General features: G+C 64.9%; 62 protein-coding genes, 1 tRNA gene and 1 pseudogene (1 of these 64 only partly in view). 34 read left to right on the top strand and 30 right to left on the bottom strand.

The features are described from left to right. Positions 1-146, bottom strand: partial view of a S9 family peptidase gene (locus BST47_RS20330; protein ID WP_083127436.1) — the 5' end (the start) only. It extends 1,990 nt beyond the left edge of the window; the window shows 146 of its 2,136 coding nt (coding positions 1-146); it begins with the start codon at positions 144-146; its stop codon lies off the left edge, out of view. Then, positions 143-1,036, bottom strand: coding sequence for a phosphoribosylaminoimidazolesuccinocarboxamide synthase (locus tag BST47_RS20325; protein ID WP_083127435.1), 894 nt, complete (start codon positions 1,034-1,036; stop codon positions 143-145). Before BST47_RS20325 ends, BST47_RS20330 begins: the two co-directional genes overlap by 4 nt. A 30-nt stretch (positions 1,037-1,066) precedes the next feature. On the opposite strand from BST47_RS20325, the gene BST47_RS20320 reads away from it, so the two are divergent. Together BST47_RS20320 and BST47_RS20315 are read left to right on the top strand one after the other, a co-directional pair. Then, entirely contained in the window at positions 1,067-1,687 is a 621-nt protein-coding gene (locus BST47_RS20320; RefSeq protein ID WP_083127434.1) for a hypothetical protein, read from the top strand. Between the two features lie 95 nt (positions 1,688-1,782). Beyond that, the gene (locus BST47_RS20315; protein ID WP_083127433.1) at positions 1,783-2,646 is read left to right on the top strand and encodes a DUF559 domain-containing protein; all 864 of its coding nucleotides are present in this window, start codon (positions 1,783-1,785) and stop codon (positions 2,644-2,646) included. Here the strand turns inward: BST47_RS20315 and BST47_RS20310 are convergent. From BST47_RS20310 to purB, 3 genes are read right to left on the bottom strand one after another with little or no spacing between them, the layout of a single operon-like run. Further along, the gene (locus BST47_RS20310) at positions 2,570-3,496 is read right to left on the bottom strand and encodes a tellurite resistance/C4-dicarboxylate transporter family protein (RefSeq protein WP_107529029.1); all 927 of its coding nucleotides are present in this window, start codon (positions 3,494-3,496) and stop codon (positions 2,570-2,572) included. The genes BST47_RS20315 and BST47_RS20310 overlap by 77 nt on opposite strands. Further along, positions 3,493-4,737: a cytochrome P450 gene (locus BST47_RS20305; RefSeq protein ID WP_083127431.1), complete on the bottom strand. Its 1,245-nt coding sequence runs from the start codon at positions 4,735-4,737 to the stop codon at positions 3,493-3,495. Before BST47_RS20305 ends, BST47_RS20310 begins: the two co-directional genes overlap by 4 nt. Continuing rightward, entirely contained in the window at positions 4,734-6,152 is a 1,419-nt protein-coding gene (gene purB, locus BST47_RS20300) for an adenylosuccinate lyase (protein WP_083127465.1), read from the bottom strand. The genes BST47_RS20305 and purB overlap by 4 nt, the downstream gene beginning before the upstream one ends. Before the next feature lie 40 nt (positions 6,153-6,192). Between purB and BST47_RS20295 the strand changes: the two genes are divergently transcribed. After that, a complete protein-coding gene (locus tag BST47_RS20295; protein ID WP_083127430.1) occupies positions 6,193-7,047 on the top strand; it encodes a DUF429 domain-containing protein in 855 nt (284 codons plus the stop codon). On the opposite strand, the gene BST47_RS20290 is transcribed toward BST47_RS20295, so the two are convergent. Genes BST47_RS20290 through BST47_RS20280 form a run of 3 tightly spaced genes read right to left on the bottom strand, consistent with a single transcriptional unit; the run spans position 7,044 to position 10,126 of the window. Next, positions 7,044-8,471 (bottom strand): APC family permease, encoded by a 1,428-nt coding sequence (locus tag BST47_RS20290; protein WP_083127429.1) that lies wholly within the window; start codon positions 8,469-8,471, stop codon positions 7,044-7,046. The genes BST47_RS20295 and BST47_RS20290 overlap by 4 nt on opposite strands. A gap of 19 nt (positions 8,472-8,490) precedes the next feature. Next, positions 8,491-9,456 (bottom strand): SDR family NAD(P)-dependent oxidoreductase, encoded by a 966-nt coding sequence (locus tag BST47_RS20285; RefSeq protein ID WP_083127428.1) that lies wholly within the window; start codon positions 9,454-9,456, stop codon positions 8,491-8,493. A gap of 40 nt (positions 9,457-9,496) precedes the next feature. Next, the gene (locus BST47_RS20280; RefSeq protein ID WP_083127427.1) at positions 9,497-10,126 is read right to left on the bottom strand and encodes a TetR/AcrR family transcriptional regulator; all 630 of its coding nucleotides are present in this window, start codon (positions 10,124-10,126) and stop codon (positions 9,497-9,499) included. 135 nt (positions 10,127-10,261) lie between these two features. Between BST47_RS20280 and BST47_RS20275 the strand changes: the two genes are divergently transcribed. Beyond that, positions 10,262-11,083 carry an alpha/beta hydrolase gene (locus BST47_RS20275; protein WP_207568648.1) on the top strand — a complete coding sequence of 274 codons (822 nt, stop codon included), beginning with the start codon at positions 10,262-10,264 and terminating at the stop codon, positions 11,081-11,083. A 1-nt stretch (position 11,084) separates the two neighbouring features. Here the strand turns inward: BST47_RS20275 and purD are convergent, their stop codons facing one another. Then, on the bottom strand, positions 11,085-12,353 hold the full coding sequence (purD, locus tag BST47_RS20270) for a phosphoribosylamine--glycine ligase (RefSeq protein WP_083127426.1): 1,269 nt from the start codon (positions 12,351-12,353) through the stop codon (positions 11,085-11,087). Positions 12,354-12,435: 82 nt separating this feature from the next. Between purD and BST47_RS20265 the strand changes: the two genes are divergently transcribed. Together BST47_RS20265 and BST47_RS20260 are read left to right on the top strand one after the other, a co-directional pair. Beyond that, complete coding sequence (locus BST47_RS20265) at positions 12,436-13,659, top strand: cytochrome P450 (protein WP_083127425.1); 1,224 nt, start codon at positions 12,436-12,438, stop codon at positions 13,657-13,659. A 20-nt stretch (positions 13,660-13,679) separates the two neighbouring features. Further along, complete coding sequence (locus BST47_RS20260; protein ID WP_083127424.1) at positions 13,680-14,348, top strand: TetR/AcrR family transcriptional regulator; 669 nt, start codon at positions 13,680-13,682, stop codon at positions 14,346-14,348. Here BST47_RS20260 and BST47_RS20255 read toward each other — a convergent pair. Genes BST47_RS20255 through BST47_RS20235 form a run of 5 tightly spaced genes read right to left on the bottom strand, consistent with a single transcriptional unit; the run spans position 14,287 to position 19,054 of the window. Then, positions 14,287-15,513 carry a hypothetical protein gene (locus BST47_RS20255; protein WP_083127423.1) on the bottom strand — a complete coding sequence of 409 codons (1,227 nt, stop codon included), beginning with the start codon at positions 15,511-15,513 and terminating at the stop codon, positions 14,287-14,289. The two genes, BST47_RS20260 and BST47_RS20255, sit on opposite strands and share 62 nt — an antisense overlap. Beyond that, on the bottom strand, positions 15,503-15,946 hold the full coding sequence (locus BST47_RS20250; RefSeq protein WP_083127422.1) for a carboxymuconolactone decarboxylase family protein: 444 nt from the start codon (positions 15,944-15,946) through the stop codon (positions 15,503-15,505). Before BST47_RS20250 ends, BST47_RS20255 begins: the two co-directional genes overlap by 11 nt. A gap of 3 nt (positions 15,947-15,949) precedes the next feature. After that, positions 15,950-16,816: an NAD(P)-dependent oxidoreductase gene (locus tag BST47_RS20245; RefSeq protein ID WP_083127421.1), complete on the bottom strand. Its 867-nt coding sequence runs from the start codon at positions 16,814-16,816 to the stop codon at positions 15,950-15,952. Next, positions 16,813-17,574: an SDR family oxidoreductase gene (locus BST47_RS20240; RefSeq protein ID WP_083127420.1), complete on the bottom strand. Its 762-nt coding sequence runs from the start codon at positions 17,572-17,574 to the stop codon at positions 16,813-16,815. Before BST47_RS20240 ends, BST47_RS20245 begins: the two co-directional genes overlap by 4 nt. A gap of 10 nt (positions 17,575-17,584) precedes the next feature. Continuing rightward, entirely contained in the window at positions 17,585-19,054 is a 1,470-nt protein-coding gene (locus BST47_RS20235) for an aldehyde dehydrogenase (RefSeq protein ID WP_083127419.1), read from the bottom strand. Positions 19,055-19,196: 142 nt separating this feature from the next. On the opposite strand from BST47_RS20235, the gene BST47_RS20230 reads away from it, so the two are divergent. From BST47_RS20230 to BST47_RS20190, 9 genes are all read left to right on the top strand, one after another. Next, complete coding sequence (locus BST47_RS20230; protein WP_083127418.1) at positions 19,197-19,805, top strand: TetR/AcrR family transcriptional regulator; 609 nt, start codon at positions 19,197-19,199, stop codon at positions 19,803-19,805. Beyond that, positions 19,802-21,022 (top strand): cytochrome P450, encoded by a 1,221-nt coding sequence (locus tag BST47_RS20225; RefSeq protein WP_083127417.1) that lies wholly within the window; start codon positions 19,802-19,804, stop codon positions 21,020-21,022. Before BST47_RS20230 ends, BST47_RS20225 begins: the two co-directional genes overlap by 4 nt. 11 nt (positions 21,023-21,033) lie before the next feature. Further along, positions 21,034-21,861, top strand: coding sequence for an SDR family oxidoreductase (locus BST47_RS20220; protein ID WP_083127416.1), 828 nt, complete (start codon positions 21,034-21,036; stop codon positions 21,859-21,861). Beyond that, a complete protein-coding gene (locus BST47_RS20215; RefSeq protein WP_083127415.1) occupies positions 21,858-23,210 on the top strand; it encodes a lanosterol 14-alpha demethylase in 1,353 nt (450 codons plus the stop codon). The genes BST47_RS20220 and BST47_RS20215 overlap by 4 nt, the downstream gene beginning before the upstream one ends. 8 nt (positions 23,211-23,218) lie before the next feature. After that, positions 23,219-23,428, top strand: a complete 210-nt coding sequence (locus tag BST47_RS20210; protein WP_083127414.1) for a ferredoxin Fdx — start codon at positions 23,219-23,221, stop codon at positions 23,426-23,428. A gap of 2 nt (positions 23,429-23,430) precedes the next feature. After that, positions 23,431-23,970, top strand: a complete 540-nt coding sequence (locus BST47_RS20205) for a nuclear transport factor 2-like protein (protein ID WP_083127413.1) — start codon at positions 23,431-23,433, stop codon at positions 23,968-23,970. A gap of 90 nt (positions 23,971-24,060) precedes the next feature. Next, positions 24,061-25,191, top strand: a complete 1,131-nt coding sequence (locus tag BST47_RS20200; protein ID WP_083127412.1) for an NDMA-dependent alcohol dehydrogenase — start codon at positions 24,061-24,063, stop codon at positions 25,189-25,191. Between the two features lie 4 nt (positions 25,192-25,195). Continuing rightward, positions 25,196-25,642 (top strand): nuclear transport factor 2 family protein, encoded by a 447-nt coding sequence (locus BST47_RS20195; protein ID WP_083127411.1) that lies wholly within the window; start codon positions 25,196-25,198, stop codon positions 25,640-25,642. After that, positions 25,638-26,498 carry an SDR family NAD(P)-dependent oxidoreductase gene (locus BST47_RS20190; protein WP_083127410.1) on the top strand — a complete coding sequence of 287 codons (861 nt, stop codon included), beginning with the start codon at positions 25,638-25,640 and terminating at the stop codon, positions 26,496-26,498. The genes BST47_RS20195 and BST47_RS20190 overlap by 5 nt, the downstream gene beginning before the upstream one ends. Here BST47_RS20190 and BST47_RS20185 read toward each other — a convergent pair. Further along, positions 26,495-27,415, bottom strand: a complete 921-nt coding sequence (locus BST47_RS20185) for an HNH endonuclease signature motif containing protein (RefSeq protein WP_272937644.1) — start codon at positions 27,413-27,415, stop codon at positions 26,495-26,497. The genes BST47_RS20190 and BST47_RS20185 overlap by 4 nt on opposite strands. Further along, positions 27,412-27,957, bottom strand: a complete 546-nt coding sequence (locus tag BST47_RS31470) for a DUF222 domain-containing protein (RefSeq protein WP_272937643.1) — start codon at positions 27,955-27,957, stop codon at positions 27,412-27,414. The genes BST47_RS20185 and BST47_RS31470 overlap by 4 nt, the downstream gene beginning before the upstream one ends. 158 nt (positions 27,958-28,115) lie before the next feature. On the opposite strand from BST47_RS31470, the gene BST47_RS20180 reads away from it, so the two are divergent. Further along, complete coding sequence (locus tag BST47_RS20180) at positions 28,116-28,520, top strand: HIT family protein (protein ID WP_083127463.1); 405 nt, start codon at positions 28,116-28,118, stop codon at positions 28,518-28,520. Positions 28,521-28,523: 3 nt separating this feature from the next. Here BST47_RS20180 and BST47_RS20175 read toward each other — a convergent pair whose 3' ends face one another. Next, positions 28,524-29,957, bottom strand: coding sequence for a sensor histidine kinase (locus BST47_RS20175; RefSeq protein ID WP_083127409.1), 1,434 nt, complete (start codon positions 29,955-29,957; stop codon positions 28,524-28,526). Positions 29,958-29,968: 11 nt separating this feature from the next. Continuing rightward, positions 29,969-30,691, bottom strand: a complete 723-nt coding sequence (locus BST47_RS20170; RefSeq protein ID WP_083127408.1) for a response regulator transcription factor — start codon at positions 30,689-30,691, stop codon at positions 29,969-29,971. A gap of 94 nt (positions 30,692-30,785) precedes the next feature. On the opposite strand from BST47_RS20170, the gene BST47_RS20165 reads away from it, so the two are divergent. After that, positions 30,786-31,616, top strand: coding sequence for a hypothetical protein (locus BST47_RS20165; protein ID WP_083127407.1), 831 nt, complete (start codon positions 30,786-30,788; stop codon positions 31,614-31,616). 2 nt (positions 31,617-31,618) lie between these two features. Here the strand turns inward: BST47_RS20165 and BST47_RS20160 are convergent, their stop codons facing one another. Further along, entirely contained in the window at positions 31,619-31,948 is a 330-nt protein-coding gene (locus tag BST47_RS20160) for a hypothetical protein (RefSeq protein WP_083127406.1), read from the bottom strand. 50 nt (positions 31,949-31,998) lie between these two features. On the opposite strand from BST47_RS20160, the gene BST47_RS20155 reads away from it, so the two are divergent. The 4 genes from BST47_RS20155 (at position 31,999) to BST47_RS20140 (ending at position 35,859) form a co-directional block, all read left to right on the top strand. Continuing rightward, a tRNA-Thr gene (locus BST47_RS20155) sits at positions 31,999-32,073 on the top strand. A gap of 48 nt (positions 32,074-32,121) precedes the next feature. After that, positions 32,122-32,526: an HNH endonuclease gene (locus BST47_RS20150; RefSeq protein WP_083127405.1), complete on the top strand. Its 405-nt coding sequence runs from the start codon at positions 32,122-32,124 to the stop codon at positions 32,524-32,526. Between the two features lie 67 nt (positions 32,527-32,593). Beyond that, positions 32,594-33,325 (top strand): ABC transporter ATP-binding protein, encoded by a 732-nt coding sequence (locus tag BST47_RS20145; RefSeq protein ID WP_234809793.1) that lies wholly within the window; start codon positions 32,594-32,596, stop codon positions 33,323-33,325. Beyond that, positions 33,322-35,859 (top strand): ABC transporter permease, encoded by a 2,538-nt coding sequence (locus BST47_RS20140; protein WP_083127404.1) that lies wholly within the window; start codon positions 33,322-33,324, stop codon positions 35,857-35,859. Before BST47_RS20145 ends, BST47_RS20140 begins: the two co-directional genes overlap by 4 nt. Positions 35,860-35,874: 15 nt before the next feature. Here the strand turns inward: BST47_RS20140 and BST47_RS20135 are convergent, their stop codons facing one another. The 4 genes from BST47_RS20135 to BST47_RS31225 all read right to left on the bottom strand — a co-directional run bounded on the left by BST47_RS20135 (position 35,875) and on the right by BST47_RS31225 (position 39,068). Continuing rightward, positions 35,875-37,182: an acyltransferase gene (locus BST47_RS20135; RefSeq protein WP_083127403.1), complete on the bottom strand. Its 1,308-nt coding sequence runs from the start codon at positions 37,180-37,182 to the stop codon at positions 35,875-35,877. An 18-nt stretch (positions 37,183-37,200) separates the two neighbouring features. Continuing rightward, a complete protein-coding gene (locus BST47_RS20130) occupies positions 37,201-38,523 on the bottom strand; it encodes a cytochrome P450 (RefSeq protein ID WP_234809792.1) in 1,323 nt (440 codons plus the stop codon). A gap of 82 nt (positions 38,524-38,605) precedes the next feature. Beyond that, complete coding sequence (locus BST47_RS31230; RefSeq protein WP_234809791.1) at positions 38,606-38,809, bottom strand: cupin domain-containing protein; 204 nt, start codon at positions 38,807-38,809, stop codon at positions 38,606-38,608. A gap of 70 nt (positions 38,810-38,879) precedes the next feature. Beyond that, positions 38,880-39,068: a cupin domain-containing protein gene (locus tag BST47_RS31225; protein ID WP_234809790.1), complete on the bottom strand. Its 189-nt coding sequence runs from the start codon at positions 39,066-39,068 to the stop codon at positions 38,880-38,882. Between the two features lie 218 nt (positions 39,069-39,286). Here BST47_RS31225 and BST47_RS20120 point away from each other — a divergent pair, with 218 nt between their 5' ends. Next, positions 39,287-39,724 (top strand): hypothetical protein, encoded by a 438-nt coding sequence (locus tag BST47_RS20120; RefSeq protein ID WP_234809789.1) that lies wholly within the window; start codon positions 39,287-39,289, stop codon positions 39,722-39,724. On the opposite strand, the gene BST47_RS20115 is transcribed toward BST47_RS20120, so the two are convergent. Beyond that, positions 39,721-39,987, bottom strand: coding sequence for a hypothetical protein (locus tag BST47_RS20115; RefSeq protein WP_107529027.1), 267 nt, complete (start codon positions 39,985-39,987; stop codon positions 39,721-39,723). The two genes, BST47_RS20120 and BST47_RS20115, sit on opposite strands and share 4 nt — an antisense overlap. Positions 39,988-40,036: 49 nt before the next feature. Between BST47_RS20115 and BST47_RS20110 the strand changes: the two genes are divergently transcribed. The 4 genes from BST47_RS20110 (at position 40,037) to BST47_RS20095 (ending at position 43,307) form a co-directional block, all read left to right on the top strand. Beyond that, positions 40,037-40,381: a hypothetical protein gene (locus BST47_RS20110; protein WP_083127402.1), complete on the top strand. Its 345-nt coding sequence runs from the start codon at positions 40,037-40,039 to the stop codon at positions 40,379-40,381. A gap of 423 nt (positions 40,382-40,804) precedes the next feature. Then, positions 40,805-41,623: an MlaE family ABC transporter permease gene (locus tag BST47_RS20105; protein ID WP_083127401.1), complete on the top strand. Its 819-nt coding sequence runs from the start codon at positions 40,805-40,807 to the stop codon at positions 41,621-41,623. Between the two features lie 11 nt (positions 41,624-41,634). Beyond that, positions 41,635-42,480, top strand: coding sequence for an MlaE family ABC transporter permease (locus BST47_RS20100; protein ID WP_107529026.1), 846 nt, complete (start codon positions 41,635-41,637; stop codon positions 42,478-42,480). 5 nt (positions 42,481-42,485) lie between these two features. After that, positions 42,486-43,307, top strand: coding sequence for a lysophospholipid acyltransferase family protein (locus BST47_RS20095; RefSeq protein ID WP_107529031.1), 822 nt, complete (start codon positions 42,486-42,488; stop codon positions 43,305-43,307). A gap of 60 nt (positions 43,308-43,367) precedes the next feature. Here BST47_RS20095 and BST47_RS20090 read toward each other — a convergent pair. Continuing rightward, positions 43,368-43,639: pseudogene (locus BST47_RS20090) on the bottom strand (TetR family transcriptional regulator); the annotation flags it as partial. A gap of 17 nt (positions 43,640-43,656) precedes the next feature. Next, positions 43,657-44,541, bottom strand: coding sequence for an NAD(P)-dependent oxidoreductase (locus BST47_RS20085; RefSeq protein ID WP_083127399.1), 885 nt, complete (start codon positions 44,539-44,541; stop codon positions 43,657-43,659). A 96-nt stretch (positions 44,542-44,637) separates the two neighbouring features. On the opposite strand from BST47_RS20085, the gene BST47_RS20080 reads away from it, so the two are divergent. From BST47_RS20080 to BST47_RS20070, 3 genes are all read left to right on the top strand, one after another. Beyond that, positions 44,638-45,312, top strand: a complete 675-nt coding sequence (locus BST47_RS20080) for an Abi-alpha family protein (RefSeq protein ID WP_234809788.1) — start codon at positions 44,638-44,640, stop codon at positions 45,310-45,312. A 17-nt stretch (positions 45,313-45,329) separates the two neighbouring features. Continuing rightward, entirely contained in the window at positions 45,330-46,571 is a 1,242-nt protein-coding gene (locus BST47_RS20075; protein ID WP_207568647.1) for a DUF445 domain-containing protein, read from the top strand. A 117-nt stretch (positions 46,572-46,688) separates the two neighbouring features. After that, positions 46,689-47,396 carry a cutinase family protein gene (locus BST47_RS20070; protein WP_083127397.1) on the top strand — a complete coding sequence of 236 codons (708 nt, stop codon included), beginning with the start codon at positions 46,689-46,691 and terminating at the stop codon, positions 47,394-47,396. On the opposite strand, the gene BST47_RS20065 is transcribed toward BST47_RS20070, so the two are convergent. Next, positions 47,393-48,022 carry a TetR/AcrR family transcriptional regulator gene (locus BST47_RS20065; RefSeq protein WP_083127456.1) on the bottom strand — a complete coding sequence of 210 codons (630 nt, stop codon included), beginning with the start codon at positions 48,020-48,022 and terminating at the stop codon, positions 47,393-47,395. The genes BST47_RS20070 and BST47_RS20065 overlap by 4 nt on opposite strands. A 94-nt stretch (positions 48,023-48,116) precedes the next feature. Here BST47_RS20065 and BST47_RS20060 point away from each other — a divergent pair, with 94 nt between their 5' ends. Continuing rightward, complete coding sequence (locus tag BST47_RS20060; protein WP_083127396.1) at positions 48,117-49,331, top strand: cytochrome P450; 1,215 nt, start codon at positions 48,117-48,119, stop codon at positions 49,329-49,331. A 196-nt stretch (positions 49,332-49,527) separates the two neighbouring features. Continuing rightward, positions 49,528-49,698, top strand: a complete 171-nt coding sequence (locus BST47_RS31220; RefSeq protein WP_234809787.1) for a hypothetical protein — start codon at positions 49,528-49,530, stop codon at positions 49,696-49,698. Here BST47_RS31220 and BST47_RS20050 read toward each other — a convergent pair. Beyond that, positions 49,682-50,464 (bottom strand): cutinase family protein, encoded by a 783-nt coding sequence (locus BST47_RS20050; protein ID WP_083127395.1) that lies wholly within the window; start codon positions 50,462-50,464, stop codon positions 49,682-49,684. The genes BST47_RS31220 and BST47_RS20050 overlap by 17 nt on opposite strands. A 32-nt stretch (positions 50,465-50,496) precedes the next feature. Beyond that, positions 50,497-51,525, bottom strand: coding sequence for an NADP-dependent oxidoreductase (locus tag BST47_RS20045; RefSeq protein WP_083127455.1), 1,029 nt, complete (start codon positions 51,523-51,525; stop codon positions 50,497-50,499). Between the two features lie 41 nt (positions 51,526-51,566). On the opposite strand from BST47_RS20045, the gene BST47_RS20040 reads away from it, so the two are divergent. Both BST47_RS20040 and BST47_RS20035 read left to right on the top strand, forming a co-directional pair. Continuing rightward, positions 51,567-52,550, top strand: a complete 984-nt coding sequence (locus BST47_RS20040) for a TIGR03885 family FMN-dependent LLM class oxidoreductase (RefSeq protein WP_083127394.1) — start codon at positions 51,567-51,569, stop codon at positions 52,548-52,550. After that, the gene (locus tag BST47_RS20035; protein WP_083127393.1) at positions 52,547-54,226 is read left to right on the top strand and encodes an alpha-amylase family protein; all 1,680 of its coding nucleotides are present in this window, start codon (positions 52,547-52,549) and stop codon (positions 54,224-54,226) included. Before BST47_RS20040 ends, BST47_RS20035 begins: the two co-directional genes overlap by 4 nt. Here the strand turns inward: BST47_RS20035 and BST47_RS20030 are convergent. Next, positions 54,188-55,492, bottom strand: a complete 1,305-nt coding sequence (locus BST47_RS20030) for a spinster family MFS transporter (protein ID WP_083127392.1) — start codon at positions 55,490-55,492, stop codon at positions 54,188-54,190. The two genes, BST47_RS20035 and BST47_RS20030, sit on opposite strands and share 39 nt — an antisense overlap. 73 nt (positions 55,493-55,565) lie before the next feature. Between BST47_RS20030 and BST47_RS20025 the strand changes: the two genes are divergently transcribed. Beyond that, entirely contained in the window at positions 55,566-55,934 is a 369-nt protein-coding gene (locus BST47_RS20025; protein WP_083127391.1) for a hypothetical protein, read from the top strand. Positions 55,935-55,990 lie beyond the last annotated feature (56 nt).

Here is a 55,990-nt window from a genome sequence, read left to right as displayed (position 1 = left end):
GCGTTGTCGGTGAACTCGTTCTCCGCCTCGAGGTATTCGGTCACCTCGGGATCGGATTTGTCGCGCAGCCACTCGTAGGGGTCGATGAAGACGTCGCCGTGATGCTCACGCCGATGGTCGACGCGCTTTGCGATTGGGGGCCTCACGCGTTCACGCCTATCCAGTCATCGAACTTCAGGCCCGAGATGCGTTCGTAGGCTTCGATATAACGCGCACGGGTCGCGTCGACAATTTCTGCGGGCAGCGGCGGCGGGGGTTTGTCTCCGTGACGGTCCCACCCGGACTCCGGGCCGATGAGCCAGTTGCGGACGAACTGCTTGTCGAAGCTGTTCTGCACGACGCCTTCGGAGTACTCGTCGGCACGCCAGTAGCGCGACGAGTCAGGCGTGAAGATCTCGTCGGCCAGCCGCAGGTTGCCGTCGGAGTCGACACCGAACTCGAACTTGGTGTCGGCGACGATGATGCCCTTGGTCAGCGCATGGTCGGCGCCCTGGATGTAGGTCTGCAGCGTGCGCTCGCGCAGTTGGTTCGCCCGCACCGCGCCGACCAGCTCGATGACGTCGTTGAAGGAGATGTTCTCGTCGTGCGCGCCCAGTTCGGCTTTGGTCGCCGGGGTGAACAACGGCTCGATGAACCTGCTGGCCTCGACCAGGCCCGACGGCAGCGGGATACCGCACACCGAACCGGTCTTCTGGTAGTCGATCAGCCCCGAGCCGGTCAGGTAACCGCGCGCCACCGCTTCGACGGGCATCATCTCGAGTTCGGTGACCACCAACGCCCGGCCCAGGACGTCCTCGGGGATGCGTTCGTCGTCGGGTGGGCCCGCCAGATGGTTGGGTGCCTCGACGAGGTCGAAGAAGAACACGCTCATGGCGGTCAGAATCCGACCCTTGTCGGGGATCTGACTGTCGAGGATGTAATCGAAGGCCGAAATGCGGTCGGTGGCGACAAACAGCAGGTGCTCGTCGTCGATTCGATACAGCTCGCGAACTTTGCCGCTAGCCAGATGCTGGTAGTCGGACAGAGCGGGGCGCATCGGGCCAGCCTATCGGGCAGCATCGGCATCATGAGTTCGCGGTTTCTTCCCTATGCCACCACGCCGACCCGCCTGCTGGCCCAGCTGATCAGCGACATCGTCGTGATCACCTGGGCTGTGATCTGGGTGCTCGTCGGCATGGCCGTTCATGCCGCCGTGTCCACGATCGCCGAAGTGGGCCGTCGAGTGCAGGACGGCGCCAACGGCGTCGCCGACAACCTCAACTCGGCCGGTGACAACACCGACGACTTTCCGCTCGTCGGGGACTCGCTGGCCAAACCCTTGCGGGCGGCGGCCGAGGCCGCGCTCGACATCGCCGGTGCCGGGCAGAGCCTCGACTCGACGGCGTCGTGGCTGGCGTGGGTGCTGGCGCTGGCGGTTGCGGCACCGCCGATTCTTTTCGTCGCACTGCCCTGGCTGTTCCTGCGTATTCGGTTCTTCCGTCGCAAGTGGACTGCAATCACGTTGGCGCGAACGCCTGCGGGTGAACAGTTGCTGGCGATGCGGGCGTTGGCGAATCGGCCGTTGAACAAGCTGCTGGCGGTCGACGAGGACCCCGTAGGAGCGTGGCGCAGCTACGACCCGGTGGTGATACGCGGCCTCGCGGCGTTGGAATTGCGGGCCGCCGGCGTCCGACGTGTCCGCCAATAGGCGATTTGTGCACGTTTCGGAGCGCTCACCGCTCGCGATTGTGCACAAATCGCAAGAAGGGGAACCGTCGACGCTGCGGCTGACGTCTTCTACGAGTGCTCGACGACCATCTCCGGCGACACGACGGGGTCATCACGCTCGCCCAAGCCAGGGCATGCGGCCTTAGCCGCCACACAGTCAATCGCTCCGAGCGGTCCGGGCATTGGCGTCGCTGCTTTCCCGGCGTCTACTTCGTCAACGACAGACCCTTCACTGACGCTGCCCGCATCAGGGCGGCAGTATGGGGACTAGGCGAGCGCGCGACGGGTAGCGGATTGACCGCGGCGTGGTGGCATGGCCTGACGCACTTCCCACCCGAGGTCGTCGAAGTGACTGTGCCGAGGGTGAGTAACCATCCGCGGCGGCACGGAGTGCGCGCCCGCCGACGCGACCTTTCTCCCAAGGACGTCGTCGAGCGGAGGGGGCTTCGTGTCACCGAACCAGCGTTCACCGCCATCGAAGCCGCGGTCCGAAGAGGCGGCGGCCCCGCATTGATGGACAGAGCACTACAGGGCGATCTGGAGCTCACACATCTATGGCGTGCGCATCTTCGTAACAAGGGGCGGCACGGGTCACCCGCAGCGCGGCGCCTACTTCAGGCAGCGTCGGACGGTGCGCGTTCGGAGGCAGAACGACTCCTGATGCGACTGCTGCGAGCCGCCAAGCTGTCCGGGTGGAAAGCCAACTTCCCTGTCTGCGGGTACTTGGTCGACATCGCTTTTCCGAAGGAGAGGGTGGCGATCGAGGTCGACGGCTGGGCCTTCCATAGCGACCAGAGGACCTTCCAACGCGACCGCACGCGTCAGAACGCCATCGCCCTCAGTGGCTGGCAGGTGCTGCGGTTCACTTGGCTGGATCTGACGGAGTACCCGCAGCGCGTAATCGCTGAAATCGCAGCAGCTCTCCGACAGCCACGATGAGCCACGCCGCGAACGCGATCCAGAAGAACGCCAGCGAGATCGTGACGAACCACCGCCAGCCGGTCTCCACGAACATCGCATAGGTCGCCGACGAGTACATGCCGAGCGGGAAGACGGCGGGCCAGCCAAGCGCCACCGATCGTCGGACGGCCACGTAGCCGAGCACCGGGATCCACGCCGTCGCCACGATCCACGTTGCGATCGTCACCGCGCGCACGCCGTCGGCGATCGGCCCGGGAATCAGCGCGTGATGCAGATGATCACCGGCCAGCGTCGCAATCGCTATGCCGCCCATCAGAATCCATACATCAGGCTGAACCAGCTCCGGCGACGCGGCATCGTGGCGCACCCGCCAGAGCACCAGTGATGTCATCGCCAGATACAGACAGATGCCGAGCACCCAGAAAATGAAGGCCCAGAAGACGACGTCGAGCTCGGCGAAGACGATCGCCAACCCGGACGTCGCGACCGCAGCGAGCTCCCATCCGCCGCGGGCACGATCGCGCAACCTCGTCCACCGGTGCCGCCACATCGAGCGAGCGGAGATCGGCGCCAACGACAACCAGCCCTGCAACGCCATGCCCCCCAACGCCCACAGCGCAATGCGATGATCGGCCAGCCGCGCACCCACCACCGCGCACGCCGCGACATAGGTGAACAGCGCCAGCGTGACATCGGGATCACGCATATCGAACTCGCGCCATGCCTTGGCCCCGAGAAACATCAACACCGGCAACCCAACTGCGGCAAAGACAATCAGGATCTCACTGATGACACCGAGTCCGTGGTCCGCGGCCGCGATCGACACGATGCCGGTCGCCATGACCGCCGCGAATACGTCGGGTCTCACGGCCGTAGTTCGACCACCATGTGGCGGATACCCGTGTGCCGGTTGCTGCGCGTCCACTCGACAGGCTTGACCAGCCGCACCGACCCGAACCGCGTCAGCAGCTCCTCATAGAGCACCCGCAGCTCGAGTCGCGCCAGGTTCGCACCAAGGCAGTAGTGCACTCCCTGGCCGAACCCCAAGTGTGGGTTGGGTTTGCGCGCGATGTCGAAGGTATCGGCATTCGCGAACACCAGGGGATCGCGATTCGCCGAACCCTCCCAGATCTGCACCTTGTCGCCGGCCTTGATCTCGCAGCCCGCCAACTCCGCGTCGCGCGTCGCGGTTCGCCTCTTCGACGGCGACGGCGACGTCCACCGCACCATCTCCTCGACCGCGGTCGGCAGATGTGTCAAATCCGAACGCAGCGCCTGGAATTGGTCCGGATACTCGATCAACGCCAACAACCCGCCCGCGACGGCGTTGCGCGTGGTCTCCGCACCGGCGCTGAACAGCAAGCTGAAGAACAAGTACAGCTCCATGTCCGAGAGGCTCTCGTCCTCCACCGTCGCGTTTGCGACCACCGACAACATGTCGTCGGTCGGCGCGGACCGCTTCGACGCGATCAACTCCTGGCCGTAGGTGTACATCCGCGAACCGGCTTCCTCCGCGGTCAACTGCCCCAGCTGGCCCAATTCAGCCCTCCGCGCCCTCCCGAAGTCGAACTGCGGCTCGATCGCCTCGAACAGCCAATGGCGTTCGGATTCAGGCACTCCCAGCAGTATGCAGATCATCTGCATCGGTAGCTCGGCGGCCACATCGACCAGGAAATCAAAGGCACTGCACGGCTCGATCTCATCGAGCAGCCGACGGGTGCGGGTGCGCAGATCGTCTTCGACGCGGGCGATCATCCGCGGTGTCAGACCCGAGCTGACGAGGCGGCGGATGTGCGAATGCCGCGGATCGTCCATCATGTTGAGGACCTGCCCCGCAACCGCCAGATCCTGCAGCAGCGTGCCACCGAACGGCCGGGTTCCCCCGGTGACCGACGAGTACGTCACCGGATCCCGGGACACCGCAAGGGTTTCGGCGTGGGTCGCGACCGACCAGAAACCTTCGTTGTCGGGCGTGTTGGCGGTCGGCTCGTGCCAGTAGACGGGCGCCTCGCGACGGTGCACCGCGAATAGCGCATGCGGAAAGCCGTCGGCGAAGTTGTCCAGATCGGTGAAGTCGATCCCGGCCAGCGCACCCGCCACTGAAGTCACAGGATCGCGCCCGACGTGTACTTGGCGGCCTCCGGATACCGGCTGACCAACTCGCCCACCGCTTCCACAACCCGGTCCACCTGATCGCCGGCCGCACCCGTGAACGCCTGCTTGTCCGCCAGCGCCGCGTCCAGCGACATCCGGTCCAACGGCAGTCGCGGGTCTGCGGCCAGCCGGTCGAGCAGGTCGGGCTCCTGGCCCTTCTCCCGCATCGCCAGCGCCACCGCGACGGCGTGTTCCTTGATCACCTCGTGGGCGGTCTCCCTGCCGACGCCTGCGCGCACCGCCGCGATCAGGATCCGCGTCGTCGCCAGGAACGGCAGATACCGGTCGAGCTCGCGCTGAATCACCGCCGGATAGGCGCCGAACTCGTCGAGCACGGTCAAAAACGTCTCCGTCTGCCCGTCGATCGCGAAGAACGCGTCGGGCAACGCCACCCGCCGCACCACCGAGCAGAAGACGTCGCCCTCGTTCCACTGCGCGCCCGCGAGCTCGGCTGCCATCGACGCGTAACCGCGCAGCACCACCTGCAGCCCGTTGACACGTTCGCAGGAGCGCGTATTCATCTTGTGCGGCATCGCCGACGAGCCGACCTGGCCGGGCGCGAAACCCTCGGTCACCAATTCGTGGCCCGCCATCAGCCTGATCGTGTGCGCCATCGATGACGGTCCCGCACCGGCCTGCACGAGAGCCGAGACGACATCATGGTCCAGCGATCGCGGGTAGACCTGGCCGACACTGGTGAAAATCTCTGTGAAGCCCAGGAATTCGGCGATACGCCGTTCCAGATCGGCCAGTTTCGACGTGTCACCGGAGAGCAGGTCGAGCATGTCCTGCGCGGTGCCCATCGGACCCTTGATGCCGCGCAGCGGGTACCGGTCGATGAGCTCACGTAGCCGGGTCAACGCGACCAAAAGCTCCTCGGCGGCCGACGCGAACCGCTTGCCCAGCGTGGTGGCCTGCGCGGCGACGTTGTGCGAACGTCCCGCCATCACCAGGTCGCGATAGACGACGGCACGCTCGGCGAGCCGAGCCACCACCGCGACACCGTGCGAGAACACCAGTTCCAGGGAGCGACGGATCTGCAGCTGCTCGACGTTCTCCGTGAGGTCGCGAGACGTCATGCCCTTGTGCACGTGCTCATGGCCCGCCAGCGCGTTGAATTCCTCGATGCGCGCCTTCACGTCGTGGCGGGTCACCCGCTCGCGCGCCGCGATCGACGCGAGGTCGACGTCCTCGAGCACCCGTTCGTAGTCCTCTAGAACAGCGGACGGCACATCGACACCGAGTTCAGCCTGTGCGCTCAGCACCGCCAGCCACAGCCGCCGCTCGGCCATGACCTTCGCCTCCGGCGACCAGATGGCCACCATCTCATCGCTGGCGTACCGACTGGCCAGCACATTCGGGATCGACACAAACACACAGCTTACGGCCCGGGTAAGGCAGTCTTGCCGTATGTACTTCGTTGGGCTCGATCTCGCATGGGGTGAGAAGAACCAGACCGGCGTTGCGGCCATCGATGCCGACGGCAGGCTGCTGCACGTCGGGGCCGCCGGGGACGACAACAGCATCATCGCCGCGATCGCGCCCTATACCGGCGACGCGTGCCTGGTGGGTATCGACGCCCCCCTGATCGTCAAGAACGCGACGGGCCACCGTCCCGCCGAGGCCGCCTACAACCGCGACTTCCAGCGCTTCGAGGCCGGAGCGCGCCCGGCGTTCACCGACAAGCCCGAATTCAAGCATCCCCGCGGCGCGCGGATCGCCGAAGCGCTCGGTCTCGACCTGGACCCGTCGTCGGATTCGAGCAGGCGGGCGATCGAGGTCTTCCCGCATCCCGCGTCGATCGTCCTGTTCAATCTCACCAAGACCCTCAAGTACAAGCGCGGACCGTTCGACGAGCGCAAGGCTGCGCTGCTGACGTTGATGACCCATATCGAGGGCCTCGACGCGGCCACTCCGAGGTTGCGCGTCAATCGCAACGTCACGTGGGTCGCGCTGCGCAAGCGAGTCGAGGCGGCCACCCGGCCGTCACAGCTGGACCGCGACGAGGATCCCGTCGACGCGGTCATCTGCGCCTACGTGTGCTTCTACTGGTACGACAGACCCGAAGACGTCACCATCTACGGCGATTCGGAAAGCGGCTACATTGTCACCCCGACGCTGCCTGGCGACCATGTCAAGAAGCGGAATCAGACGGCAGCACAACCGGGTTCGGACGATATCGTCGCCCGGCTCGAGCAGGTGCAACAGATGATCGAGCGGGCTCAGCGTGAGCTCACCGCGATCCGCAGACAACTCGGGGGTTAGTCCGGCAGCTCGGCCAGCTGCGTGGGATCGGTGATGCCCTTCTGCTTGATCCCGAGTTGCTTGTTGATCAGCAGAGTGATTCCGAACAGCACGATGCCGATCACCAGCAGGATCCCGGCGAGCAGGTACTGGGTTCCCGGACGGCCGGACAACGGTGTCACGAGATAGAGCGAGGCGATGAAGCCGATCACCGGTAGCGCCGTCGGGGTCTTGAAGTGGCCGCCGGCTTCCTTCACGTCGCGACGCAGTACCAGCACCGCGACGTTGACCATTGCGAACACCGCAAGCAGCAGAAGCGAAGTCGTGCCACCCAGCACTGAAATCGCCGAATCGCTGGCGAACGCGGACACGTAGAAGATCAGTCCGAAAGCTATCGTCGTGGTGAACAGAATGGCCACCCACGGAGTGCGTCGGGTCTTGTGCACCGACCCCAGGACGGGGGGCAGGACATGTTGGCGCGCCATGCCGTAGATCAACCGGCTGGCCATCAGCATGTTGATCAACGCCGTGTTCGACACCGCGAACATCGTGATGAATGGAAAGAGCGTGCCTATCGGCAAGCCCGGCGCCGCGGCCTCGACCACGTCGACCAGCGGTGTCTTGCTCGCCGTGAGTTCGCCGATCGGCACCAGCGCCACGGCGATGATCGACACCAGCACGTAGACGACGCCGGCGATCGTCAGGCCGCTCAGGAGAACCTTGGGGAAGATCCGCACCGGATCCTTGGTCTCCTCGGCCATGTTGACCGAGTCCTCGAAGCCGACCATCGCGAAGAACGCCAGCGAGGTCGCTGCGGTAACGGCGACGAAAGTGCTTCGCTCATCCTCATTTTCGAACAGGATGATGCGGGAGAAGTCGAGGTTGTCGCCGCCCTGGGTAAATGCCCACAGCCCCACCACGATGACCAACATCAAGCCGGTGATCTCGATGATCGTCAAACCGACATTGAGCTTGACACTTTCGCTGACACCACGGAGATTGACCGCGGCCAGCCCGGCCATGAACGACAACGCGATGACCGCGATTCCGACCTTGCCCCAGTCCAGTCCGAAGCCCTTGATCAGGTTGGACGCGAACGCCTGCGAAGCGGTGGACGCCGAGGTGATGCCCGAGCACATCACGACGAATGCGACGATGAAGGTGAAGAAGTGGATGCCGAATGCCTTGTGCGCGTAAAGCGCTGCGCCCGCCGCCTGCGGATACTTGGTCACCAGCTCCAGATATGAGAATGCGGTGATGGTCGCGATCACGAACGCGAGCAGGAACGGCAGCCACGCCGCGCCGCCGACCTCGCCGGCCACCTGCCCGGTGAGCGCATAGACGCCGGTGCCGAGAATGTCGCCGACGACGAACAACAACAGCAGCCCCGGGCCCATCACCCGTTTCAGTTGCGGCTGCTCCTCCGCAGTTTCCGGCTTTGTCACGATGCGCCTCCCGCCAGTCCTAGGTGAACTGCATTGTTCCGGTCATCGATGAAACCGCGTCGAGGAATCGCGTAACCAGTTCAGGATCCTCGGTGCGCTGCCAGCCGAACGTCGTTGGCCGCTGGGCCCTGTCGTGCCAGAAATGGCCCGGTTCAGATTCGGGTCGGGTGGCGACCAGCCACACCGCAGTGTCTGCACCGTCTGCAGTATCGCGCAACAGTGGGCGTGTCACCACTCGAAACACCGGTAATGCCCCGGCGACGCCGGGGGTCTCGACCCAACCCGGGTGCATGCTCTCGACCCGAATGTCAGAACCGGAGAGCCTGTGCGCCCACGCTTCTGCGAGCGTCACCTGCATCCGCTTGGTTCGCGCGTACACCCGAACACCGTTGTATTCACCGGATTTCGATTCCATGTCGTCGACCGAAAGCGGCGACGTGTACATACCTCCCGATGACATGAAAACGACCGACGCGCCATGGGCATCCCGCAGCAACGGCAACAGTTGCTCGGTCATGAGGTGCGGTCCCAGGACGTGGCAAGCCAACTGGGTTTCGTGACCTTGCGGCGTCTCGATGCGCTCCTTCGGCATCGCACCGGCGTTGTGGACCACCCCGTGGAGTTCTTCGATGCGTCCGGAAAGGTCGTAGCACCAGGCCCGTACGGCGTCCAGATCGGATACATCGCAGACTTCTTCGACCACCATCGCCCCGGACACCGCGCGCCGGATCGCACCCGCCGAATGCTTGACCTTGTCGGGGTTTCGGCCAAGCAGATGCACGGTCGCGTCGAGTTCGGCGAACGAGCGGGCGATGGCCTCACCTATCCCTGCCGTCGCACCGGTGACGACAACGCGCTTTCCTGCCATCGCCTTTGGCCGCGGGTCTGCCGGCCACCATGTCCGCCGCAAACGTGAACCGATCTTGGTGTAACCGAGTACGACGGAGCGGTCCAGCGCGTTGTCGAGAAGCCTGGTGAATCTCACCTGAGCTAGTTATCCAACATGCGAAGTGCGCAAACGTCGATCACACCTGGGCGACGTGTTCGTCGATCGGCGCGAGCACATCGATGACGTCGATCAATGTTGCGCGGGCGGTCGCGCGCGGGCCGTCACCGTCGCCCACCAGCGCGGCGACCACGGCGCCGTCGACCGCACACACCAACGCCGTGAGCAGCTCCACGCGCACCGCCCGTCCGGACCGCTCGACGACCTCGACGACGGCGTCGGTGCGCTGCTGCAGGATTCGCCGCTCGATATCGCGCAGCCCCGGCTGGCGGGCGCAGGCGATGTAGCGCTCGTATCGGGAGATCAACTGTTCGGTGACCCGCAGTCCGTTGGCCTCCCCGACGAGAAGGTCGACCAAGATGTCGGCCGTCGACTCTGCGCCACGGCGCCTTCGCGACAGGGCGGACACCCGCACCTGAAGCTGTTCGGCCTCACGCGCGCCCGCGTACTCGACAGCCTTGGCGATCAAGTCCTCGAGCGAGGAAAAGTAATACGTCGTCGACGCCAAAGGCAGCCCGGCGCGACGGGCCACCGCCCGGTGCCGCACTGCGTCGAACCCACCTTCACACAGCAGGTCGGCAGCAGCGCTGACCAGCGCGTAGCGCCTTCTCTCCCCCTTCGGAGTGACCGCTGCTGTCACGTAAAGCATGCTGCCAGTCTCCAGGGCATGGCATCGGGCTTTCGGCCAATCATCAGCCTTTACTCAGGGAAGTCCGCACTTCTGCTCACCGTCGCTCCATCTCGAGTCGGGTCGGCCGATCCGGCGACCCGAGGCGGCGATGGCATGATGGCCGCCATGCCCGAACTGAGTCGACGCGCCCTTCTGCGCCTCGGTGTCGGCGCGGCGGCCGGGGCGGCGGCGCTGCGCCTGTCGTCACCTGCGACCGCGGCCCCCGCCCCGACGTACGTTGACGGCTCGTTCGTCTCGGCGGCGCGCGGCGGCGTCTCGACCAATTGGGCGATCGCGCGTCCGCCGGGACAGACCGCCCCGTTGCGTCCGATCATCGCGCTGCATGGCAAGGGGCAGGACGCCGCGGGTGTGATGGCCGGCGGTGTCGAAAACGGACTGGCGCAAGCGGTTGACGCGGGCATCCCACCGGTCGCCGTGGTCGCGGTCGATGGCGGCGGTAGTTACTGGCACAAGCGAACCTCCGGTGAGGACTCGGGTGCGATGGTGCTCAACGAGCTCATCCCGATGCTCGGCGAGCAGGGTCTCGACACGTCACGCGTGGCATTCATGGGATGGTCGATGGGCGGTTACGGCGCACTGCTGCTCGGCGCGCGCCTGGGTGCGGCGCGCACCGCGGCGATCACCGCCGTCAGCCCCGCGTTGTGGACATCCTCGGGTGCCGCGGCGCCGGGTGCGTTCGACGGCGCCGACGACTACGAGGCCAACAGCGTGTGGGGCCTGCCTGCACTGAACTCGATTCCGATCCGGATCGACTGCGGCGACAGCGATCCCTTCTACTCGGCGACCAAGCAATTCGTCGCCCAGTTGGCCAACCCGCCCGCGGGCGGCTTCTCCCCCGGCGGCCATGACGGCGCCTACTGGAGCTCGCAGTTGCCCGGCGAGGTGGCGTGGATGGCGCCGCTGCTCGTCGCCTGATCTAGACCGAGACGCGGCCCTGCGCCGCGGCCAACCCGATATCGCCACGAAAGTGGCTGCCCGGCAAGCGAATCGACTTCATCAACGCATAGGCGGCGTCGCGCGCCGCGGACAGGTCGTCCGCGGTACCGACCACCGACAGCACCCGGCCGCCCGACGACACGATCGCGCCGTCGTCCCGGCGCGTGGTGCCCGCGTGCAGCACCCCGTCGGCTTCCGACCCCGTGATGACATCACCGACCCGCGGCCGGCCGGGGTAGTTCTCGGCGGCCAGCACGACCGTCACCGAGGCGCCACCGCGCCACACCAGCCGCGGCTGCTCGGCGAGCTTCCCCGTCGCAGCGGCGTACAGCAGCTGACCCAACGGCGTCTCCAGCAGTGCCAGCACCGCCTGGGTCTCCGGATCGCCGAAGCGGCAGTTGAATTCGACGACGGCGGGGCCGCGCGACGTGAGCGCCAGCCCGGCGTACAGCAGGCCCGAGAAGCCATTGCCACGCTGGACCAGTTCGGCGGCAACGGGTTTGACGATGTCATCGACGATCGCGGTGACCACACCGCCGGGCAGCCACGGTAGCGGTGCGTACGCGCCCATGCCGCCGGTGTTGGGTCCGGTGTCGCCGTCGCCGACACGCTTGAAGTCCTGGGCGGGCAGCAGGGGCACGACGGTTTCGCCGTCGACGACACAGAACAGCGAAACCTCGGGACCGTCGAGAAACGACTCGAGCAGCACCGGGTGTCCGGAGTCGAGCAGGCTGGCGGCATGTGCCCGCGCCGCATCGCGGTCGGCGGTCACCACGACACCCTTGCCCGCGGCCAGACCGTCATCCTTGACGACCCAGGACGGGTCGCCGACCGCCGGGCCGAAACGGTCCAGCGCCGCGTCGAGATTGGCGGGGTTGTCGACGATCTCACTGGTCGCGGTGCGCACCCCCGCGGCGGCCATCACGTCCTTGGCGTAAGACTTCGAGCCCTCGATGCGAGCGGCGTCCTTGGTGGGCCCGAAGCAGGCGATGCCCGCGCTGCGCACCGCGTCGGCCACACCGAGCACGAGCGGCACCTCGGGGCCGACCACCACCAAGTCGGAGCCGATGCGCTGGGCGAGCTGGACGACGGCCTCGCCGGAGGTGATGTCGACGTCGTACTGGTCGGCGATGATCGCGGTGCCGGCATTACCGGGCGCCACCGCAAGCTCCTCGACCTCGGGGTCTCGGCGCAGCGCGAGCAGCAACGCATGTTCACGGGCACCGGATCCGATCACCAGGACGCGCACAACCGCACACCTTAGTGCCTCTCGCGGTGCAGCCAGCGATCATCTCGGCCATACACTTGACTCGGCCGTGTATGGTCAGAGTATGACGCAGAGCACATGCCCCTTTGGCGCGGGCTTCGATTTCACCGACCCGGACGTCCTGCTGCAGGGCATCCCCGTCAACGAGTTCGCCGAACTGCGCAAGACCTCGCCCGTGTGGTGGAACGACCAGCAGGAATCGATTTTCGACGACGGTGGCTACTGGGTGATCACCCGACACGAGGACATCAAGTCGATCTCCCGCAACAGCGACCTGTGGTCCACGAACCGCAAGGGCGCCGTGATGCGACTGCCCGACGGCGTCACCAGCGAGCAACTCGACCTGACGAGGGCCCTGCTGATCAACCACGACGCCCCCGAGCACACCCGGCTGCGCAAAATCGTGTCGCGGCTGTTCACCCCACGCTCGGTCGCCGCGCTCGAGGAGAAGCTCGCCGTTGCCGCACGTGAGATCGTCCGCGCGGCGAAGGAGAAGGGCACCGGGGACTTCGTCGACGACATCGCGATGAGCCTGCCGCTGCTGGCGATCGCCGACCTGATCGGCGTGCCCGAGGCTGACCGCGAGAAGCTGTTCCATTGGACCAACTCGATCATGAACACCGACGATCCCGACTTCGACTCCGACCCCACGACCGCCAACGCCGAGCTGATGGGTTACGCCTACAACATGGCCGAAGAGCGACGGCGGTGTCCGGCCGACGACATCGTGACGCGCCTGATCGAGGCCGACATCGATGGCGAATCCCTCGGCGACGTCGAGTTCGCGTTCTTCGTCATCCTGCTGGCCGTCGCGGGCAACGAGACCACCCGCAACGCCATGACGCACGGCATCAACGCGTTCTTCGAGAACCCCGACCAATGGGAGCTGTTCAAGCGGGAGCGGCCAGAGACCACGGTCGACGAGATCATCCGCTGGGCCACGCCCGTGCACTGCTTCCAGCGAACTGCGTTGGTTGACACCGAGATCGGCGGCGTCACGATCCGTGAGGGGCAGCGCGCCGGCCTGTTCTACAGTTCGGCCAACTTCGACGAAGACGTCTTCGAGAACCCCTTCGAATTCAACATCCTGCGCAACCCGAACCCGCATCTGGCCTTTGGCGGCAACGGTGCACATTTCTGTATCGGCGCCAACCTGGCGCGCATGGAGATCAAGCTGATCTTCAACGAGATCGCCGATCAGATTCCCAACATCGCCAAACTGGGTGAACCCCAACGGCTTAGGTCGGGTTGGATCAACGGGGTCAAGGCGCTGCCCGTCTCGTTCTGAGGCGCAGTACTATCCTCAGGATGCGTACCCATGGCTGGTCCGGATCGGCACCCGCCACCGACGAGGAGGCCATCAGCCGCATCCTCGATGCGGCGAGCAGGGCAATCGACGAGCGCGGTGCCGATTTCTCGATCAGCGACGTGGCCCGCACGCTCGGCGTCACCCGCCAGACGGTGTACCGCTACTTCCCCAGCACCGACGCGCTGCTGATCGCCGCCGCCGTACACGCGGCCAGTGGCTTCCTCGACCGGCTGGCAGCACATCTGCGCGGGATCACCGATCCGGCCGACGCCATCGCCGAGGCCGTCGCCACAGCGCTCGAATGGTTACCCGAGGACAAGCACATCGGCCTGCTCATCATGCCCGGCCAGCCCAGCCGCCACACCGAGTCGGTGACGTCCGACGTCGCGATGGATTTCGGCCATTCGCTGGTGCGCAGGTTCGACGTCGACTGGACCGGTCTCGGGTACACCGACGACGATCTCGCCGAACTGGTCGAGCATCTGCTGCGGATCATCCAGTCGTTCGTGATCGACCCGGGCAGACCACCACGCCAGGGCACAGAGTTGCGGGACTACCTGCGCCGCTGGGTCGGTGGAGCTATACAACCGTCGGCCGAGCCGACAATCAGACAACCGTCAACGGAAGCGACTTTCGCTCTTCGAACTCCCACGACGCACCACCGCTGAACTTGCACACGGCCACCTCGGGCAGTTCCTTTGCCGCGGTGTTGGTTTCGATCACCCGCACGGTCCAATCCGACTCGGTACCCGACACCTCGGCGCGCAAATGCGGATCGACCGCCTGGACGATCGCCTGCAACGGCAGGTCTGCGACCGGCGAGACCAGCGAGATCCACGAACCGTCCTCGTGTGCCGGCGATTGGCGCACATGTACGAAGCCGGGATCGACGTCGGCCCACACGTACGCAGCCGGATTGAACAGCGGATGCAACTCGAGCACCCGCAGTGCGCCCTTGACATCCTTGGAGATCTTCAGTGCCTTGTGAATTCGTTCCGCCGCGACGCCGGCGATGCCGATCAGCTGCTTAGTGCGGATCGACCGTGCGAGCGCCACATCGTCCTTGGCGCGCTTCTCGACCGCGATCGTGAATGACTTCACCAGCAGGTGCATCTGCAGGCAAACCTCGTCGGCGATCCGGACCAGCGCCGACTTCGAGAACGCCCCGAAGTCGACATCTGCGAGCAACTCACCCGAATAATCCGCCATGCCTTCGTCGTTCGGGTCGATCGGCGCGAGCTCGGTGTGGTGGGCGCGGGTGGCACCGACGATGTCCATCGCCGGGATGAACGGAACCTCCGGGTAGGACTCATCGATGATCACCGTCCACCGGCAATGCGGATGCTGGTCGGACGGTACCCTCGGCGGCCGATGGATCGGCCGAACCTGAGCCTTGCGGTTGGTGGCCAGGGCCGTCGCGTCGAACGTCGGGTCCTCGATGTCGTGGCACATGCCCTTGACGTAATCCTCGCCCATCGGCTCCACATCGAGCAGGGCGCCACAGTGATTGAGGTAGAACTCACCGTGCCAGCGGTCGTGCACGACGTAGCGGAAATCCATGAACTGCGGCGGCGCACCGATGTCGAGTTGCAGCCCCTTGAAGAGGGTGAAGATGTCGACGCCCTCGTACTTCAGCGTCTTCTGCATCCGCTTGGTGTAGAGCGGGCTGGACGCGGCCCACTCCTCGATGGCGATCTGCAGCATCTCCTCGCGTCCCCACGCGCTGATGCAGTGCGCCATTCCGGAGCGGTCGATGAGCTGACCGATCAACAACAGCTCCGGCACCAGGGTGGCCAGCTCCTCGCGCGACAGCGCGGCATACCTACTCATCATGGACCGAGCCCCCCGAGTGCATTCGGACCGCCGCGTTGACGTTGCGCTTCTTGTCCTCGCCCTTACCCTTCTCCGCGGCCTTCTTACGCTGCTTGATCACCTTGGAGACGACCCCGTCGAGCTTTGACCCCAAGGGGAAACCGAGGTAGTGCGTCAGGAAGATCGCCATTTCTTTGAGTTCGGTCTCGGTGATCTCACCGTTGGCCAGCGCGGCGTTGGCCTGGATCTCAGCGAGGTCGGCGTTTCCGACGGCGGTGACCACGGTGAGCGTCATCAACCGCTTGTCGCGCATCGACAGACCGGGTCGCGTCCAGATGCTGCCGAAGAGATGGTCGACGGTGAGGTCGAAAAAGGGATCGCCCTCGATGTTGGGCATCTCCCAGCCATAGACCTCGTTCATCTTCTCGAGGCCCTTGCGGCGCTGTTCGTCCATCGATCACTCCTTCGCGGTCGAACTCGTGTGCGGCACACCAAGTCCGGCGGCCAAATCTCGCAAAGCTATCTCGGCCAGCGGCAGTTCCACTCCGTTGGCCTCCCCGAGCCCGAGGGCCAACTTCAGATCCTTCTCGGCCAGACCGCGAGTGTGGACGAACATGTCGTACAGGAAGTGTTCGGGCTGAAGGGGTTTCGTGTCATCCCGGGCCATGATCGCGCCTGGCCCACCACTCTGCGCATCGCTGTGCCGCACCACCCGGCCCAGCTTCTGCAGGTCTATGCCGGCCGCTTCAGCCAGCCTGGACGCCTCGCACGCCGCGGCGAACCCGATGAAGGTCAGCATGTTGCGGGCAATCTTCATCCTGGTCCCCGCGCCCGGCTCTCCGGCGCGCACCACCATCGACGCCCACTTCTTGAAAACCGGCTTGACCGTTTCATAGGCGTCGTCATCCGCGCCGACCATGACCGCGAGTTCGCCCTTCTCGGCGGCGCCGGCGCCGCCGCTCACCGGGGCGTCGACAATATGAATTCCCTTGGGTTTCAGCTGCTCCGCCAGCTCGGCTGCGGTGCCGGGCTCGATGGTGGAGTGAATCGCAACGACGGTGCCGGGCTTGGCATGCGCGCCGAGTTCACCGACGACGTCGCGCACCTGTGCGTCGTTGAGGACGGTCACACTGATGACGTCAGCCCCTTGGCCCACATCTGCGACGCTGTCGGCCACCGTCGCGCCGAGCTCAACCAGCGGTGTCATCGCCTCGGTGCGCACATCGAAGACCACTAGCCCGCCAGGCCAGTCCACGAGGCGTTTCGCCATCGGAGCGCCCTGGTTGCCGAGGCCGATGTAGCCGAGCTTGACGTCCTCGCTCATCGAATGATCTGTCCGCCGTCGACGTTGAAGATCTGACCGGTGACCCACTTGGCCTGGTCGGACAGAAGGAACAAGCACATGCCGGTCAGATCGTCTACCTCGCCCATCCGCGAAAGCGGGATGTTCTTGACGATGTCGGCGACCATCTCCTGCGGTGTGGTGGTGCGATTGGCCTCGGTGTCGATAGGGCCGGGCGCGATGGCGTTGACGCGGATGTTCTGCCCACCGAGTTCGGTCGCGAGCTGCTGGGTGAGGCCGTTGATGCCGACCTTGGCCAGGCCGTAGAAGTTAGAGTAAAGCCATGCCGCCGTAGAGGATTGGTTGACGATCGCGCCCCCGCCGCGCTTGGCCATCTTGCGGTACACCGCGCGGGTGCACACCAGCGCGCCGTCGAGGTTCACGCTCATGAACTTCTTGTAATAGTCCCAGTCGACGGTGATGAGGAAGTCGAGCTTCATGCCGCCGAAGATCGCGGCGTTGTTGACCAAGTAGTCGATGCCCTCGAACTCGGCGAGTGTCTGCGCGGCCATCTCCTTGGCGGAGTCCGGATCCGAGACATCGACGCGGACGGCGAGCGCGTTGCCGCCCTCACCCTTGATGCCGTCGGCGACCTTCTGCGCACCCTCGACGTTGATGTCGGCGACCACCACAGCCGCACCCTCACGGGCCAGCGCCTCGGCGTACGCCTGCCCGATACCGCCGCCGGCACCGGTGACGATCGCGACCTTCTCCTTGAACTGATCTCCGTAGAGTCCCACGCATGTCTCCTTAGTTCGCCGCTGTGGCAATGGCTTTGATTTCCAGGTACTCCTCGAAACCGGCGAGCCCCATTTCACGACCGAGGCCGGATTGCTTGTACCCGCCGAACGGCATGTCGGCGGAGTACCAGACACCGCCATTGACGTTGACCGTGCCGACCCGCAACCGTGCGGCGATCCCCGCCGCACGTTCCTCGTCCGCGGAGAACACCGTGCCCGACAAACCGTAGGGCGAATCGTTGGCGATGCGCACGGCGTCGTCGTCACCGTCATGGGCGATGACGGTGAGCACCGGCCCGAAGATCTCCTCACGCGCCACCTTGGCGTTGTTGTCCAGACCCGCGATGACGGTGGGCTCGATGAAGAATCCCTTGTCGCGATCGGCGGGACGTCCACCGCCACAGGCGAATTTGCCGCCCTCGGCAGTGGCAGAGTCGAGATAGCCCTGGATACGATCGCGCTGACGTTCCGAGATCACCGGCCCGCAGATGGTCCCGGAATCGTTGGGGTCGCCAGGGCGCAGTCCGGCCATGGTGGCCGCTGCGGCTTCGACGGCCTCGTCGTAACGGGCCCGCGGCACCACGAGGCGAGTGGTGATCGCGCAACCCTGGCCCGCATGCATCGACGCCGTGAACGCCGACATCGAGCAGGCACCGGCCAGGTCGGCATCATCGAGGACCAAGAACGCCGACTTTCCGCCGAGTTCGAGGAACACCTTCTTCAGGGTCGGGGCACCGTCAGCCATCACCGCGCGGCCGGTGTTCGTCGACCCGGTGAACGAAACCATGTCCACCCGTGGGTCTTTAGACAACAGCGCGCCGACACCGTGGTCACTGGAAGTGACGACGTTGACCACGCCGGCCGGAATGTCGGTGTGCTCGAGAATCAGCTCGCCGAGAATCGCCGCGCTCCACGGAGTGTCTGGCGCGGGTTTGAGCACAATCGTGTTGCCGGCCGCCAGCGCGGGACCGAGCTTGGCGAGGTTGATCTGGTTCGGGAAGTTCCACGGTGTGATGGCGCCGACGACGCCGATCGCCTCCCTGGCGATGGTCCGACGAGTCTTGATTCCCATCGGCTCGGCGATACCGAGGTCGGTAGTCCATTGATAGCTCTCGGCGGTATCTGCACAGAAGGTCAGATCCTCCACCGGACCTTCGAGTTGGGCCATCGAGGTCAACATCCGGGGTGCGCCCACCTCTGAAATGGCCAGTTCCCGCAATTCTTCGGCGCGATCGCGCATCGCCTGCTGCAGTTGGCGGATACCGCGCACCCGCAGCCCGGTGTCGGTCGACCATCCGGTCTCGTCGAACGCGCGCCGCGCCGCCTCGATCGCCCGACTCATGTCGTCGGTGCTCGCGTCGGCGGCGACACCGAGCACCTCCTCGGTGGCCGGGTTGATGGTCTGGAACGTGCCCCCGCTGCCGGCGACAAGCTCGCCGTCGATGAGCAAACGACTCTCGCGATCGGCGAGGATTCCCATCCGAACTCCTGTGTTCGTACTACTGGACAACTGTCCGACTATCTTACGCCAAACCTTAGCCGCACTGCGCGGAGAGAAGCAAGAGCACCCAACTTCACCTGTGTACTTGCTTCAGGCTGACCGCGTCCGATAAGTTGGACATGTGTCCAGTGATCCCGCGGTTGTGGTCACGCAGCCGCCTTCCCCTCAGCCTGGGGAGACGCCGCGCAACCGCCGCCAGGAAGAGACCTTCAACAAGGTGCTCGCCGCCGGCGTCGAGATGCTGCGCGAGTCGTCCTATGCGGATCTGACGGTGCGCGCGGTGGCGGCGCGGGCCAAGGTCGCGCCCGCGACCGCCTATACCTACTTCTCGTCGAAGAACCACCTGATCGCCGAGGTGTATCTGAACCTGATCCGACAGGTGCCCTACTTCACCGACGTCAACGACAGCCGGGTCACCCGTGTCGAGAAGACGCTGCGCAGCATGGCGCTGACCGTCGCCGACGAGCCGGAGGTGGCCGCCGCGTGCACCACCGCGCTGCTGAGCGGAAACGACGAGGCGGTGCGCGCGGTCCGTGATCGCATCGGCGCGGAGATCCACCGCCGCATCCGTTCGGCCGTCGGCCCGGACGCGGACCCACGCACGCTCGCCGCGTTGGAGATGACGTTCTTCGGCGCCTTGGTGAATGCCGGAAGCGGCGCGTTCACCTATCACCAGATCGCCGACCGGCTCAGCTATGTGGTCGGCCTCATCATTGGGGACGACAAATGAGCGTTGAGACGAGCGATCTGCTGCTCGACCCGTACGACTACGACTTCCATGAAGACCCGTATCCGTACTACAAGCGGCTACGCGACGAAGCTCCGCTGTATCACAACCCCGACTTGGGCTTCTGGGCGTTGTCGCGGCACTCCGACGTGCTGGCCGGATTCCGCAACAGCACCACGCTGTCCAACAAGTTCGGGGTGTCGTTGGATCCGGCGTCGCGGGGTCCACACGCGTCCAAGACCATGTCGTTTCTGGCGATGGACGATCCGGCGCACCTGCGGCTGCGCACCCTGGTGTCCAAGGGTTTCACGCCGCGTCGCATCCGGGAATTGGAACCCCGGGTCACCGAGATCGCGATTCAGCATCTCGACACGATGCTGGAGAAGGCGGGCTCCTCTCCTCCTGAGACCGTCGATTACGTCAACGAATTCGCGGGCAAGCTCCCGATGGACGTGATCTCCGAGCTGATGGGCGTGCCCGTCGAGGACCGCGATCAGGTGCGGGCGTGGGCCGACGGCGTGATGCACCGCGACGAAGGCGTGACCGACGTGCCGCCCGCAGCCATCGAGGCGTCGCTCAACCTGATCGTCTACTACCAGGAGATGGTCGCCCAGCGCCGCAGGCAGCTCACCGACGATCTGACGTCGGCTTTGCTCGAGGCGGAGATCGACGGCGACCGTCTCACCGACGAGGAGATCCTCGGGTTCATGTTCCTGATGGTGATCGCCGGCAACGAGACGACCACCAAACTGCTTGCCAACGCAGCGTTCTGGGGCCACAAGAACCCCGATCAGCTGGCGCCGATCTACACCGATCTCGACCGCGTGCCGCTGTGGGTCGAAGAGACGCTTCGCTACGACACATCGAGCCAGATACTGGCCCGCACCGTCGAGGGCGAACTGACGATGTACGACACGACGATCCCCGATGGTGACGTGCTCCTACTGCTTCCCGGCTCTGCCCACCGCGACGAGCGCGTCTTCGAGAACCCCGACGACTTCATCATCGGCCGCGAAATCGGGGCGAAACTCCAGAGCTTCGGCAGCGGTGCCCACTTCTGCCTCGGTGCACACCTCGCCAGGATGGAAGCCCGAGTCGCGCTGACCGAGATGTTCAAGCGAATCCGCGGATTCGAAGTCGACGAGGCCAACGCCGTCCGCGTCCACTCCAGTAATGTCCGCGGGTTCGCCCACCTACCCATGACCCTCGAGATCAACTGAAGGCCGTCAGCATGCCACGTTTCGCACCACTACCCGACCGCAGACCGGTCATCGTCGCAGGAGCGTCGGCGGGCATCGGTGAAGCCACCGCGATCGAGCTGGCGTCGCGCGGTTTTCCCGTCGCGCTCGGCGCCCGCCGGGTCGAGAAGCTCCACGACCTCGTCGGCAAGATCAACGCCGAAGGCGGCGAGGCCGTCGGCTTCCATCTCGACGTCACCGACCCCAACTCGGTCAAGTCGTTCGTAGCCAACGCCGTTGACGCACTCGGCGATATCGAGGTACTGGTCGCCGGCGCCGGCGACACATACTTCGGCAAGCTGGCCGAGATCAGCACCGACGAATTCGACTCGCAGCTGCAGATTCATCTCGTCGGAGCCAACCGGTTGGCGACCGCGGTGCTGCCGGGCATGCTGGAACGTCAGCGCGGCGACCTGATCTTCGTCGGCTCCGACGTCGCACTCCGCCAGCGCCCCCACATGGGCGCCTACGGGGCGGCCAAGGCGGCGTTGGTCGCGATGGTGACGAACTTCCAGATGGAGCTCGAGGGCACCGGTGTCCGCGCGTCGATCGTGCATCCGGGTCCGACCAAGACCAGTATGGGCTGGAGCCTGCCTGCCGAGAAGATCGGTCCCGCACTTGAGGATTGGGCGAAGTGGGGGCAGGCCAGACACGACTACTTCCTGCGTGCTTCCGATCTCGCGCGCGCGATCACCTTCGTCGCAGAGACGCCGCGCGGCGGCTTCATCGCCAACATGGAACTGCAGCCAGAAGCCCCATTGGCCAACGCACCGGCAGAGCGTCAGAAGCTGGTCTTGAACGAGGAGAACCTGAAGTCATGACCACGGCGATTGTGCCCCGAGTCTCCGGCGGCGAGGAGGAACACGGACACCTCGAAGAGTTCCGTACCGACCCGATCGGCCTGATGAAGCGCATCCGCGAGGAATGCGGCGACGTCGGCTGGTTTCAATTGGTGGACAAGCACGTCATCTTCCTGTCCGGCGCCGAGGCCAACGAGTTCTTCTTCCGTTCTGCCGACGAGGATCTCGACCAGGCCGAGGCCTACCCGTTCATGACGCCGATCTTCGGCAAGGGCGTGGTCTTCGACGCCAGCCCGGAACGTCGCAAGGAGATGCTGCACAACTCGGCGCTGCGTGGCGAGCAGATGAAAGGCCACGCCGCCACCATCGAGCGTCAGGTCAAGGGGATGATCGCCGACTGGGGCGACGAAGGCGAGATCGACTTGCTCGACTTCTTCGCCGAGCTGACCATCTACACCTCGACAGCCTGTTTGATCGGCGAGAAGTTCCGCAACCAGCTCGACCACCGCTTCGCGGAGTACTACCACGACCTGGAGCGCGGTACCGACCCGCTGTGCTACGTCGACCCCTACCTGGACATCGAGAGCTTCCGGCTACGCGACGAGTCGCGCGTGAAACTTGTTGCGCTGGTGCAGGAGATCATGAATCAGCGGCTGGCCAACCCGCCAGAGGACAAGGCCGACCGCGACATGCTCGACGTGCTGGTGTCGATCAAAGACGAAGAGGGCAACCCGCGGTTCGCCGCCGACGAGGTCACCGGCATGTTCATCTCGCTGATGTTCGCCGGCCACCACACCAGCTCCGGCACCTCGGCGTGGACGCTCATCGAGTTGATCCGCCACCCCGAGATCTACGCCGAGGTCTGCAAGGAACTTGACGAGCTCTACTCCGACGGCCAGGAGGTGAGTTTCCATGCGCTGCGCCAGATTCCGAAGCTGGACAACGTCGTCAAGGAGACGCTGCGCCTGCATCCGCCGCTGATCATCCTGATGCGCGTCGCGCAGGGCGAGTTCGAGGTCAAGGGCTTCCCGATCCACAAGGGTGATTTCGTGGCGGCTTCCCCGGCGATTTCCAACCGAATCCCTGAGGATTTTCCGGATCCCGACGAATTCAATCCGGACCGCTACAACAAGCCCGAGCAGGCCGACATCGTCAACCGGTGGACGTGGATTCCGTTCGGCGCGGGCCGACACCGTTGTGTCGGTGCGGCATTCGCGCAGATGCAGATCAAGGCGATCTTCTCGGTGCTGTTGCGCGAGTACGAGTTCGAGATGGCTCAGCCGGCCGACAGCTATCGCAACGATCACTCCAAAATGGTCGTCCAGCTGGCCCGGCCCGCGAAAGCCAGGTATCGCAGGCGCAAGGTATAGGCGAACGCATGGCCTCCTATCGAGTCGAAGTCGACCTGGACCTGTGCCAGGGCCACGCCATGTGCGAGTTGGAGGCGCCCGACGTCTTCACGGTGCCCAAACGCGGCAAGGTCGAGATCCTCGACACCGAACCGCCCGACGACGCCCGCGACGAAGTGCAGAACGCGGTCGACATGTGCCCCACCCAAGCCCTGTTCATCAAAGAGAAAGAAGACTGACAATGGCGTCACGTGAACAACTCGACGACTGGGTAGCCCGGTGGCTCAAGGCCAATCAGGACTGCGAAAAGGCAGGCGACTGGAAGCCCCTCGCCGACTTCTATACCGATGACGCGACCTACGGCTGGAACATCGGGCCGAAGGAAGATGTGATGTGTATCGGCAAAAACGAGATCCGCGACGTCGCACTGGGCCTCGAGATGCAAGGCCTGGAGAACTGGGTGTACGAGTACCAGAAGGTGCTCGTTGACGAGAAGCAGAACGAGATCGTCGGTTTCTGGAAGCAGATCGTGAACAAGTCCGACGGCACGCAGGACGAGATTTACGGCATTGGCGGCAGCTGGTTCCGGCTGAACAGCAACCTCATGATCGAGTGGCAGCGCGACTTCTTCGACTTCGGCCACGTCGCCTACATGTTCGGCAAGCTCATCGAATCCGGCGACCTCAGCGAGGGTATGCAGAAGCGAATCGAACGGTCCATGGCGGGCGAGAAGCTGCCTGGCTACTACCCTCTCGGCCAGGCTCCAGCAACAATCTGGTAGCTCCCGGCCAAGCGGTTGCTTGGGGGTGCGTGTGACGCACCTAACTAATCCCTCTAGTCTGATTTGACTGGCACTAATGGAAGGCGACGGATGAAGACAAAAGGCGCTCTCATCTACGAGTTCAACCAGCCGTGGTCGATCGAAGAGATCGAGATCGGCGACCCCGTCAAGGACGAGGTCAAGATCCAGATGGAAGCGTCTGGGATGTGCCATTCCGACCACCACCTGGTCACCGGCGACATCCCGATGGCCGGGTTCCCCGTGCTGGGCGGCCACGAGGGCGCAGGCATCGTCACCGAGGTCGGCCCCGGCGTGGAGAACGTCGCCGTTGGCGACCACGTGGTGCTTTCCTTCATCCCCTCGTGTGGTGAGTGTCCGACCTGTCAGAGCGGCCAGCGCAACCTGTGCGACCTGGGTGCGCTGCTGCTCACCGGCACCGCGGTGTCCGACGGCACCAACCGGGTGCATACCGCCGACGGCAAGCCGGTCATCCCCATGACCCTGCTCGGCACCTTCAGCCCGTACATGGTTGTGCACAAGAGTTCGGTCGTGAAGATCGATCCGTCCATCCCGTTCGAGGTGGCCTGTCTCGTCGGCTGTGGGGTGACCACCGGCTACGGCTCGGCCACCCGCAGCGCGGACATCCGTCCGGGCGAGGACGTGGCCATCTTCGGAATCGGCGGCGTCGGCATGGGCGCATTGCAGGGTGCGGTGAACGCGGGCGCGCGCAACATCTTCGCGGTCGATCCGGTCGAGTGGAAGCGCGACCAGGCGCTGAAGTTCGGTGCGACGCATGTCTACCCGGACGTCTTCTCCGCGATGGCCGGCATCGCCGAGGTCACCGCGGGCGGCATGGCGCGCAAGACGATCATCACGACCGGTGAGCTCAAGGGCGAGGACATCGACAACTACCTCAACTGCACCTCCAAGGGCGGCACCTGCGTGGTGACCGCGGTCGCCAACATGGCCGAGATGGATGTGAAGCTGAACCTGGCCTTGCTGACACTCATGCAGAAGAGGCTGCAGGGCACCATCTTCGGCGGCGGCAACCCGCACTACGACATTCCGCAGCTGCTGTCGATGTACAAGGCGGGCAAGCTCAACCTCGACGACATGGTCACCCGGCAGTACAAGCTCGAGCAGATCAATGACGGCTATCAGGACATGCTGCAGGGCCGCAACATCCGCGGCGTGATCCGTTACACCGACGAGGATCGGTAAATCCGTGTCCGACAGCACGATTGGCACAGTCGAAAAGTTACCGGTCGTCACCGCGTCCGAGTCGTCGTGGCGCTGCGTGCAGGCGGGCGACAAGGACGGTTGGCTCGCGCTGATGACCGAAGACGTCGTCCTCGAGGATCCGATCGGTCCGTCGGTCACCAACCCTGACGGCAACGGTGTGCGCGGAAAGGCGGCGGTCGGCGAGTTCTTCGACACGAACATCGGCCCGAACAAGCTGACCGTCACCCGCGAGGCAACGTTCCCGTCCAGCTCTCCGAACGAAATCGCGTACATCCTTGTGCTGCGCACCCTGTTCCCGAACGGTTTCACGGCCACCGTGCGCGGCGTCTTCACCTACAAGGTGAATGACGAGGGGCTGATCACCAACCTGCGCGGCTACTGGAACATGGACGCAATGGAATTCGGGCAGGAGGAAGGCGGCGGCGATTAGCCGTCCCCTGCAGGGCCGCGGCGCCGTCGTCGTCGGCGGCACCCGCGGCATCGGGCTCGCGGTGGCGCAACTGTTCGCCGAACAAGGCGCCGGGGTCGTGCTCAACGGACGCGACCCCGATACCGCCAAGCAGGCCGCCGAAGGTATACCCGGTGCGGTGGCCCATCCTGGCTCACCCGCCAACCCTGAGGTCGCCGATGCACTGATCGACCGGTGCATCGACGAGTTCGGCAGCATTGACATCCTGGTGAACTGCGCGGGCACACCGGGATTGGCCGCCGAGTCGATCCTGCGCGTCACCAGCGAGCTGTTCCGCGATCTGATCGACGCGCACCTGATGACCACGTTCGAGACTTGTCGGGCCGCCGCCCCGAAGATGGTGGAGCAAGGCGGCGGTTCGATCATCAACACCAGTTCGTTCGCCTATCTCGGCGACTACGGCGGCACCGGCTATCCGGCGGGCAAGGGCGGCGTCAACGGGCTGACGATGGCCATTTCGGCCGAACTGAAGGAGTCCGGGGTGCGAGCGAATGTGGTGTGCCCCGGTGCGAAGACGCGGCTGTCGACGGGCGGGGACTACGAATCCCACATCGCCGAGCTGAACCGCCGCGGGTTGTTGGACGACGCCAGCACGCAGGCCGCGCTGGATGCGCCCCCGGCCCAGTACGCCGCACCGACATACGCCTACCTCGCCGGTGATCTCGCCAAGGATGTGACGGGCCAGATCTTCATCGCCGCAGGCGGTTTCGTCGGACGCTTCGACCGTCAGACGCCGGCGATCATCGGCTACCGCGATCACAGTGACTCACCGCCGTGGTCAATGGCAGAGCTTCACGAGATGCTGCGACACACCTAGAACGGCGGAGGACGATTCCGTTCGGCGACGAATGGGTCGTTGAGTCGGCGTTCGGCTGCGATGGCTTTCGCGCGGTTATGCACGCGTGTGTGGCGACGCTTGGGCATCATCGCGTCGCGATCACCGGTCGATTGGGCGATCGTGCGTGGCTCGGGCAAAGCGAGTTTCCCAGTCGACCGGCAAAGGCTCGGAAAGAGTTCGGCGCTTCCGGGTCTGGTGATGTACGTGTGCCCGGTAGGCGCCGTCCATACGACGTTGCCGTCGGGCAACTGTTGATCAAGCCAACCACAAAAGGTTTTCAATAGGTGGTGAAACCTGCACAGGCACTTCAGGTTTGACGCATGAGTCGGCCCCAGCGGATACGGCACGGTATGGTCCAGATCGCAAACGTCGGCCGGCTTGTCACAGCCGGGCCAACGACACGTCAGATCTCGGCAACGCACGAACGCGGCCAGTCCGGCCGAGGGGCGATAGCGCGTCTCAGGTGCAGCGTCGACACCGGGATGACGAACCTGGCGCGAGGTAGCCCGTTCGAGTGTCGTGGCAAGGAGCGAGCTGGGCAGAATCCCTCCACCGATGACGAACGCGGGAGCGGTGTCAGTGGCCGATGCGACCTGGGCCGCGGACACGGTATCGGCGTCGGCAATCACATGGACCACCGTGGACGTCGGCGGGGTGCGTCTACGTCCGGCCGCCGTGCATTCCGCCTCACCGCATTGGCAGGCCAGTTCGGTGAGGCCGTCGGCCAGCGCCGTCAGCGCCTCGCTACGGCGTTCACCGAGGGTCCGCGGGTCGGCGTCACACACGCTGCCGGCGATTTCGTTGACCCGCTGTTCGAGCACCTTGGCATCCCCGGTCAACAGCCGAGCCCACATGCTGGTGCACCCCGCCTCGTCGGACGGCGAGCCGAACGTCACGTCACGTCACGGTACTGACTGCTGTCGCGGCTGCGCCGCAGCGCGCCCGGGTCGAATCGTTCGACGAGGGCGTCGATGGCTTGTTCGGTCTTCTTCGCCGACAAGGGTCCCCACGTGACGACCTGCTCGGCGAGTGCGGCATCCACGTTCGCCATCGCGTCGGGATCCTCGATCAGATAGGTGCGCCACACGATGGCGCGCACCAGCAGGTCGCTGATCAACCCGCTGTGAAATAGCGCGGCCACCTTTGGCAGGCGGTCACGCAGGGCGACACCGCGATGAGTCAGATGCAACGCCATACCGGTGCTGACATTCAAGGCGGCGGCCAGTTCGGCAGCCACCGCAGCTTCGGGGTCGACCCACCAGAGCTCACGCTCGCCGGCGTCCAAACCGGTTCGTCGGACAAAGATCTCGGCCATCACGGCCTGCTTGCGCGCGCACGCCGCCGCCTCGGCACGGCCCCAGCCACCGGCGGCATCGACCAGCGCCGCATCACTCAGCGCGGCGACTTCGCCGATTTCAGGCAGGGAACCATCGAACATGTCTCAACCGTATGGGCGGCGCCCGACAGAACAGACACGCCATTTCGTTCTCCGCGCCGGCCTGTGGATGAATTGCCGATTGGGGATAACTGGGGGGACGACACTGCCGACGCCACCCCCGTCGAGCCCGGGGGCCGCCCCCTGGAATGCTGTCGGACATGGCGAGTGTGTTCACCAAGATCATCAACGGAGAGCTACCCGGTCGATTCGTCTACGAGGACGACGACATCGTCGCATTCCTGACGATTGCGCCCATCACCGTCGGCCACACGCTGGTGGTGCCGCGCGCCGAGATCGACAACTGGCAGGACGTCGAGCCCGAAGTGTTCGCCCGTGTGATGGAGGTGTCGCAGCTGATCGGCAAGGCCGTGGTCAAGGCCTTTCCCGCTGAACGTGCGGGCGTGATCATCGCCGGCCTGGAGGTGCCGCATCTGCACGTTCACGTCTTCCCCACGAACAACCTCGCGGACTTCGGTTTCGCGAACGCCGACCAGAACCCTTCGGCGCAGTCCCTCGACGACGCTCAGGCCAAGATCAAGGCCGCACTGGCCGAATTGCGCTGACGCTCAACCGACATGGGCGGGCACGTCGGCGATCCGCGGTAGCTCGACCCTGAACCGGCAGCCCTTTCCCGGCGCGGTGGAGACGCTGACCGTGCCGCCGTGCGCGTACACCAGCGAGTCGACGATCGAGAGCCCGAGCCCGGTGCCGCCGCTGGCCCGCGCGCGAGAGGAGTCGGCGCGGTAGAACCGCTCGAAGACGCGGTGCGCATCCTCCACGCTCATCCCCGGACCCTTGTCGCACACCTCGATCACCGCGGTGTCGTCGTCCGTCCCCACCCGCACCGTGACGTCGGCGGTGTCGGGGGTGTGCTGCAGCGCATTGGTCATCAGGTTGGAGAGCACCTGCCGCAGCCGCGGCTCGTCACCGAGCACCTCGGGAGTTCCCGGCCCGTCGAACACCTCCATGGTGATGGTGCGTTTCGGCGAAATCGAGCGCGCATCGTGCACGGCATCGCTGGCCAGCACGAGCAGGTCGACCCTGCGCCGATCCAGCGGGCGCTGCGCATCGAGCCTCGCGAGCAGCAGCAGATCCTCGACCAGCAGACCCATCCGGCTCGATTCGCTTTCGATCCGGCTCATCAGCATCTCGACGTCGTTGGCTGCGCCCTGCCGGTACAACTCGGCGAAACCCCGGATGGTGGTCAACGGGGTGCGCAGCTCATGGCTGGCGTCGGTGATGAACCGTCGCATTCGCTCCTCCGACCCGCGCGCCTTCTCCGCGGACGACTCCGATGCCGCCATCGCACTTTGTATCTGAGCGAGCATCCCGTTGAGCGCCAACGACAATCGGCCGACCTCGGTGCGGGGGTCACGTTCGGGAACCCGGCGGTCGAGCTGACCCGCCGCAATCGCCGCGGCGGTCCGTTCGACTTCTGAGAGCGGGCGCAGGCTTCGGTGCACGACGGCATAGCTGGCCACCCCGAGCACCAACAGCACCGCCAGGCCGATGCCGAGTTGCGCGTACGTCAGGGCCCGCACCGTCGTCTGCACGTCGGACAGGTCGATCGCCACGGTGGTGAGCTCTCCCTGCGGCCCGCGCACCGTCATCGCGCGCCATTCGACGCCGGAGTCGCCGACCGAGCCGATGGTGACCGGGACCGGCCCGACGTCGTTGTCGTCAGGGAGCGCCGGTTCGGCGTCGCGATCGTTGACCGCCATCCAGATGTTTCCGTCGGGACCGATACCGCGGACGTAGAAGTTCGACGGCGGCCGCGCGGGATTGGGTCCCTCCATGGGCAGCGCGGGCAGGTGCCGGGGAGCTTGCGCCCAGCTGCGGGAAGCGTCGAGCAATTCCTGGTCGACGCGGTTGCTCAGCGTGTGGCGCAGGATCGAGGTGACCGCGACGTCGGCGGCGAGCAAACCGCATGCCACCAGCACCAGAGTGGCGGCCACGAGCCCGACCCGCAGCGGGATGCCTCGTCCGCTCAGTGCGCCCACACTGCCATTGTTCAGCGGGGCTCTCTCAACACGTAGCCGACACCGCGCAGCGTGTGCAGCAGGCGTTGTTCGCCGGTGTCGATCTTGCGGCGAAGATACGAGACGTAGGACTCGACGACGTTCACGTCCCCGCCGAAGTCGTAACGCCACACGTGGTCGAGGATCTTCGGCTTCGACAGCACGGTGCCCGCGTTGATGATGAAGTACCGCAGCAGAGTGAACTCGGTCGGCGACAGCGCGACCGGCTCGCCGGCCTTCCACACCTCGTGGGTGTCCTCGTCGAGTTCGATGTCGGCGAAGGTCAGCCGGGAGCTGCGAGCCTCCTCGACCGCGCCGCGGCCCGAGCGCCGCAGAATGACCCGCAGGCGGGCGACAACCTCTTCGAGGCTGAACGGCTTGGTCACGTAGTCGTCGCCGCCGAGCGTGAGGCCGGCGATCTTGTCCTGCAGCGAGTCGCGCGCCGTGAGGAACAGGGCCGGGGCGTCGATACCGTCGGCGCGCAGTCGGCGCAGCACGCCGAACCCGTCCATCCCGGGCATCATGACGTCGAGGATCACCGCGTCCGGCTTTACTTCCCGGGCCTTGTCCAGGGCGGCGGAGCCGTTGGACGCCGTGTAGACCTCGAATCCCTGGAACTTCAGACTGACCGACAGAAGCTCCACGATGTTCATCTCGTCGTCGACGACGAGGACCCTGGCTTCTGGGGCTTTTTCGGGTGCAGCAGGCATCGCCATCTCGCTACTGTCCACCTATTGCCTTGTAATGATCCTGCCCGATAGCTGTGTACTTCCTGTGAGTTTATGCTTGCGCGGTCCCTAGACTGGGGAAATGAACCTGGGCAAAGCCGTAACCGACCTGGCCACAGCGCCGGTCCGGGTCGGACTCGCAATGGCGGATACAGGGCTTTCGATGGCCAGCGGCGCGCTCGGCATCGCACAGCGGACCCTCGGTGAGACGAGCGCGGACGCCGGCGGTTCGGCATCGTTCGCCCACCTGCTGGGCCTCGACGACGCCGTCGAACGCGCAAACCGGCTGGCCAGGCTCATGGACGACGACGCCCCCCTGGGCCGGGCACTGGCGCCCAACGGCCCGCTCGACCGGCTGCTTCGACCGGGCGGGGTGGTGGATCAGGTGACCGCCGAAGGCGGACTGCTTGACCGCCTGACCGCGGAGAACGGTGCGGTCGCCCGCGCACTGGCACCGGGCGGCATCGTCGACCAGGTGACCGCCGAGGGTGGGCTGCTGGACCGGATGACCACCGACGACGGCGCGATATCACGGGTCATCGCCCCTGGCGGGCTCGCCGATCAGCTGCTGGCCAACGACGGCTTGATCGAGCGGGTGCTGCGCGAGGATGGAGTGGCCGACAAGCTGCTGGCCGAGGGCGGGTTGCTCGACACCCTGACTGACGAGAACGGGCCGCTGCTGAAGCTGGCCACCGTCGCCGACACGCTGAACCGGTTGGCGCCCGGGCTGGAGGCGCTGGCGCCGACGATCGATGCGCTGCACGACGCCGTCATCACCCTGAGTCAGGTGGTCAACCCGCTGAGCAACATCGCTGACCGAATTCCCCTGCCGGGCCGACGGCCCAGAGCACGCGCCAGGGCTGAAGCATCGAGGACCGTGACATCGCAACGGGTCATCGACGTCGACGAGTGACGTCAGCTGTCGCGTTCGACCTTGTCGACCAAGTTGGCGATGCTGTCCGGCGGCGGAGGTTGACCCTGCGGCTGCCACTCCTGAAGCAGCAGAACCGCGGCACCGCGCAGCATCCGCAGGTAGTCATCGACGTGGCCGGACGCCTTGTACGACTCGATTCGGCGGGCGACGTTCGGCACGAGCGGATCGAGCGCAGTGGCGACTGACAGGCCCATGCTGGCCTCGGTGCTGGCGCTCTGGTCGAGCAACGTCAGCAGTCGCTCGACGTCGGGCCGCTTCAATCCCGGGTAAACATGCGGCAAGTCCTCGAGCAGGTCGTCTTTGACACTCACACCGCAGCTAGTTCCCCGAAAGGGTGACCCGATAAACTCCTAGCCCACAGGCCTCCTTAGCTCAGTGGTAGAGCGTTCGCCTTGTAAGCGGAATGTCATCGGTTCAATCCCGATAGGAGGCTCCACGTTCCGGCGCCCGCCTGATTGTCGGTGGCCCGTCGTAGCTTCCGAGCATGAGACAGTGTCGCAATTGCGCCTGTGCGCTCACGAGGCGCAGTCAGAAGGTCTACTGCGGTAACGCATGTCAGCAGGCGTTCCGGCGCAAGTCGAGTCTGGAACGTTGGCTCGAATGCGGCGAGGCGCGGGTAGGCACCACCCGTGGCCATTACATCCGTGAATATCTGGCCGATGCCCAGTCGCGATGTTGCGCGATCTGCGGTGCACCGAGCATGTGGCTGGACCTGCCCCTCGCTTTGGTGATGGACCACATCGACGGAGATCCGACCAACAATCGACGGGAGAACCTGCGGCTGATCTGCCCGAACTGCGACTCGCAGCTCGCGACGTACAAGAGCCGCAACCGTGGGAAAGGACGCCATTTTCGCCGGCAGCGGTATGCCGGCGGGCAGTCCTACTAAGTAGTTCCGTCCGAGTCACCGGTGCCATTGCAGTGGTCGGCTACTGCCCTAGGCGCAACCTGCACGCGTGACGATCAATAGCGTGACACCCGTACTGCGCCTCAGAGGCGTCAGCAAGACGTACCGCCGGGGCGACGAGCAGGTGAAGGTCCTCTCTGACCTCGACTTCGCCTTGAATGCAGGCGAATTCGTCGTCGTGACCGGACCGTCGGGAGCCGGCAAATCGACCTTCCTCCACATTGCCGGCGGGTTGGACGCACCCGACACCGGCTCGGTGGAGGTGGCCGGCCAGGACGTGTGGTCCATGAGATCGGGCGCACGCGCGGCGTTCCGGCGGCGCAACCTCGGATTCGTGTTCCAGTTCTTCAACCTGGTGCCGATGCTGACCGCGGTGGAGAACGTGTCGTTGCCGCTGGTTCTCGACGGCATGCGGGCCCGGGTGGCGGATGCCCGCGCCGAGGAGGTACTGGCACGAGTCGGACTCGGCGACCGCGTGCAGCACCGGCCCGCCGAACTGTCGGGTGGGCAAATGCAGCGAGTCGCGGTGGCGCGCGCCCTGGTGGCGCGGCCTTCGCTCGTGCTCGCCGACGAGCCGACCGGAAATCTCGACAGCCATTCCTCGACCGAGGTGTTGGATCTCCTGCGCTCGCTGTCGGACGAAGACGGCGCGGCGGTCGTCATGGTCACCCACGACCAGACCGCAGCGAACTACGGCACCCGGGAGTTGCACCTTGTCGACGGGCGTTCGTGCGCAGCGGAAATCGGCACGCCTTTCGCCGCACCCCTCGGTGAGCGATGACGTCGTTTCGGCGCATCCACCTCGCCGCGTTGATCGCCGACTGGCGGCGGACGCTGCTCAGCATCATCGGTGTCGCGGTGGGCGTGACGGTGGTACTCGCGACGTTGATCCTCAAATTCGAACTCGCCCGGCCATTCGACGCGTTCGGCCCTTCGCTCACCCATGCCGCCGAAAAAGGGGTGGTCCAGGTGACGCCGACCATCAGCGGCCGGTTGCCGATCGAGGCGGTCGACCGCCTGCGTGCCGAGGTCGCTGGCGCAGAGGCGGTCATCCCGGTAGTCGCCGGATTGACGCCCGTCGACGTTTCCGGCGAATCTCACGGGTTCTTCCTGCTCGGCGGTTCGTGCCAGATCGAGCTGCTGGTCGGCTCATTCGACTGCGAGCGGCGCGCCCAGGACACCGAGCCTGCGCCCGGTCCCGGTGTGCCGCTGCAGATTCCAGCCGTCATCGCCGAACGGCATGGCCTCCAGCTGGGTGACGAGTTGCGCATCCCGGGTCTGCCGCCAGGTTCTGCGCACCTGGGGTGGACCTTTCAGGAGTTCGACCGCGTCGAGGGCATCAACAACGGCTACGTGCTCTTGGCCCCATCCACGGACATCGCCGCGAACCTCCTCGGCTCGCCCGGTTATGCCACCGTGGCGTTCGTCCTTCCAAGACAGGGCGCTGTCGTCACGGTCGACGTCGACCGCGTCATTGCCGGTATTGCCACGGCGGGCCCGCCGCAGCCACGTCAACCGGCGGTGTTCGAGAACGCAACGCAGAGCTTCAACCTGAATGTGCTGGCCGGCATCTTGATCGGCATCCTCATATCCGTGAATACCATCCTGCTGGCCGTGGAGGACCGGCGAGCAGTGATGGGAACCATCGGGGCGGTTGGAGCCAAGCCGATCCGCTTGTTCGTCGGAATGCTCGGCGAGGGCGCCGTCGTGGGTGTCCTCGGCGGGCTGGCCGGTGTGCCGAGCGGATTCCTGCTCGGGAAGTATCTGGTGGACCGGTTCGGTCAATCCATGCTGGCAGGCTCTGGCGGCGCGATTACCACCCATTTCACGCCGAATCTGATCCTGATCGCCGCGGCCGCAGGCACAGTCTCCGGAATCCTCGCGATGATCGGGCCCGCCGTCAGGTTGATGCGCGAAGGCCCGCTGGCCTCGATGACCAGCATCGGCGGGATGCACCGCGCCAGAAGGATCCCGTTGTGGCCGTTGATCATCGGCTCATGTCTGCTGGCCGGCTCCGTCGTCGTGATGAGGATCTTCGAACACGGGTCGCTGCCGCTGAACGCGGGCATCAACGGCCTTACGGTGGGATTGTGCGGGGTGGTGTTGGTGACCGCGTGGTTGGCTCCGCGCGGCGCTCGGCTGGCGATCGGGGTGCTTACGATCGCGCGTCCGGCCATCGGTCGTCCGCTTGGTGCCGATTTTCGGCGCTACACGCTGCTGTTCGCGCTCTCAGCCGCGCTACTCACCCAGGGCGCCAGCTCGGCCATCAGCTCACACAGCATGCAACAGCTCGGCGCGAAGCAGATCGGTGAGGAGAAGGCCGACCGACTACCTGCCTCGCTGTTGATCGCGGCCCAGTCGGTGGTCGATCAGCGGGACAGCCAGATCGCTGACGGCACATTCGAATTGGTAACCGGCGCGGCAGACGGCCGAAGCGTCTCGTCGCGCTGGCGATCGACGATCGGGTCTGGGACCTTGTCACGCCAAGTCGCCGGCGTAACCCCGGGCGATTGGTACAGCCGGGCGCTCTATGAACCGACGAACGCTGCTGCCACGTTCTGGCAGGGGTTGCGGGACGGGGAGGTGGGCTTGAGCGAAATCGCCGCCAGCCGCCTCGGCGCTACCACAGGCGACACCGTCGAATTGCCTACCGTCCTCGGGCCAAAGAGGTACCGGGTCGCTGGAATCTTCCATCCGCAGATGGTCAATGACGCCGCTGTGGGCGACATCGTGCTGGTCTCCGAAGGATTGGCGCGATCCGATTGGGCTGCCGTACGCGACCAGGTCGCGGTGGATTATCCGTCGGCCACCGATGCGACCACCCACCGCGGCGAATTCCTCGACCTCGGTGCCGGATTGCGGGTGTACGACAATGAGCAGTGGCGATCGATGGCGACCAGCGGGATCAGTCGATTCCTTGAGCCCTTCACTATCGCGGGTTATGTGGTGATGGCCGCGGCCGGCTTGAGCGTGCTCAATGTGTTCGTGTTGGGACTCGTGCAGCGCAAGCGTGAGCGAGCCGCGTTGCGGGCGATCGGAATGACGGCTGGGCAGGAACAGGCCGTCATCGTAGCCAACGCAGGTCTTCTCGGCGTAATGGTCGCCGGACTCGCCACGCTCGCGGGTGCGGGCCTCACCTATCTCTGGTCACTGGGCTCACCGGTGTTCTACGGCATCAAGATCGAATGGGGTGTGTTGCCCGTGGCCTTGCGGACCGGGGTGGCAGCGGTATTCATTCTCGTCCTCGCAGCTGCGGTGTATCCCGTCATCCACGCGCGGCGACTGGAGACGGTCGCGGTGCTGCGAAGCAGTTGACCCCGGCGCTAAACGCTAGTCGTGAACCCGATGGCGCAGTCGCGGAGTGTCATCGTCCGCGCTCTGAAACCTGTGCAGGTATTCCCGAATCACGGAGCTGGACATAGCCTGGAACTCCCTGGGCGATAACGTCATTTGAAATACCAACCCGCGACCGTAAGGACCCTCTATCAGCGAACCGTATCCAGCAACGGGTACTTTCATCACGATCATGCAGCAGGTGGCGGAAGTGTCCTCGAAGTCGATACGGTTCACGCCGAAGCCGGTCACGTTCGTGATGAGTGGATTCCATCGGACCGGGTTGAAACCGACGGCCACACAGCGAGCGCCCCGCCATCTGCCGGCGGTGTCCAGGAACTCTTGGTTGACGCGCAAGTCACAGTGTTCGTCGGCGAAGTGGTCGACGTCGTGGCGGATGTGTTCGGCTATCGAACGTGCCGTCTCTCCGCGCCGTATGTCGATGTTCAACGCCGAGAGGATGTTTCCGACGAGCATCGGGTCCAGGCCACACCGATTCCGCGCGTTCACCGAGAGTGCGAGGGTGCGACGATCCACCGCGGGGTCAGCGGTCATCAACGCCTCGCAAACATGTCCGCACACAACGTCGTTCACAGACAGTCGCATCCGCTTTTCATAGGCCTCGCGCATACGGGCGACTTCGCGGTCGCCGAAGTACAGACTCAGTGTCCGCTGCTTGCGCCCACCCTTCGCCAGGTACACCAGGCTGCGGGCGGTCTCGGCGAGTCCGAGGCAACGCACCCCCGGCTTCCGAGCGCCGTCGGGGGGTAGATGCTCGTCGAGGTAGGCAACGCGGTCTTCGACGATCACCGGCTCAGGAAGCGGCCTGCCGGCAGCGGCCGCCGACCATGCGTCCATGAAGAGCATCAACGTCTGCATGTCGCCGATCGCGTGATGGAACGACACACCGATCGCCGTAGCATCATCTGCCAGATGGGTGACACACACCTTGCACAGTGGTCCGAATCCCCACCGCGACGTGGCGCCGTTCACCCGGTCGACCAGCCACTCGCCGCTGTCTTCCATTACCGACTGGATCGCCTGTTGTAGCGTGCGATCGGACGACGCAGTAGTGAAGGGCACCCCCCGCCCCCGGCATCGGATTCGTAAAGTACCGCCGGCCAGAGTCATTCGCCCCGCGAACATCGGAAGCTGCGTGAGCGCCTCCGCAAACGCATCGCCGAGTGCCTTCGTGTCCAGACGGCGTTCGAAGAAGAAGACAAGATGATTCGCCACGTTCGAGAGAACAACGTCAACAACGGTGCAGCGAATGTCGAGTGGTCGCGCATTCGATGGACTGATCATTCGGGTCGGCACAGTGGACTACTTTCGGCGGGTGACAACGACGCGCCCACCGCGTTTCGGGGCATACGTGACACCCCGAAAGTACGGCTTCTCGTCGGCGGCGGAGTCGGTGTGGATCTGGAAATTCTGGAGCACAGTCCGCAGCACGAAATCGATTTCGTTCACTGCGAAATCAGCGCCCATGCACCGGCGTGCTCCGCTTCCGAACGCCAGCCATCCTGGTGCCGGCTGTTTGGTGTCTCGGAAGCGGTTCGGATCGAATCTCTCGGGGCGACAAAATATCTCCGAACTCTCGTGTAAATCGGCGAGGCTGACAAACACGTTGTGCCCCTGTGGAATCCGCCACGTACCAAGATCGAAGTACGGTGCACTGACCCGGCGGCCCGGTAGGTCGATCACCGGCCGCACTCGCAACACCTCCAATATCGTGGCTCGGCGGAACTCACTGCGCCCCTCGTCGACTTCTCTGACCAGGTCGGCCAGCACGTGGGGGTGGCGCCGCAACCGCTCGAACGCCCAACTCAGGGCTGCTGTGGTGGTCTCGTGACCGGCACCGATCAGCGTCACCAGTTCGTCGCAGATGTCTTGACGAGACAGCCCTGCTCCGTCGGCAGTCCTGCTTCGCAGCAATTGCGCCAGCAGGTCCGTCCGCTCGCCAAGTCCGGGATCCGCCTCGGCTCTTGCGATCAACGCGAGTAGGACTCGGTCGAACGCTCTTCGGACCGTGTCCATCCTCCCCCACGGAGTACACCGCCGGTTCCGCAGTTTTGGCACCGGCATGAACTTCACCATCGCCGATCCGAATTTCGCATAACGCGGCACAACCTCACGAAGGTCGTCGAGTTCGGCTCCTTCGGCACCGAAGATGGTCCGCAAGATCACGTTCAAGGTGATCCTGTTCATCGGTTCGAATACGCGGAACTCCTTGTTCTCCGGCCAGTTCGCGCATTCGCGCAAGACCTCGTCGACGATGATCGCCTCGTGATGTCGGAGGCTCCGACCGTGGAGGGCCGGCCCGATGAGTCGTCGCCGATCGTGGTGCCGAACGCCGTCAAGAGCGAATATCGATCCGGGTCCGAAGAACATGCTCAGATTCGGCTGATAGTTGGTCAGCTGCTCAGCGCTCGCGGTGAATACCGCCCTGACCAGAGCCGGGTCGGAAACCGCGACGCACCGGCCGAAGAACGGGACGTTGAATTCGAAGATGCGACCGTATCGCTTGATCCATTTCCGCATCGAATCGCGGCGGGACACAGTCAAGCCGACACCCTGCACCAGCTTGGGCAGGCGCACCGACGGCGGGGCCAACAGGTTCGACGTCGCTTCGCACTGATCGACCACGGCTGCAATCGTCGCGCTCGTGCGATGCCGCGATCTCGGTAGTGCACTACTGCAATCTCGCCCTGTCGCGGCGGTGCAGTACTTAGGGCGATCGCAGGATGACGATCGAGTTGTCGATTTTCTTGAACGAATTGAATGTCTCTGCGGGAGCGGCGTAGACAGCGGACAGCAGCCGCGGTGGAAGCCTGCTCATGGACTCCCCGATAGCGATGTTGTCCTTGTCTTCGGGCGCACTGGTGTTCTGGATGATGATGATCGTCAGATCGTCGGTACCGCGGTTCTCCAAGTAGTGGAACGACCCCTCGGGCGCGAAAACGAGGTTGAGTGCGGCTCCCGAATTCCACCCGGCTCCAACGTCAGGAGCAGCAGGCTGGCTTCCTGCCCTTGAGGATCGGAAAGTTGTCCTCGTTGGCCTGCTGGAACCAGCCACCGTCGCGCGTGCTGCGCGGTTGCTCACCGAGTCGGAACAGGTGTGACTGCGAGGTGATCGTCTCTGCGGGTATTCGTGGGTCACCGGAACGCGCGGCATCATCCGAAATGGTCATCGGAGTTTCCTTCTCACTATTTCCGGAACCGCTGGAAATGAGGCGGTCAACACCCACGCCGGTCGCGGCGCCAGCGACAGAAGTCCGCTGAGTATGCCGTTATTTCACTCGGCCCGACGCTTGCTGGGCCATCATTGTTGGGTTCGGTAGCCAACGTCGGGCTATGTACTTGGCAACACCGGCGACGCAACTCATGCGTGCCCCGACGAAGGAGAACGATGATCAACCGAATCGCGAAAATCGCGGTGGCGACCACCGGCCTGGCGCTGGCCGGATTGGGATTGGTGACGACCGCGTCCGCCCAGGGACCCAGCTACCAGGGCGGCAACTGTCCCCCGGGCCAGACATGCACCCACTGGCTACCCGGCCAGCCTCCGCCGCCGGGTGGTCAGGTACTGACGTGGGACTGGAACGTCCCGCACGACTGGTACTGGACCTCCGAGGGCATCGTGGACGTCACCACCAACACCATGTACCCGTGGTCGGGCTCACCGCATCCGGCTTCGCCGCCACCCGCTCCAGTCGGCGCGCCCCCGGCTCCGCTGCAACCGCCGCCGGGTATGCCCTTCTGCAGCCCGCGCGGATCGCTGATCATCATCCCGCCGATCTGCGACGAGATCGGCTATGACTGGCCGCCAGGCTCGCTGCGGCGCTAGTTCCTGACGGTCGGGCTGTGGCCCACAGTGACGCGGGGAGTCCTGCGCGGCTGTTGACTTTGCGCCATCGCGAAGCACACGCCGTAATGGCCACCCGTGCAGGTGATCCCGTTCATCGTCGGGGCGGGGCCACCGGATCTGTTCGTCGGGACGCCGTTGGCGTCGGTCGCCGGATATCCCGGAGTCGGCTCGGCGAGCGCGGCCGGGGCCGCGGCGATCAGGGCAGCACACAAACCACCCACGATCAACGCTGATGACCACATAACTGCAGGCTACGCCGATTTTGCACTCGGACGTTCGAAAGGAGCAGAGATGTACCGATATTCGCGGTTCGCAACGGCGGTCGCCGTATGCGCCGTCCTCGCGGCCGGAATGGGAACGGCAACCGCCCAGGGCGGTTACACGTGGTGCCCCGGCCAGCCGCTGCCGATGCACGGCCTGGGCTGGGACATGAACGTGTGCCACACCTTCGTCACCGTCCCGATGGGTAAGGGCAATGTCCCGATGTTCGATGTGAACGGCAACGCGATGGCCAGCTACCTATGGATGGATTCCCCACCACCGCCGATGGGTCCGCCTCCCCCGCCTGCTCCGCGGCCGGCGCACTGCCCGCCGTGGAACGTCATCATCGGGCCCTCGGAGTGCGGCGGGCTATAGAACGCCAGGGCCTGAATCGATGCAACCTTCGCCCTTCCGGCCTTACCTGTCCAACTGTTCAGATGATGTTGTAATGTGAACCCGCGGGCTGACCGCGAGCGAACGTCGATGCAGCACATCACGTAACGACCCGCTTTCCGAGCGATGGCCGACGCTTCGGTCGGCCCGCGTGGCGGACTCTGCAGCCATTGCGCGCCCGTTCTCCACTCCCACAACAAGAACGGTGATCGGTCCGGCGCTGACCCACTGTGTCCGGGCACCCGTTGCCTGCCGGCCACCCATCATCTGAGCGGAATAGGCACTGCGGCGCGTCCCTGAGGCCGAAAGACCCTTCTTGAAGGATGACCGGGCAGCGGACCGTGACTGCAAAGACGCAACATCGGGACTGCGAGCGGCGCGGTAGCCCCGAACCGAGGAGGGGTCATGGCTGCCGAGGCTCCCGCGCGTTCCTCCGGTGAGAGCGCTCGCCCGTCAGGTGCTCTGGCCTTGAGCCGACCGTTTCAGGGTGTCGGGGGCTTGTTCGTAATGTCGGCCGACGCGATGAAGTTCCTGTTTCGCCGCCCCTTTCAAGGTCGAGAGTTCGTGGAGCAATCCTGGTTCATCGTCCGCGTCTCACTCGTACCGACACTGCTTGTAGCGATCCCGTTCACGGTTCTGGTCAGCTTCACGTTGAACATTCTGCTGCGCGAACTCGGTGCGGCAGACCTCAGCGGTGCGGGTGCGGCGTTCGGCGCGGTCACGCAAATCGGTCCGCTGGTGACCGTGTTGATCGTGGCCGGTGCCGGTGCCACGTCGATGTGCGCCGATCTTGGCTCACGCACCATCCGCGACGAGATCGCCGCACTGGAGGTCTTGGGCATCAACCCCGTTCAGCGGTTGGTGACGCCGCGCATGCTCGCGTCGGCGTTGGTGGCTGTGTTGCTGAACGGACTTGTCTGCACCATCGGCATCGTCGGCGGCTACGTATTTTCGGTGTTCGTTCAGGACGTCAATCCCGGTGCGTTCGCATCCGGTATCACGGTGCTGACCGGCGTGCCCGAGCTGATCATCTCGGGCGTCAAGGCCGGATTGTTCGGCCTCATCGCTGGCCTGGTTGCGTGTTACCGAGGATTGACGATCGTCGGCGGCGGCGCGCAGGCCGTCGGCAACGCCGTGAACGAGACGGTCGTCTTTGCCTTCATGTCGCTGTTCGTGGTGAACGTCGTCGTCACTGCAATCGGCGTTCAGTTGACGGCCGGCTGAAGGGCGACGCCGTGACGCTACATGCCACCAACCTTCGAGTCAGGCGTGAACTCGAGCGTCCGGTCACCGTTCTGGTTCGCTTGGGCGACCAGGCAGTGTTTTTCGGCAAGGCGCTCGCGGGCATCCCGTTCGCGATGATCAACTACCGGCGTGACATTGTCCGCCAAATCGCCGTAATCAGCATGGGTGCGGGCACCTTGGCGATGATTGGTGGAACCGTCGCCATCGTGGGATTCCTGACCCTGGCGACCGGTGGGACGCTGGCCGTCCAAGGGCACAGCTCCCTGGGGGACATCGGCATCGAGGCGTTGACGGGTTTTCTGTCGGCGTTCATCAACGTCCGCATCTCGGCTCCGGTGGTCGCCGGAATCGGTCTGGCGGCCACCTTTGGCGCGGGCGTGACCGCTCAGTTGGGCGCCATGCGAATCAACGAGGAAATCGACGCGCTCGAAGCCATGGCCATCCGCCCGATCTCCTTCCTGGTCAGCACCAGAATCGTCGCCGGGATGATCGCCATCACACCGTTGTACGCCATCGCCATCATCCTGTCGTTCGTCGCGAGCCGCTTCACGACCGTGACAATCCTTGGGCAGTCGCCCGGTCTGTACGACCACTACTTCTCGACCTTCCTTAACCCTATGGACCTGTTGTGGTCCTTCGTCCAGGCCATTGCCATGGCCATCACCATCCTGTTGGTGCACACCTACTTTGGGTACCACGCGAGCGGTGGGCCGTCCGGTGTCGGTGTCGCGACGGGAAACGCGGTGCGCGCATCGCTCATCGCTGTGGTGTCGGTGACTTTGCTTGTCTCTCTGGCGATCTACGGATCAAGTGGCAACTTCAACCTCGCGGGCTGAGAATGATGCAGTGGGAACATCTGAGCGGCAACAAGTTTGACCAGCCGGAGATATTCAAGTGGGATCCGGCCTTTACCGAAATGGCAGCCAAGGCGGTGGCGCCGCTGATCAAGCTCTGGTTCCGGTCCGAAGTGCGGGGACTGGATGCCTTCCCGCGGACCGGGGGCGCGTTGATTGTGTGCAATCACTCCGGCGGTGTCCTTACGCCTGACGTCCTGGTATTCGCCCCAGACTTCTACGATCACTTTGGGTACGACCGCCCTCTCTACACGCTCGCCCACTATGGCGTGTTCATCACACCGCTGGCGGGATGGTTGGGCCGCGTTGGCGTCATCCACGCCAACCGGAAGAACGCTTCGCAAGCGCTGCACTCCGGTGCGGTCGTGCTGGTGTTCCCGGGCGGGGACTATGACTCCTTCCGGCCGACGTTCTCCCAGAATGTCATCGACTTCAACGGTCGAACCGGATACGTCAGGGCCGCGATCGAAGCCCAGGTGCCCATCGTGCCGATGGTGTCTATCGGGGGGCAGGAAACGCAACTGTTCTTGACCCGCGGCAATCGACTGGCTAAGAGCCTGGGCCTGAAGCGCATACGGATGGAAATACTTCCACTTGCGGTGGGTGTCCCGTTCGGCCTCACGAGCTTCTTCCCAGCCAATCTGCCACTGCCGTCTAAGATCGTGACCGAGGTGCTGGAGCCTCTCGACATCGTCGCCCGGTTCGGAGGCCAGCCAGAGATCGACGAAGTCGACTCATACGTGCGCTCCGTGATGCAGACCGCGCTGGACCGGCTAGCAGGCGAACGCAAACTCCCTGTTCTAGGCTGATCCTGCGAGAGCCACTTCAGTAACCTCGCGTACAAGCCTTACAGCCCAACCCAATTGGGCTCAGGCCAGCGGCGCCAGACCGGACCTCACGAAATCTACACACGTCTGCGTGATCTCGTTAAGATCCCCGGTGCAGCCATTGCGGCCCCAATTCTCCACCCTGTCACCAGCGCGGCGGCCAAGCCGGTGATCACCCATGCGAACGACGCCTGCACCACCCGCAGGTGCGCGGCGATACGCTCGGCGCTGATCAGCTACACTCGGGCGCTTGCCGCCTGACGGACCACCTCGACGTCATGCGGAAAGCTGGTGACCGCGGCCAGAACCGCGTCGACTGGCTGCACCCCGGTCACGGTGCTCGCGACTCGATGACGACACCGGCCGCGGCTTCGATCGGTTTGACGATTGACGTGAAATCGGATTCGGGTCCCTCCGAGGCCAGCGTGCTCTCCCACACCTGAGCGACGGCGGCGGCCATCGCAGTGGGCAGTCCGAGCGCCCTGGCCTCGTCGAGGTACAACCGCACATCCTTGACCATCAGGCCGGTCGCGAACCCGTAGTCGAAGGTGCGCGGCAGCACCGCTCGCGGGAACTTGTCGCGACTGGCGTGGGTTCCGCCCGATCCCGCGTTGAGCACGTCGATCATCACCTGGGCGTCCAGGCCGGCCTTGACGCCCATTGCCATGGCTTCCGCGGTGACCGCGAGCGAAGACGCGGCGATCAGGTTGTTGACGAGCTTCATCGTCTGCGCCGCACCGGGTTTCGTGCTGATGAAGGTGGTACGCCCGATTGCGTCGAAGGCCGGGACGCATGCGTCGAAGTCGGCGCGCGGCCCGGACACCATCACCGCAAGTGTGCCCGCCTCGGCACCGTGCACGCCTCCGCTGACGGGGCTGTCGAGCGCGGCGACGCGATATTCGGCCAGCAGTGCGCTATTGCGTTGCGCTGCCTGACTTCCCACCGTGGAGAAGTCGATGAAGCGACGGATGGCGGACCCGCGCGCGACGGCGTCGGCGACCTCGGCCGACGCGTGGGGCGTCGGCAGGCTGGCCATGACGGTGGCGACGCGGTCAGCGACGTCGGCCGCGGACTGGGCGGCTTGGGCGCCACGCGCCACAGCGTCGTCCACGGCGGAGGCGCGGGTGTCGAAGACGACGACGCGATGTCCGGCCGCCATCAGCCGGCAGACAATCGGAAGCCCCATGTTTCCCAGCCCGATGAACCCGATATCCATACCGGCTGCTAGCCCCGGCCCTTGTCGTACGTGTCCTGGTTCACGCTCAACCTCCCTTTTCGCCGATTCTTACAGTCGAGCCGTTACCGTTGCGCCGTGGGGAACTCGCAGGACCCGCTCGAACGCGTCGCCGGGCTCGCGACCGGCGCTGCGCGTTACTGGCTTCGCACGTCCATCCGAACGCAGGAATACCTGATGGGATGGCTCGACGACGACTCCGACAAATCCGCAGACCCGCCCGACCGGCCGACGCCGACCGCGCCCGACGCACCACCGGCCGACGGCCTCGGCTCGAAGATGCGGGACTTGCTCGACCGTGCACTCGACAACAGCACGAGTAGCAGCCAGGTCGAACTGTTTCACCACATCCTCGACCAGTTGGTCGCCGACGAAGCGCGCATCATCAGCGCGCTCTCCGACGGCTCGTCATCGCCGTTGGTGACGGTGCACGACTGGGCACGACGCGCCGTGCCCGGCCGCGCCGTCCTCGAGAACGCCTCGCTCATCGGTCGTACGGCCAATGTCGCGTTGCCCGCGATGGTCCCCACCTACGTCAGCCATCTGCTGTCGTTGGGGCTGGTCGAGATCGGCCCCGAGGATCCCGATCTGAAGGACGACTACGAGGTGCTGCTGGCGGAGACAGCGGTACTGGACGCAGTCAAGAGAGCCTCTCGCGGCCCGCTGGTCGCAAAGGTCGACAAGTTCACCCTGTCACTGTCCGGGCTCGGCAAGTCATTGTGGGAAGCGACGATGCAGCAGGGCGGCACGTGAGCGATCTCGTCGTCGCCATGCAGTCCTGGGCGGAGATCAAGAACGACTTCGGCGCCAATTGGCTGATCTACCTGTCGATGCCGCTCGTGGCCGCATTTGTCGGCTGGGGCACCAAAATTGTTGCGCTGGAGATGATCTACCGCCCACTGGAGTTCAAGGGCATCGGACCGATCGGATGGCAGGGCATTGTGCCGCGGCGCGCGGGCAAGGTCGGATCAAAGACCATCGAGTTGCTCACCACGAACCTGCTCAAGCCCGAAGAGCTGCTGGAGCGAATCGACGCCACGGAAGCGGTCGAGGCCTTGCGCGGCCCGTTGCTCGAGGCCATCGACGAGATCACCCGCGACCTCGCCGAGCAGATTCGCCCCGGCCTGTGGGACTCACTGCCCGAACCCGCCCGCAGGGCCATCCAGGATCGGATTCAGGCGCAGGCGCCCAAGGTCACCGAGAACATGCTCAACGAGATGAAGTCGGACCTGGTCCGTTACGTCGATCTGCAGTTTCTTGCGGTCACCACGCTGGTGCGCAACAAAGAGAAGCTCAACAAGCTGATGCGCGGTGTCAGCGACGACGCGATGGCGTTCGTCCGGCGCAGCGGGATCTATTTCGGCTTCGCCATCGGTCTGGTGCAGATGATCGCGTGGGCCCTGTTCAAGAACCCGTGGATCATGCCGGCGTTCGGTTTCGCCGTCGGCTTCCTGTCTGACTACATCGCGCTCAACATGTTGTTCCGGCCCGTGCACGAGAAGAAGTTCCTGGGCTTCATCCCGTTTCAGGGGATGCTGCACGCTCAGCGCGAGAAGATCACGCGCGACTACGCAAAGATCCTCGCCGACGATCTGTTCTCACCGGAGATTCTCTTCGACGGCATTCTCAAGGGTCCCGGCTCGGACAAGCTGTTCGCGCTCGCCGCCAAGGAGACCGAGGCGGCGATCGATGCACAGACGGGGATCGCGGGCCCGCTCGTTGTGCTCGCCGTCGGCACGAAACGCTATCGCGCCCTCAAGGACCGGGTGGTCGAGGTCGTGCTCGAGCGTCTCCCGTCGACACTGCTCGAAGCACAGGACTACGCGACGAGCGTGATAGACCTCGAGAACACCATCGTCGAGAAGATGGATCAGCTCACGAACGAAGAATACGAGTCGATCCTGCGACCGATCTTCAAGGACGACGAGCCTTTGATGATCACCGTCGGCGGTATCCTCGGCGGCGTGGTCGGCGAGTTGCAGGTACTCATCATCGAACAGTTCGGGCATTGATCCAGATCACATGAGCGCGTGCGTTTTACGTGTGCGCCGGAGGGGAACTCCGCGCTCGCGGAGCGCAACGTTGAGCCCCACCCCAGTTCCAGAACTATCCACAGGCGGTGCGTCGGTATGCGGGTCATCAATCAGTTGGTCGTCGCTTCGGGGGTGACGGCGGCGACGTTGCTCAGTCCCTCCATCGCTGCCCCTTCGGCATCGGCCGCACAGTGTGCGGATGTGCAGGTTGTGTTCGCGCGCGGCACATTCGAGGCACCGGGGGTCGGTGGCGTCGGCCAGGCGTTCGTCGATTCGCTGAAATCGAAGATCGGCGACCAGTCCATGGACGTCTACCCCGTGAACTACCCCGCGTCACTGGATTTCGCGACCGCAGCCGACGGCGTCATCGACGCGAGAAACAAGGTTCAGGACGTCGCCAACACCTGCCCCGAGACCGATATCGTACTCGGAGGTTTTTCACAGGGTGCCGCTGTCGCCGGGTACATCACGGCCGACGGCGTCCCGCCCGGATTCACACTGCCGCAGGGGATCACCGGTCCGATGCCCTCCGACGTCGCCGACCATGTCGCCGCGGTGGCGCTGTTCGGGAAGCCGTCGAACGGCTTTCTGCAGACCATCAACAACGCCGCGCCGCCGATCACCGTCGGCAGTCTGTATTCGGGCAAAACCCTTGACCTGTGCGCCCCCGCGGACCCGATCTGCTCAGCCGGCGGCGGGGACGGTGCCGCCCACAACAGCTATCCGGTCAACGGGATGATCGACCAGGCCGCAACCTACGCGGCCGACCACATCGCGTCCGGCCGCGGCACCAGCGCGCACTAGGGCCAGCTGTTCGGCGAGGGCTCGAAGCGCAGCGGCACGGCGCGCGGGAGGGTGCGCTGCCGCGCACCCGTCGATATCGAGTCGATGAGCAGAGCGACGTAACGCCGCCAACCGTCGCTGTCGGAATCCATCGTCGACAGCACGCCGTAGAGCATCGCGATGAAGCGCGGCAGGTCGTCGGCAACCACGTCGGCCCGGATCACTCCCGCTTTCCGGCCGCGCGTGATGAGCCTGGCTAGGGCGTCGTTCAGCTCGGCCGAGACGTCGGACCGCAGCGCGCCCGCACGACGCGCCGCGGTCAGCATGTGGTGCTCGCGGGCCCCCAGGGAGATCGCCGCCTCGATCAACGCGACGAGTCCGCGCATGGGGTCCTTGTCGCCAAGTGATTTCTCGATCACCGGCGTCAGGTTCTCGGCGATGCTCTGGTCCAGTGCGGCGTTGATCAAGTCGCCCTTGGTGGGAAATCGCCGATACAGCGTGCGCTCGCCGACGCCCGCGCGGCGGGCGATGGCCTCCATCGGCGCCTCGGCCCCCAGTTCGCCGTAGACATCGCGCGCTGCGCGAAGAATGCGCTCCGCGTTGCGCGCCGCGTCGGCGCGCAACGGCCGATCGGCGATGTCGGTCATCATCCCAGTCTAACTGACAGTTGACTGCCACTCCGGTGGGTCCTACGCTCGGGACTAATTGTCAGGGCACTGACACTTGACGGAAACGCCGGTGATGACAAGCACTTCCACAGCCACAGAGTCCGACCTTCCCGCGATCCCCGCTGCGCGCTCGGCGACCTGCCCGTTGCGCCCACCCGCAGAATTCACGCAATGGCGCGACGAGCCCGGCCTGCGACGGGCGATCTACCAGGGCAGGCCGACATGGGTAGTCAGCCGGTACGAAGACATTCGGGCCGCGCTCGTCGATCCCCGGCTGTCCGCCGAAACCATTCCATCCGAAATGATGCCGAAGGACAGCGAGAACAAGACGCCGATCATGTTCGCGCGCGTCGACGATCCCGAACACCATCGCATCCGGCGAATGCTGACCAGAGACTTCACCTTCCGGCGCGTCGACGGTATGCGGCAGCAGATCCAGGAGATCGTCGATCACTATCTCGACGCGATGCTGGCGGCCGGCCCGCCGGCCGATCTCGTGCGCGCCTACGCGTTGCCGGTGCCCTCGCTCGTCATCGCACACCTGCTCGGCGTACCCGGCGATGACCTCGAACTGTTCCACCATCACACGACGGTCGGACTGGACGTGCACACCTCCGACGAAGAGAAGGCGAAGGCCTTCGGGGAAATGTTCGCCTACATCGCCGAGCTGGTCGAGCGCAAGAAGCGCGAGCCCGGCGACGATCTGCTCAGCCGACTCGTCACCGATCATGTGGTGACCGGCGATATCAGTCCAGAAACCGCCACCGTCACCGGCGCGATCATGATGCAGGCCGGTCACGAGACGACGGCGAACATGATTGCCCTGGGAACCGTTGCGCTGATCGAACATCGGGAGATGTTCGAGCTGCTCGGGCATACCGACGACCAGTCGGTGATCGCCAAGATCGTCGAGGAATTGTTGCGCTACCTTGCCATCGTGCACAGCCAGGTCGACCGGATCGCGACCGAAGATCTCATCCTCGGCGGACAACAGATCCACGCCGGTGACTGGCTGGTGATGAACTTGCCCGCCGGAAACTGGGATCCCGACTTCGTCGACAACCCAGATGTACTCGATGGCGACCGAAATGTGCGTGGGCACCTGGGTTTCGGTTACGGCGTGCATAGTTGCATCGGTGCGAACCTCGCCCGGGTCGAGATGCAGATCGCGTTCGCGACACTGGCGCGACGAGTGCCGGGACTGCGATTGGCCGTCGATGTGGAAGAGCTGAGATTCAAGGGCGAATCCGGCATCTACGGCATGAAGGAGCTTCCGGTCACGTGGTGACACCGACGCTGCGAGGAGTACGCACTGCTGCTCGCGTCGCGCGGCGCGCACGTCGTCGTCAATGACATCGGCGGTTCCGTCACCGGTGACGGCTCGGAGAGGCTCGACCCCGCACTTGTCGCACCGGTGGCCGCGTTCCTGACGCACCGGCAGTGTCCGGTGTCGGGACGAGATCTACACCGTCGGCGCGGGCCACGTGGCGCGCTTCTTCATCGGCAGGACGAAGGGCTTCTACCGCCGGCAGCTGTTCGTAGAGGACGTGCACGACCACCTCGACGAGATTCGGGATGAAACCGGCTACACCGTGCCCGGCGGCCCGGCTGACGAGATGGCCGAACTATTCGCGGCGATTACTGCACCGGCATAGCCCACGGGGCCGGAGGCGCCGGGATCATCGACGCGGCGGCTGGGGGTGGCGGGGTCGGGCCAAGTCTGGCGGCCACGTAAGCGGCCGCGTCATTCGTGCTTCCGTTCACCCCGTACGTCGCGTGGGCGAAGCTGGGCGGACCAGCCGGCGCACCGTTGCAGATGTTGTCGTCAGGCGCGCAGACCTTGAGGGTCTTGTCGACGTACGACGGACCGATCGCGATGGGCGGGGCACCTCCGCTGCTCAGGAACTCCGGCGAGGGTAGTCCGATCAGGACCACGGCTGCGACATGGTCTGCTACCTCCGTGGGCATCGGATTCGGAATGAACTCGCGGTACTCGGCGGGCACTTCCTCCGGGATCTCGGCCGAGGTCACGTAACCGGCGAGGGCTGCGCCCTGGGAGAAGCCGCCGAGGACGATCTTGGTGTCCGGGCAGTTCGCCGCGGTGGCCTCGATGTGCGTACCGGCGTCGCGGATGCCATCCACGACGGTCCTGGCGAAGGCGATTCGATCTCCCATGAAGTCGCTGCTGGCCGCGTAGTTGACCGGATAGACGTTCATGGACCGGGGCCCGGCTTGCGCGCGCAGGGCGTCGACGAAGGCCTGGCCGACGCCGCCGACGCCCGGCGGTTCACCGGTGCCACGTGCAAAAACCACCTCGACATCGGGGCATCCCTGGGCGGTGGCGGACGGGACAGGGGAGAGCACGAGAGCCGCGACGGCGGTGACCGCGACGCCGAGCAAACGGAGGACGTTGGAAACCATGCCCCCTTGTACCCCCTTTCTTCTGGAGGTATTCAGCCGTTTTTTGGTTCGCTGATCTTCACCAACATCTTGCCGATGTTAGCCCCGGTGAACAACCCGTTCATGGCGTCAACGCACGATTCGATGCCCTCGTAAACGGTCTCGCGATGGACGAGCTTGCCTTCATCCGACCACCGACGCAGGGGGCCGAACGCTTCATCGAATCGACTCCACTCATCGAGCGCGTTGAAGCCCTGCATCGTCGCGGTTTTCGCGAGCAAGTTCACGTAGTTGGCAGGTCCGGGATGCTCACCGGTGAGGTAGCTGGAGATGACACCGCACAGCACCACACGCGCCTTCGGTGCGAGACGGCCGAGCACTGCATCCAGAATCGGACCGCCGACGTTGTCGAAGTAAACGTCGACCCCGCGCGGGCAGTGCTCCTTGAGCGCGGCCTTCAAGTTGTCCTCCCGGTAGTCGATGCACGCATCGAATCCGAAGTCCCCGACGACCGCCTTGCACTTGTCGGGCCCACCGGCGATGCCCACGACGCGGGCGCCCGCGATCTTGGCGATCTGTCCGGCCACCGATCCGGTGGCTCCCGCCGCGGCGGAGACGACCACCGTCTCTCCCTCCTTGGGCTTACCGATGCCGACCATGCCGAAGTAGGCGGTGGCACCCGTCGGCCCGTACACGGACATCACCGCGAGTTGGTCGACCTTGTCCTGCGGCCCGGGCACCGGGGTGGTGAAGATGTCGTCGCGGCAGATCACGTACTCCTGGAAATTGGTGAGCGTCGTGACGACGTCGCCGACGGCGTAGGCGTCACAGCGCGACGCGACCACCTCGCCGATGCCTGCCGCGCGGATGACCTCACCGATCTGCACGGGCGGGAGATAGCCGGGTTGATCGTTGAGCCAGGTGCGCGCGGCGGCGTCGATACCGACATACGTCGTGCGGATCAGTGCCTCACCTTCGGCGGGCTCGGGCGCCGGTGTGGTCACCAACTCGGTGTCATCGGGCGCAACCAATCCGGTCGGACGACGACGCAAGACGATCTGCCGGTTCATCAGGTCAGCCACGATCGTGAAACTACTCGTCCATATCGGGTATCCGCTCACCCATGACGGTCATTGGTTTTCACTGCTCTCACGAGCAGATCGCACCGCGCCAACTACTGCGGGACGTCCAGCACGCTGAACAAGCCGGATTCACTGCCGCCATGTCCTCGGACCACTTCAGTCCCTGGAGTGCGCGCCAAGGCGAGTCGGGCTTCGCATGGTCGTTTCTCGGAGCCGCCCTCGCTACCACGCAACTACCGTTCGGCGTCGTGAACGCGCCGGGTCAGCGCTACCACCCAGCCATAGTCGCGCAGGGGATAGCGACCCTCGCGCAGATGTTTCCTGGGCGATTCTGGGCGGCGCTCGGATCGGGCGAGGCGTCGAACGAACGGATCACCGGCGACGAGTGGCCGCGCAAGGACGTGCGCGACGAACGCCTCGTCGAATGCGTTGACGTCATCCGTCGTCTCCTCAACGGCGAGGAGGTCAGCCACAACGGCCTCGTGAAGGTCAATCGGGCGCGGCTGTGGACGCTGCCCGACGTCGTCCCGGACCTCGTTGGACCGGCCGTCACGCCAAAAACCGCCGCTCGTCATGCCGCGTGGGCCGACGGCCTGGTCACCGTCAATCAGTCGCGGGAGACGCTGGGCAAGGTGATGGAGTCCTATCGCGACGCCGGCGGCAGAGGGCCTGCTCGCCTCCAGATCCATCTCAGCTGGGCGCCCGACGAGGACGAGGCACTCGCCATCGCCCATCACCAATGGCGCAGCAACGTGTTCGAACCTCCGGTCTGCTGGGACACCGAGTCGGTCGAGGCGTTCGACGTGATCGCCGAGAAAGTGTCCCCCGAAGACGTCCGCCAATCCGTTCGGGTCTCAGACGATCTGGGTCAGCACACCGAATGGCTGCAACAGGACATCGAGCAGGGATGGGACGAGCTTTATCTGCATTTCGTCGGGCAGCATCAGAGCGCCTTCATCGAGGCATTCGGTGCACATGTGCTCCCGTCGCTGTCTCCGACTGCGCCACAGGCGGCACGGGCATGAGGCGCTGCGAGACCGCCGACCTGTGGTGGAAGAACGCCGTCTTCTATTGCGCGGACATCGAGACCTTCTACGACTACAACGGCGACGGATACGGCGATATCCGCGGCATGACAGAACGGATCGAGTATCTCTCCGACCTCGGCGTGACCTGTCTATGGCTCATGCCGTTCTATCCGACCGGCCGGGTCGACGACGGCTACGACATCACCGACTTCTTCGGCGTCGACCCACGACTGGGAACTCACGGCGACTTCGTCGAACTGGTGCGCACGGCCAAATCGACAGGTATCCGAGTCATCATCGACTTCGTCATGAACCACACCTCCGACGCCCACCCGTGGTTCAAGTCGGCCCGCCGAAGCACCGACGACTCGTACCGCGACTACTACGTATGGAGTAAGACCAAACCGAAGTCGAGCCGCAAAGACGTGGTCTTCCCCGATCAGGAGGACAGTCTGTGGGAGCTCGACCCGAAGACCGACGAGTGGTATCTGCACCACTTCCTGAAACATCAACCTGACCTGAATATCGCCAATCCGGCTGTGCAGGAAGAGATTTCACGCACGCTCGGGTTCTGGCTCGAGCTGGGCGTTTCGGGCTTCCGGGTGGACGCCGTGCCGTTCCTCTTCGCCAAGGACGGCGCACCTGGAGATCCCGGCGTGTTCGACCCCAACGAGTACCTCGGCGACATCCGCAATTTCGTCACCCGCCGCCTGGGCGACGCGGTCCTGCTCGGCGAGGTGAACCTTCCTTACGAGGATCAGCTGGCATTCTTCGGCGGTCCCGACGGCGATGGTCTCAACATGCAGTTCGACTTCATCGCGATGCAGAACATGTACCTCTCGCTGGCCCGTGGCGACGCCGGTCCGATAGCGGACGCGCTGCGCGAGCGGCCTGCTCTCGACGTGACCAGCCAATGGGCCAATTTCGTACGGAATCACGACGAGCTGACGCTCGACAAGTTGGGCGACGACGAGCGACAGGAGATCTTCGACGCGTTCGGTCCGGACCCGGACATGCAGCTCTACGGCCGCGGACTGCGCCGGCGGCTTCCGTCCATGCTCGGTGGTGACGAGCGACGGATGCGCATGGCCTATTCGTTGGCGTTCTCGCTGCCCGGCACTCCCGTCCTCTTCTATGGTGAAGAGATCGGGATGTCCGAAAACCTGGACATTGCGGGACGATTCGCGGTCCGTACGCCGATGCAGTGGACCAACGGGGTAAACGGGGGCTTTTCCGGAGCGGCAAAGCGTCGACTGACGCGGCCGCTTCCCGACGGTCTGTATGGTCCCGACCGGATCAACGCGGCCGACCAGCGCCACAACCACGATTCGTTCTGGTGGTTCATGCGCAACCTCATCTACACCTACCGCCAGCAGCCGGAGATCGGTTGGTCGACAGCCGAAATCCTGGAGCAACCCAACCCGGCCGTCCTGGCACACGTGTGCCGCGAGAAGTCGGGCTGGGCGATGGTCGCGTTGCACAATTTCGGTGCGGACAGCTGCATCGTGCCGATCCAGGTTGACAGCACGCCGTCGGGTTCCGTGCTCGTTGACCTGCTCGACGATCTCACCGAGCATGCGCTCGATGCCAAGGGCCGTATCGAGGTCGGCCTCGAACCCTATGGCTATCGCTGGTTACGGGTACGCCGTCCGGACGACCAGCCCATCATCTGATTCCACGATCTCGCGCATGAAGCTCCTGCTCGCGACGAGATAACAGATGATCGCGATCACCTGTGCCGCAGGCACGATGAGCAATGCCCGGCCCAGCGACATGGTGCCGAGGTCGGCCTTGAGTGCATCGCTGATGACGCCGGTCAGGAACGGTCCCGCCGAGCCGACCATGGCGCCGAAGAACAGGAAGATCGCTGATGCAGTCGCGCGCTGTTGGGCTGTTGCCAGCCGTTGAATCGCGGCGATCGACGGCGCCATGTAGGCCGTGCCCACGACATAACTCAGTGCGATGAACCAGATACACAGCGTCCGGCTCTCGACCACGAACGCCAGGGCCGAGAACGGAAGCATGACAGCGGTCATCGCAGCCACCAGCCACAGCGACCACCGAGGATCCTTGGCGGACAGACGATCCGCGACACGTCCGACGAGCAGCAGGCTCAAGATCCCGGTCAATCCGCTGGCGAGACCGTATTGCACACCGACCTCGCCGAGCGACATCTCGCGTGTCCGGATGAGGTAGGCCGGCGCGAAGGTGGTCAGCGAGTATCCCGCGAACGAGATGAACGCGGCGCCGATGACGACGGCCAGAAAGCTCGGTTTTTTAAGCAGGTCCAGCACTTTCGCCGCCTGCATGTCGCCGCCCGTGGGTGCGGTTGCAACGGGCATCGGCTGGCGACGTCCGAGTACGAGGAGCACCAGCGGAGCGACCAACACGCTGATCGCGCCCATCACCACGAACGCGGTCCGCCAACCCAGCGACTGTGCGAGCAGACCGCCGCCGAGCAGGCTCGCGGCGCTGGCCAGCGGGATCGACATGGTGATGACGGCCAGCGGGGCGGCGCGGCGTTCGGGCGGAAAGTTCCGTGCCACATAGGCATGCGCGGCCGGCGTGCTGCCCGCCTCCCCCACCGCGACTCCTACGCGGGTGAGGGCGAGCTGGAATGCCGACTGGACAGCGCCGCCGAGCATCGTCATAGCGCCCCACAGGGTCAGGCATGTCGAGATCACCAGACCGAAGGCGCCACGGTCGGCGATCCTGGCGATCACGAGGCCCAGCACCGCATAGACGGCCAGGAACCAGAAGCCGTTGATGACGCCGATTGCGGTGTCGGACAACGCAAGGTCGTTCTTGATCGGCTCGGCCAGGACGGCGGGCAGAAACCGGTCTGCGTAGTTGAGCGTGCCGACCACCGCAAGCAGCGTGACGGCGACCCAAGCCCGTCTCGGGCTATGGGTTGCGACCGGCTCATCGACAAGAGTCATCCGCCGAAGCTTCACAGATCGCGTTCTGCATGTCACGCGATAAGAGCGAGACATCTGGTGTAAAAGGAAAGCCATGGCAGAAGCGGGCGTCTGGGTGGTGTGGGGGATTCCCACGCGGGGACGCGAGACGCAGGCTCTCGCCTTCCTGAAGGACAAGCTGACGGGCTACCTCGAGGAACTGAAGCGCGACGGGCGCATCGAGCGGTTCGACGCCGCGATCCTCAAACCGCAGAGCAATGAACTAGGTGGGTTCGTCCTCATCCAGGGAACCCGACAGCAAATCGACGCCCTGCATCTCGACAAACAATTCGAGACGTATGCCTATGAGGTGCAGGCCATCGCCGATCACGTCAACATCATCGAGGCATGGGTCGGAGACGGTCTGTCCTACGCGTTCGGCCTCTATGAGGACGCGCTGCGGGACGCCGGCCTGATGTCTTAGCCAACAGACTGCGCGCCGCCGGAGCTTTCAGTAAAACACCACCAAGATCGGCGCCA

This window comes from Mycolicibacterium tusciae (assembly GCF_002086795.1).
GTDB classification, from domain to species: Bacteria; Actinomycetota; Actinomycetes; order Mycobacteriales; family Mycobacteriaceae; genus Mycobacterium; species Mycobacterium tusciae.
This window is presented reverse-complemented; position numbering and strand designations above follow the sequence as displayed.

Bases quoted from the DNA above. Each gene is read 5' to 3' on its own strand.
- BST47_RS20075 (WP_207568647.1), top strand. From the start codon at position 45,330: ATGCAGTCCTGGGCGGAGATCAAGAACGACTTCGGCGCCAATTGGCTG.
- BST47_RS20255 (WP_083127423.1), bottom strand. From the start codon at position 15,513: ATGATGAGTAGGTATGCCGCGCTGTCGCGCGAGGAGCTGGCCACCCTG.
- BST47_RS20325 (WP_083127435.1), bottom strand. From the start codon at position 1,036: ATGCGCCCCGCTCTGTCCGACTACCAGCATCTGGCTAGCGGCAAAGTT.
- BST47_RS20115 (WP_107529027.1), bottom strand. From the start codon at position 39,987: ATGTGGTCATCAGCGTTGATCGTGGGTGGTTTGTGTGCTGCCCTGATC.
- BST47_RS20070 (WP_083127397.1), top strand. From the start codon at position 46,689: ATGCGGGTCATCAATCAGTTGGTCGTCGCTTCGGGGGTGACGGCGGCG.
- BST47_RS20065 (WP_083127456.1), bottom strand. From the start codon at position 48,022: ATGACCGACATCGCCGATCGGCCGTTGCGCGCCGACGCGGCGCGCAAC.
- BST47_RS20030 (WP_083127392.1), bottom strand. From the start codon at position 55,492: ATGACTCTTGTCGATGAGCCGGTCGCAACCCATAGCCCGAGACGGGCT.
- BST47_RS20205 (WP_083127413.1), top strand. From the start codon at position 23,431: ATGGCGTCACGTGAACAACTCGACGACTGGGTAGCCCGGTGGCTCAAG.
- BST47_RS20220 (WP_083127416.1), top strand. From the start codon at position 21,034: ATGCCACGTTTCGCACCACTACCCGACCGCAGACCGGTCATCGTCGCA.
- BST47_RS20180 (WP_083127463.1), top strand. From the start codon at position 28,116: ATGGCGAGTGTGTTCACCAAGATCATCAACGGAGAGCTACCCGGTCGA.
- BST47_RS20105 (WP_083127401.1), top strand. From the start codon at position 40,805: ATGGCTGCCGAGGCTCCCGCGCGTTCCTCCGGTGAGAGCGCTCGCCCG.
- BST47_RS20215 (WP_083127415.1), top strand. From the start codon at position 21,858: ATGACCACGGCGATTGTGCCCCGAGTCTCCGGCGGCGAGGAGGAACAC.
- BST47_RS20135 (WP_083127403.1), bottom strand. From the start codon at position 37,182: ATGATCAGTCCATCGAATGCGCGACCACTCGACATTCGCTGCACCGTT.
- BST47_RS20170 (WP_083127408.1), bottom strand. From the start codon at position 30,691: ATGGCGATGCCTGCTGCACCCGAAAAAGCCCCAGAAGCCAGGGTCCTC.
- BST47_RS20265 (WP_083127425.1), top strand. From the start codon at position 12,436: ATGACGCAGAGCACATGCCCCTTTGGCGCGGGCTTCGATTTCACCGAC.
- BST47_RS20275 (WP_207568648.1), top strand. From the start codon at position 10,262: ATGATGGCCGCCATGCCCGAACTGAGTCGACGCGCCCTTCTGCGCCTC.
- BST47_RS31225 (WP_234809790.1), bottom strand. From the start codon at position 39,068: ATGACCATTTCGGATGATGCCGCGCGTTCCGGTGACCCACGAATACCC.
- BST47_RS20025 (WP_083127391.1), top strand. From the start codon at position 55,566: ATGGCAGAAGCGGGCGTCTGGGTGGTGTGGGGGATTCCCACGCGGGGA.
- BST47_RS20085 (WP_083127399.1), bottom strand. From the start codon at position 44,541: ATGGATATCGGGTTCATCGGGCTGGGAAACATGGGGCTTCCGATTGTC.
- BST47_RS20150 (WP_083127405.1), top strand. From the start codon at position 32,122: ATGAGACAGTGTCGCAATTGCGCCTGTGCGCTCACGAGGCGCAGTCAG.
- BST47_RS20210 (WP_083127414.1), top strand. From the start codon at position 23,219: ATGGCCTCCTATCGAGTCGAAGTCGACCTGGACCTGTGCCAGGGCCAC.
- BST47_RS20035 (WP_083127393.1), top strand. From the start codon at position 52,547: ATGAGGCGCTGCGAGACCGCCGACCTGTGGTGGAAGAACGCCGTCTTC.
- BST47_RS20200 (WP_083127412.1), top strand. From the start codon at position 24,061: ATGAAGACAAAAGGCGCTCTCATCTACGAGTTCAACCAGCCGTGGTCG.
- BST47_RS20280 (WP_083127427.1), bottom strand. From the start codon at position 10,126: ATGCTTTACGTGACAGCAGCGGTCACTCCGAAGGGGGAGAGAAGGCGC.
- BST47_RS20095 (WP_107529031.1), top strand. From the start codon at position 42,486: ATGCAGTGGGAACATCTGAGCGGCAACAAGTTTGACCAGCCGGAGATA.
- BST47_RS20060 (WP_083127396.1), top strand. From the start codon at position 48,117: ATGACAAGCACTTCCACAGCCACAGAGTCCGACCTTCCCGCGATCCCC.
- BST47_RS20250 (WP_083127422.1), bottom strand. From the start codon at position 15,946: ATGGACGAACAGCGCCGCAAGGGCCTCGAGAAGATGAACGAGGTCTAT.
- BST47_RS20295 (WP_083127430.1), top strand. From the start codon at position 6,193: ATGTACTTCGTTGGGCTCGATCTCGCATGGGGTGAGAAGAACCAGACC.
- BST47_RS20235 (WP_083127419.1), bottom strand. From the start codon at position 19,054: ATGGGAATCCTCGCCGATCGCGAGAGTCGTTTGCTCATCGACGGCGAG.
- BST47_RS20320 (WP_083127434.1), top strand. From the start codon at position 1,067: ATGAGTTCGCGGTTTCTTCCCTATGCCACCACGCCGACCCGCCTGCTG.
- BST47_RS20245 (WP_083127421.1), bottom strand. From the start codon at position 16,816: ATGAGCGAGGACGTCAAGCTCGGCTACATCGGCCTCGGCAACCAGGGC.
- BST47_RS20260 (WP_083127424.1), top strand. From the start codon at position 13,680: ATGCGTACCCATGGCTGGTCCGGATCGGCACCCGCCACCGACGAGGAG.
- BST47_RS20050 (WP_083127395.1), bottom strand. From the start codon at position 50,464: ATGGTTTCCAACGTCCTCCGTTTGCTCGGCGTCGCGGTCACCGCCGTC.
- BST47_RS20040 (WP_083127394.1), top strand. From the start codon at position 51,567: ATGACGGTCATTGGTTTTCACTGCTCTCACGAGCAGATCGCACCGCGC.
- BST47_RS20225 (WP_083127417.1), top strand. From the start codon at position 19,802: ATGAGCGTTGAGACGAGCGATCTGCTGCTCGACCCGTACGACTACGAC.
- BST47_RS20165 (WP_083127407.1), top strand. From the start codon at position 30,786: ATGAACCTGGGCAAAGCCGTAACCGACCTGGCCACAGCGCCGGTCCGG.
- BST47_RS20140 (WP_083127404.1), top strand. From the start codon at position 33,322: ATGACGTCGTTTCGGCGCATCCACCTCGCCGCGTTGATCGCCGACTGG.
- BST47_RS31470 (WP_272937643.1), bottom strand. From the start codon at position 27,957: ATGTTCGATGGTTCCCTGCCTGAAATCGGCGAAGTCGCCGCGCTGAGT.
- BST47_RS20110 (WP_083127402.1), top strand. From the start codon at position 40,037: ATGTACCGATATTCGCGGTTCGCAACGGCGGTCGCCGTATGCGCCGTC.
- BST47_RS20120 (WP_234809789.1), top strand. From the start codon at position 39,287: ATGATCAACCGAATCGCGAAAATCGCGGTGGCGACCACCGGCCTGGCG.